60 protein-coding genes are annotated in these 42,996 nt (G+C 42.8%); 53 read left to right on the top strand and 7 right to left on the bottom strand.

Translation table 11 applies throughout. From position 1 onward, the window contains the following. The 3 genes from INF29_RS07310 to INF29_RS07300 form a co-directional block, all read left to right on the top strand. Positions 1–716 (top strand): transposase (locus INF29_RS07310; RefSeq protein ID WP_193485639.1); only part of this gene is annotated, 716 nt, incomplete at its 5' end. 273 nt (positions 717–989) lie between these two features. After that, positions 990–1,643: a sugar O-acetyltransferase gene (locus tag INF29_RS07305; RefSeq protein ID WP_193485645.1), complete on the top strand. Its 654-nt coding sequence runs from the start codon at positions 990–992 to the stop codon at positions 1,641–1,643. A 110-nt stretch (positions 1,644–1,753) separates the two neighbouring features. Then, the gene (locus INF29_RS07300; protein ID WP_191344238.1) at positions 1,754–2,308 is read left to right on the top strand and encodes a polysaccharide deacetylase family protein; all 555 of its coding nucleotides are present in this window, start codon (positions 1,754–1,756) and stop codon (positions 2,306–2,308) included. A gap of 42 nt (positions 2,309–2,350) precedes the next feature. Here the strand turns inward: INF29_RS07300 and INF29_RS07295 are convergent, their stop codons facing one another. From INF29_RS07295 to INF29_RS07285, 3 genes are all read right to left on the bottom strand, one after another. Further along, on the bottom strand, positions 2,351–3,835 hold the full coding sequence (locus tag INF29_RS07295) for a recombinase family protein (RefSeq protein ID WP_193485637.1): 1,485 nt from the start codon (positions 3,833–3,835) through the stop codon (positions 2,351–2,353). A 245-nt stretch (positions 3,836–4,080) separates the two neighbouring features. After that, complete coding sequence (locus tag INF29_RS07290) at positions 4,081–5,127, bottom strand: SAP domain-containing protein (protein WP_193485635.1); 1,047 nt, start codon at positions 5,125–5,127, stop codon at positions 4,081–4,083. Positions 5,128–5,137: 10 nt separating this feature from the next. Next, a complete protein-coding gene (locus INF29_RS07285) occupies positions 5,138–5,512 on the bottom strand; it encodes a helix-turn-helix domain-containing protein (RefSeq protein ID WP_193485633.1) in 375 nt (124 codons plus the stop codon). Between the two features lie 152 nt (positions 5,513–5,664). Between INF29_RS07285 and INF29_RS07280 the strand changes: the two genes are divergently transcribed. Next, positions 5,665–5,880 (top strand): hypothetical protein, encoded by a 216-nt coding sequence (locus INF29_RS07280; RefSeq protein ID WP_193485631.1) that lies wholly within the window; start codon positions 5,665–5,667, stop codon positions 5,878–5,880. Here INF29_RS07280 and INF29_RS07275 read toward each other — a convergent pair. Then, positions 5,871–6,062: a hypothetical protein gene (locus INF29_RS07275; protein WP_193485629.1), complete on the bottom strand. Its 192-nt coding sequence runs from the start codon at positions 6,060–6,062 to the stop codon at positions 5,871–5,873. The two genes, INF29_RS07280 and INF29_RS07275, sit on opposite strands and share 10 nt — an antisense overlap. 108 nt (positions 6,063–6,170) lie before the next feature. On the opposite strand from INF29_RS07275, the gene INF29_RS07270 reads away from it, so the two are divergent. The 46 genes from INF29_RS07270 to INF29_RS07050 all read left to right on the top strand — a co-directional run bounded on the left by INF29_RS07270 (position 6,171) and on the right by INF29_RS07050 (position 33,785). Continuing rightward, positions 6,171–6,341 carry a hypothetical protein gene (locus INF29_RS07270; RefSeq protein ID WP_193485627.1) on the top strand — a complete coding sequence of 57 codons (171 nt, stop codon included), beginning with the start codon at positions 6,171–6,173 and terminating at the stop codon, positions 6,339–6,341. Positions 6,342–6,356: 15 nt separating this feature from the next. Continuing rightward, positions 6,357–6,629, top strand: a complete 273-nt coding sequence (locus tag INF29_RS07265) for a hypothetical protein (protein WP_193485625.1) — start codon at positions 6,357–6,359, stop codon at positions 6,627–6,629. 369 nt (positions 6,630–6,998) lie between these two features. Further along, the gene (locus tag INF29_RS07260; RefSeq protein ID WP_193485623.1) at positions 6,999–7,142 is read left to right on the top strand and encodes a hypothetical protein; all 144 of its coding nucleotides are present in this window, start codon (positions 6,999–7,001) and stop codon (positions 7,140–7,142) included. A 13-nt stretch (positions 7,143–7,155) separates the two neighbouring features. Beyond that, the gene (locus INF29_RS07255) at positions 7,156–7,509 is read left to right on the top strand and encodes a Cas9 inhibitor AcrIIA9 family protein (protein WP_193485621.1); all 354 of its coding nucleotides are present in this window, start codon (positions 7,156–7,158) and stop codon (positions 7,507–7,509) included. Positions 7,510–7,521: 12 nt separating this feature from the next. After that, positions 7,522–9,060, top strand: a complete 1,539-nt coding sequence (locus INF29_RS07250; protein WP_193485619.1) for a PcfJ domain-containing protein — start codon at positions 7,522–7,524, stop codon at positions 9,058–9,060. Beyond that, on the top strand, positions 9,057–10,118 hold the full coding sequence (locus tag INF29_RS07245) for a DUF3102 domain-containing protein (protein WP_193485617.1): 1,062 nt from the start codon (positions 9,057–9,059) through the stop codon (positions 10,116–10,118). The genes INF29_RS07250 and INF29_RS07245 overlap by 4 nt, the downstream gene beginning before the upstream one ends. Continuing rightward, the gene (locus INF29_RS14925; protein WP_272872640.1) at positions 10,115–10,246 is read left to right on the top strand and encodes a hypothetical protein; all 132 of its coding nucleotides are present in this window, start codon (positions 10,115–10,117) and stop codon (positions 10,244–10,246) included. Before INF29_RS07245 ends, INF29_RS14925 begins: the two co-directional genes overlap by 4 nt. Next, entirely contained in the window at positions 10,234–10,563 is a 330-nt protein-coding gene (locus INF29_RS07240) for a hypothetical protein (RefSeq protein WP_193485615.1), read from the top strand. Before INF29_RS14925 ends, INF29_RS07240 begins: the two co-directional genes overlap by 13 nt. A gap of 58 nt (positions 10,564–10,621) precedes the next feature. After that, positions 10,622–11,200 carry a hypothetical protein gene (locus INF29_RS07235; protein WP_193485613.1) on the top strand — a complete coding sequence of 193 codons (579 nt, stop codon included), beginning with the start codon at positions 10,622–10,624 and terminating at the stop codon, positions 11,198–11,200. 99 nt (positions 11,201–11,299) lie between these two features. Then, the gene (locus INF29_RS07230; protein ID WP_243184119.1) at positions 11,300–11,908 is read left to right on the top strand and encodes a hypothetical protein; all 609 of its coding nucleotides are present in this window, start codon (positions 11,300–11,302) and stop codon (positions 11,906–11,908) included. 16 nt (positions 11,909–11,924) lie between these two features. Continuing rightward, positions 11,925–12,206: a hypothetical protein gene (locus tag INF29_RS07225; protein WP_193485611.1), complete on the top strand. Its 282-nt coding sequence runs from the start codon at positions 11,925–11,927 to the stop codon at positions 12,204–12,206. Positions 12,207–12,552: 346 nt separating this feature from the next. Next, positions 12,553–13,299 (top strand): rolling circle replication-associated protein, encoded by a 747-nt coding sequence (locus INF29_RS15495; protein ID WP_456298264.1) that lies wholly within the window; start codon positions 12,553–12,555, stop codon positions 13,297–13,299. After that, positions 13,293–13,625 (top strand): hypothetical protein, encoded by a 333-nt coding sequence (locus tag INF29_RS07215; RefSeq protein ID WP_193485608.1) that lies wholly within the window; start codon positions 13,293–13,295, stop codon positions 13,623–13,625. The genes INF29_RS15495 and INF29_RS07215 overlap by 7 nt, the downstream gene beginning before the upstream one ends. A 4-nt stretch (positions 13,626–13,629) precedes the next feature. After that, the gene (locus INF29_RS07210; protein WP_193485606.1) at positions 13,630–14,037 is read left to right on the top strand and encodes an HNH endonuclease; all 408 of its coding nucleotides are present in this window, start codon (positions 13,630–13,632) and stop codon (positions 14,035–14,037) included. Between the two features lie 81 nt (positions 14,038–14,118). Next, complete coding sequence (locus INF29_RS07205) at positions 14,119–14,568, top strand: phage terminase small subunit P27 family (RefSeq protein WP_022253676.1); 450 nt, start codon at positions 14,119–14,121, stop codon at positions 14,566–14,568. Beyond that, positions 14,565–16,262, top strand: coding sequence for a terminase large subunit (locus tag INF29_RS07200; RefSeq protein ID WP_207728134.1), 1,698 nt, complete (start codon positions 14,565–14,567; stop codon positions 16,260–16,262). The genes INF29_RS07205 and INF29_RS07200 overlap by 4 nt, the downstream gene beginning before the upstream one ends. A gap of 17 nt (positions 16,263–16,279) precedes the next feature. Further along, positions 16,280–17,518, top strand: a complete 1,239-nt coding sequence (locus INF29_RS07195) for a phage portal protein (protein WP_193485604.1) — start codon at positions 16,280–16,282, stop codon at positions 17,516–17,518. Then, positions 17,508–18,098 carry an HK97 family phage prohead protease gene (locus INF29_RS07190; protein ID WP_243184121.1) on the top strand — a complete coding sequence of 197 codons (591 nt, stop codon included), beginning with the start codon at positions 17,508–17,510 and terminating at the stop codon, positions 18,096–18,098. Before INF29_RS07195 ends, INF29_RS07190 begins: the two co-directional genes overlap by 11 nt. 42 nt (positions 18,099–18,140) lie before the next feature. After that, a complete protein-coding gene (locus INF29_RS07185; protein ID WP_193485600.1) occupies positions 18,141–19,280 on the top strand; it encodes a phage major capsid protein in 1,140 nt (379 codons plus the stop codon). Between the two features lie 13 nt (positions 19,281–19,293). Next, positions 19,294–19,581 carry a head-tail connector protein gene (locus INF29_RS07180; RefSeq protein WP_193485598.1) on the top strand — a complete coding sequence of 96 codons (288 nt, stop codon included), beginning with the start codon at positions 19,294–19,296 and terminating at the stop codon, positions 19,579–19,581. Between the two features lie 10 nt (positions 19,582–19,591). After that, positions 19,592–19,927 (top strand): phage head closure protein, encoded by a 336-nt coding sequence (locus INF29_RS07175; protein ID WP_193485596.1) that lies wholly within the window; start codon positions 19,592–19,594, stop codon positions 19,925–19,927. Next, a complete protein-coding gene (locus INF29_RS07170; protein WP_193485594.1) occupies positions 19,927–20,334 on the top strand; it encodes a hypothetical protein in 408 nt (135 codons plus the stop codon). The genes INF29_RS07175 and INF29_RS07170 overlap by 1 nt, the downstream gene beginning before the upstream one ends. Beyond that, positions 20,334–20,783, top strand: a complete 450-nt coding sequence (locus INF29_RS07165; protein WP_193485592.1) for a phage tail terminator family protein — start codon at positions 20,334–20,336, stop codon at positions 20,781–20,783. Before INF29_RS07170 ends, INF29_RS07165 begins: the two co-directional genes overlap by 1 nt. Before the next feature lie 3 nt (positions 20,784–20,786). After that, the gene (locus tag INF29_RS07160) at positions 20,787–21,869 is read left to right on the top strand and encodes a phage tail sheath C-terminal domain-containing protein (protein WP_193485590.1); all 1,083 of its coding nucleotides are present in this window, start codon (positions 20,787–20,789) and stop codon (positions 21,867–21,869) included. An 11-nt stretch (positions 21,870–21,880) separates the two neighbouring features. Then, positions 21,881–22,102, top strand: a complete 222-nt coding sequence (locus INF29_RS07155; protein WP_193485589.1) for a hypothetical protein — start codon at positions 21,881–21,883, stop codon at positions 22,100–22,102. Then, positions 22,095–22,523, top strand: coding sequence for a phage tail tube protein (locus INF29_RS07150; RefSeq protein ID WP_193485588.1), 429 nt, complete (start codon positions 22,095–22,097; stop codon positions 22,521–22,523). Before INF29_RS07155 ends, INF29_RS07150 begins: the two co-directional genes overlap by 8 nt. Positions 22,524–22,539: 16 nt before the next feature. Then, on the top strand, positions 22,540–22,935 hold the full coding sequence (locus INF29_RS07145) for a phage portal protein (RefSeq protein WP_193485586.1): 396 nt from the start codon (positions 22,540–22,542) through the stop codon (positions 22,933–22,935). Between the two features lie 159 nt (positions 22,936–23,094). Then, positions 23,095–24,663: a hypothetical protein gene (locus INF29_RS07140; protein ID WP_193485584.1), complete on the top strand. Its 1,569-nt coding sequence runs from the start codon at positions 23,095–23,097 to the stop codon at positions 24,661–24,663. A gap of 15 nt (positions 24,664–24,678) precedes the next feature. After that, on the top strand, positions 24,679–25,104 hold the full coding sequence (locus INF29_RS07135) for a phage portal protein (protein ID WP_193485582.1): 426 nt from the start codon (positions 24,679–24,681) through the stop codon (positions 25,102–25,104). After that, positions 25,097–26,068, top strand: coding sequence for an XkdQ/YqbQ family protein (locus INF29_RS07130; protein WP_193485580.1), 972 nt, complete (start codon positions 25,097–25,099; stop codon positions 26,066–26,068). The genes INF29_RS07135 and INF29_RS07130 overlap by 8 nt, the downstream gene beginning before the upstream one ends. Continuing rightward, positions 26,068–26,346, top strand: coding sequence for a hypothetical protein (locus INF29_RS07125; protein WP_193485578.1), 279 nt, complete (start codon positions 26,068–26,070; stop codon positions 26,344–26,346). The genes INF29_RS07130 and INF29_RS07125 overlap by 1 nt, the downstream gene beginning before the upstream one ends. Before the next feature lie 14 nt (positions 26,347–26,360). Then, positions 26,361–26,807 carry a DUF2634 domain-containing protein gene (locus INF29_RS07120; protein ID WP_193485576.1) on the top strand — a complete coding sequence of 149 codons (447 nt, stop codon included), beginning with the start codon at positions 26,361–26,363 and terminating at the stop codon, positions 26,805–26,807. Next, a complete protein-coding gene (locus INF29_RS07115) occupies positions 26,794–27,858 on the top strand; it encodes a baseplate J/gp47 family protein (protein ID WP_193485574.1) in 1,065 nt (354 codons plus the stop codon). The genes INF29_RS07120 and INF29_RS07115 overlap by 14 nt, the downstream gene beginning before the upstream one ends. Positions 27,859–27,871: 13 nt before the next feature. Beyond that, positions 27,872–28,423: a putative phage tail protein gene (locus tag INF29_RS07110; RefSeq protein ID WP_193485572.1), complete on the top strand. Its 552-nt coding sequence runs from the start codon at positions 27,872–27,874 to the stop codon at positions 28,421–28,423. After that, positions 28,401–29,243 carry a hypothetical protein gene (locus INF29_RS07105; RefSeq protein ID WP_193485570.1) on the top strand — a complete coding sequence of 281 codons (843 nt, stop codon included), beginning with the start codon at positions 28,401–28,403 and terminating at the stop codon, positions 29,241–29,243. Before INF29_RS07110 ends, INF29_RS07105 begins: the two co-directional genes overlap by 23 nt. After that, the gene (locus tag INF29_RS07100) at positions 29,227–29,556 is read left to right on the top strand and encodes a hypothetical protein (RefSeq protein WP_193485568.1); all 330 of its coding nucleotides are present in this window, start codon (positions 29,227–29,229) and stop codon (positions 29,554–29,556) included. The genes INF29_RS07105 and INF29_RS07100 overlap by 17 nt, the downstream gene beginning before the upstream one ends. After that, on the top strand, positions 29,553–29,765 hold the full coding sequence (locus INF29_RS07095; RefSeq protein WP_193485566.1) for a hypothetical protein: 213 nt from the start codon (positions 29,553–29,555) through the stop codon (positions 29,763–29,765). The genes INF29_RS07100 and INF29_RS07095 overlap by 4 nt, the downstream gene beginning before the upstream one ends. Beyond that, the gene (locus tag INF29_RS07090; RefSeq protein ID WP_193485564.1) at positions 29,762–30,220 is read left to right on the top strand and encodes a hypothetical protein; all 459 of its coding nucleotides are present in this window, start codon (positions 29,762–29,764) and stop codon (positions 30,218–30,220) included. Before INF29_RS07095 ends, INF29_RS07090 begins: the two co-directional genes overlap by 4 nt. A gap of 5 nt (positions 30,221–30,225) precedes the next feature. Then, positions 30,226–30,567: a hypothetical protein gene (locus INF29_RS07085; RefSeq protein ID WP_193485562.1), complete on the top strand. Its 342-nt coding sequence runs from the start codon at positions 30,226–30,228 to the stop codon at positions 30,565–30,567. Positions 30,568–30,629: 62 nt separating this feature from the next. Further along, positions 30,630–31,130 carry a hypothetical protein gene (locus tag INF29_RS07080; protein WP_193485560.1) on the top strand — a complete coding sequence of 167 codons (501 nt, stop codon included), beginning with the start codon at positions 30,630–30,632 and terminating at the stop codon, positions 31,128–31,130. Between the two features lie 13 nt (positions 31,131–31,143). Further along, positions 31,144–31,374 (top strand): phage holin, encoded by a 231-nt coding sequence (locus INF29_RS07075; RefSeq protein ID WP_193485558.1) that lies wholly within the window; start codon positions 31,144–31,146, stop codon positions 31,372–31,374. Positions 31,375–31,377: 3 nt separating this feature from the next. Beyond that, complete coding sequence (locus INF29_RS07070) at positions 31,378–32,136, top strand: N-acetylmuramoyl-L-alanine amidase family protein (protein WP_193485556.1); 759 nt, start codon at positions 31,378–31,380, stop codon at positions 32,134–32,136. Between the two features lie 4 nt (positions 32,137–32,140). Further along, positions 32,141–32,353: a hypothetical protein gene (locus INF29_RS07065; RefSeq protein ID WP_193485554.1), complete on the top strand. Its 213-nt coding sequence runs from the start codon at positions 32,141–32,143 to the stop codon at positions 32,351–32,353. A gap of 86 nt (positions 32,354–32,439) precedes the next feature. Next, positions 32,440–33,072 (top strand): hypothetical protein, encoded by a 633-nt coding sequence (locus INF29_RS07060; RefSeq protein ID WP_193485552.1) that lies wholly within the window; start codon positions 32,440–32,442, stop codon positions 33,070–33,072. Between the two features lie 43 nt (positions 33,073–33,115). Continuing rightward, complete coding sequence (locus INF29_RS07055; protein ID WP_193485550.1) at positions 33,116–33,445, top strand: hypothetical protein; 330 nt, start codon at positions 33,116–33,118, stop codon at positions 33,443–33,445. Position 33,446: 1 nt separating this feature from the next. Beyond that, complete coding sequence (locus INF29_RS07050; RefSeq protein WP_193485548.1) at positions 33,447–33,785, top strand: hypothetical protein; 339 nt, start codon at positions 33,447–33,449, stop codon at positions 33,783–33,785. Positions 33,786–34,159: 374 nt separating this feature from the next. Here INF29_RS07050 and INF29_RS07045 read toward each other — a convergent pair whose 3' ends face one another. Next, positions 34,160–35,764, bottom strand: a complete 1,605-nt coding sequence (locus INF29_RS07045; protein WP_193485546.1) for an RCC1 domain-containing protein — start codon at positions 35,762–35,764, stop codon at positions 34,160–34,162. 326 nt (positions 35,765–36,090) lie between these two features. Here INF29_RS07045 and INF29_RS07040 point away from each other — a divergent pair, with 326 nt between their 5' ends. After that, the gene (locus tag INF29_RS07040) at positions 36,091–38,121 is read left to right on the top strand and encodes an N-acetylmuramoyl-L-alanine amidase family protein (RefSeq protein ID WP_193485544.1); all 2,031 of its coding nucleotides are present in this window, start codon (positions 36,091–36,093) and stop codon (positions 38,119–38,121) included. A gap of 63 nt (positions 38,122–38,184) precedes the next feature. Here the strand turns inward: INF29_RS07040 and INF29_RS07035 are convergent, their stop codons facing one another. Then, positions 38,185–39,753, bottom strand: coding sequence for a PucR family transcriptional regulator (locus INF29_RS07035; RefSeq protein WP_193485542.1), 1,569 nt, complete (start codon positions 39,751–39,753; stop codon positions 38,185–38,187). Between the two features lie 181 nt (positions 39,754–39,934). On the opposite strand from INF29_RS07035, the gene INF29_RS07030 reads away from it, so the two are divergent. Together INF29_RS07030 and INF29_RS07025 are read left to right on the top strand one after the other, a co-directional pair. Beyond that, the gene (locus INF29_RS07030) at positions 39,935–41,236 is read left to right on the top strand and encodes a cytosine permease (protein WP_193485540.1); all 1,302 of its coding nucleotides are present in this window, start codon (positions 39,935–39,937) and stop codon (positions 41,234–41,236) included. Positions 41,237–41,257: 21 nt separating this feature from the next. Continuing rightward, a complete protein-coding gene (locus INF29_RS07025) occupies positions 41,258–42,349 on the top strand; it encodes a DUF917 domain-containing protein (RefSeq protein WP_193485537.1) in 1,092 nt (363 codons plus the stop codon). Between the two features lie 90 nt (positions 42,350–42,439). On the opposite strand, the gene INF29_RS07020 is transcribed toward INF29_RS07025, so the two are convergent. After that, positions 42,440–42,996: IS3 family transposase (locus INF29_RS07020; RefSeq protein WP_193485535.1), on the bottom strand; the 557-nt coding region annotated here is incomplete at its 5' end.

The raw sequence follows: 42,996 nt of genomic DNA, 5'->3' as shown, positions 1-42,996 counted from the left end.
CTACCATGACGCAGGAAAAGGTATTTTCCGATACCTTCAGCACCACCGCCCTTGCTGTCTACGAAAAATTTGAATCCGCAGAAACACTGGCAAAGATGGACTTACAAGAACTGACTGCATTTATTATGGAAAAAGGGAAGAACCGTTTCCCTGATCCGGATGCAGTAGCCAAAGCCCTCCAGAAAGCTGCCAGAAGCTCCTATCGTTTGCCTAAAACCGTGAATGATTCTGTAAATCAGGTGCTTGCTATCTCCATAACATCAATCAGAGCATTGGAATCCCAAATCAAAGCATTTGATAAAGCTATCACGAAGCAAATGGAACTTTTGCCCAATGTTTTGATATCCATTCCCGGTATTGGTCCGGTACTTTCTGCTGGAATTATGGCTGAGATCGGAGACATCAACCGTTTTCAAAATCAGGCTGCCCTTGCTAAATATGCAGGTCTTGCATGGCAGCAGCACCAATCAGGCGACTTTGAAGCCCAGACAACAAGAATGATTCATTCCGGCAACCGATTCTTAAAGTATTATCTGTGTGAAGCAGCATTTTCTCTTGTAAGATGCGACAAGGAATACAACCGCTTTTACCACATCAAATATAAAGAAGTAAATAGATTTCAACACAAACGTGCCCTCGCATTAACTGCTCGTAAATTTGTGCGGTTAGTCTTTGCACTGCTCAAAGACAATCGTTTATATCGTCCGGCAGAATAGATTTTTCTATCTGCCGATACACTAACCCTGCTCATTTTTCAAAAATACGATTTGCAGGGCTTAGGTGGGTGTTTTTGTCTTTTTGAAACATAGCTGAAAGTATATCTTTCAATATTGTTTTTATCTTGACATATCACCGCTGGACTTTTCATTGTATTTATTCAAGCACAATGAGGATGAATTGTCAAGCAATGGGGAAGATCAGAGGGCTGGTATTTTGAAAAAAGCAGTGCTAAAATAGGAAATAGAAAATGGGAAAGGAAGGTGTTTATGATGACAGAAGAAGAAAAAATTTATGCCGGAAAGATGTTTGACCCAAGAAAACAGGAATTAAAGGACATTAAGCATAAAGCCCATATTGCCTGTCAGAAATATAATACCATGGATGAATATGATCCTGAAAGAAGTCCCATCATTCAGGAGTTCATTGGAAAAATTGGGAAGGTGTACTATTTTCAGGGACCTATCCAGTTCAATTATGGCTCTCATACGTTTATTGGAGAGAACTTTTTTGCCAATTTTAATCTGACAGTCATGGACGACGCACGGATTTATATTGGGGATAATGTATGCTTTGGTCCCAATGTTTCCCTGATGGCAACGTCCCATCCACTGATTGCCCAGGAAAGAATGGGACTGGATGATGAGGGAAAAACCACTATGGCGGAATATGCCGATGAGATTCACATTGGGGATAATGTGTGGATCGCCTGCAATACCGTTGTCATTGGCGGTGTGCATATTGGGAATAATGTTGTCATTGGTGCAGGAAGCGTAGTTACAAAGGATATCCCTGATAATTATCTGGCTTACGGAAATCCCTGCAGACCCATTCGTCCCATTACAGAAGCTGACAGCAAAAAGTCTTTGATTTTGCCAGAAGATATGGAACATTTTTCCTATAATCTGAAAAAATTCGAGAAATAAATATCATGAAAAAGACATGGAGAAAATGTCTTCTTTTCCCAATACTTGTCCGTTTTTATCATAGAAAAATTGTTTTTTGCATAGGATAGAACAAAAACGGAGGGAAGATTATGCAATTTTTCCGTGCGATTCATTTGAAGAAGAAGTATGTCATTTTAGGTGTATCAGTATTGGCTGCCATTGGCTTAGGTGCGCATTTTCTACCGCCTGTGGCAGAATACACTTCAGCGGTGCTGACGGCACAGACAAAACGGGAATTACCCATTTACTGTGTGCAGACAGATGAAAAAAAGGTGGCAATCAGTTTTGATGCTGCATGGGGTGCGGACGATACAGATGAGTTGCTACAGATTTTAGACGACAATGATGTGACGGCAACTTTTTTCCTTTGTGGGTATTGGGTGGATAAATATCCAGAAGAGGTGGAAAAAATTGCTGCCGCAGGTCATGATTTAGGAAATCACTCAGCAACGCATCCCCACATGAGCACTTTATCGTCAGAACAAATTACACAGGAATTGCAGGGATGCCATGAGGCAGTAAAAGAGTTAACGGGGATTGACATGAATTTATTCCGCCCACCATTTGGAGAATACAATGATAACGTTATCCGAACAGCAAAGGAAAATGGGTATTATTCTATCCAGTGGGATGTGGATACATAGGAAACAAAAAGAAAAGAGGAAAAGCGATTGCTTTCCTCTTTTTTATTTGAACCGAATATCAATACCATCTTCTGTTAAAACGACACGGTCAATCATATTATGGGCAATGTCCCGGCGATCTTCAAAGGACATATTTTCCCAGTCATCCGCAGTGAAGGGGATGACCTCTGCTGTATTGAATTCTGCCAAGGCTTCCGAATATTGATGAATGAGCAGCTGTTTTTCCCGGTGAAGGGTTTCGATTCTGCGGTTGATATATTCTGCGGAAATACTGCTGACATTTTCCAGAGTAGAAATCAGATTTTCTATTTTGCTGTCGATGTCTGCGATTTTCTGCTGATTTTGTTTGATAACGGCGTTTTCACGCTTTTCTCGTGTAAGGTGGTATGATTCCACCTCTTGTATCAATCGTGCCTGCACATGGGCTTCCACGTCCCGTACACGGTGTGTCTGCTTTACGTCACAGCACTTATGGAGATATTTTCCAGAGCATACAAAGTAGGGGGTAGGACCTTCTTTTGTTTGACCGAATCGAACGGAAAAAGCATAACCGCAGTGACCGCATTTGACCAAACCAGTCAACCAGGAATGCTTTCCTTTTCCGGTGTTTTTTATCTGCCGATTCTTTGATAATTTTTCCTGGCAATATAAAAACATGGTGCTGTCAACAATGCCTTTATGGTGTCCAATAGCCAATAAATGATTGGAAACATCTTTGTATTTCCTTTCGCTGGCATCACGTTTGCCTACCAAAATACAGCCGTGGACGCCGTCAAAATCTTCTGGTTCATTTGCTAGGATAGCACCACGGGCTTTGTAGTAGTTATACACGGCAATGTCCGCCCGTACATAAGCGGGATTTTTCAAGATGCTGGAAAGTTTTACATTGTCGAAATTGACGCCACCGGAAGAAAGGGAGCCTGTCCGGATCAGCTCCTTTTGCACATCGGAAAGACTAGTATTTGGGCGGGAATACACTTCAAAAATACGGGCTACTGTTTCCAGATCGGCGTTAGGCTGGTAGATGGTAGCTTTCTTTCCGTCCAACGTGGTACGCACCAGATCAAAGCCATAGGCAGCGGGACCGCCGCCCCAAGCGCCTTTTTTAACACGGGCGTAGTAGTTATCCCGGACACGTTCAGCGATGGTTTCCCGTTCAAGCTGGGCAAACACAATAATGATATAAAGCATGGCACGTCCCATGGGAGTGGAAGTGTCAAACTTTTCTGTGGCGGAAACAAAGGAGATGCCGTTATTTTCCAGCACGTCAATGAAGTCGGCAAAGTCTACGATGGAGCGGCTGATTCTATCCAGACGGTAGACAACAACCTTTTCGATGCGTCCGGCTTCAATGTCGTGCATCATTTCCATGAATGCGGGGCGGTTGGTATTTTTACCGGAAAATCCGCTGTCCTGATAGATTTTGAAGTCATCCGAAAATACTTCATGTTTTGCATATTCAATTTGGCTTTCGATGCTGATACTATCCTTTTTTTCTACGGATTGTCTGGCATATATTGCAATCATGATAGACCTCCATTTCTGAAAGAAACTAGAAAAAGGGTTGCAAAATACGAACATACGTTCTATAATGTCAATAGATAGAAAATCCACGGGGAGGGAAATCGCAGAAATGAGTGACGAAGAAAAAATAAGGGAACAGATCATCAATAAACTGCAAGAAATCCATAGCGTGAAATTCCTGTGGATCATTTATGATTTTGTAAAAAATTTTTAGCTATGAAGAAAGCGGTCGAAAGACCGCTTTTTTTTTACAAATATCTGACAAGTGATTCAATCAAAAGATGTTGATGTTCTGATAAATCATCAATGGATGAAATCTTATATTCATCAAAATCAGAATGATCATTAGAAATAAACAATAATTTTTCTGAATCATTATTAACAAGTTTACAAATAGGTCTAGCATTACCTTTCTTATAAAAAACGGTGATGCAGTTTGAATCTTCGGAAGAAGATAAGTCAGAAGATTCAATAAAATCGGAGAGACATGCAAAGACAGACTTTTCAAATATAGATGCGGATTTTGTTTTTCTGGCTCTTTTTGGTTTAGATTCAACAGCAGAAGAATTTTTATTCTTAGCAGTGTTTTGTTTAAAATATTCTTTGATATATTTTACAGCATCACGATAATCCTCTTTGGCTCTTTTCTCCCAGTCACGCTCATATTCACGAAGTGCTTTTTCATATTCCCTTTCTGAATCGTAATCATAACGGTCAACACGGCTAATATCAGAGAAGTCAAAACATTCAGAATCTAAAGATTCTAATAACAAATCTCTGAATGAATAACTTGGGAATTGAGAAACGGTAGCAACCCAATTTTCGTGGAAAACAAATAAGTCACAACAAATGCGTTGCCTATGTGTTTTCATAAATTCAAGATAAGGATATTGGGAAAGAAGTTCCTTTCCTTTTGTAGATAATTCTGCAACTGTCGGAATAGAAATCGGAGCCAATAGGTCCTCTGTTAAATTTTCAGATAGTAGATGCACAATATCATCTTTTTTTCCTTTGACTGGAATATCATATTGTGCAGCAATATCTTTTAATTCAGTAAGCTTCAAACTGCCAAGAGCAGAAATCTTACTAGAGGGCTGAATCCATCCATTAGATATAATACGCTGGTATGTTGTGTTTGAAAAATTATGTTCAGAAGAATAATAATTTTTTAGGACGGATGGAACATAAGGCTGATTCCATGGTTTACCGACCTGATAAAGCATGAATACAGCGTCATAAGGATTGAAAGAAGGTTCTTTCGATTTGTTGCTTCCAAAAATACCAAAAAGTCCCATATAATCACCCTCACAAATAATCTTTCACATTTCTCATTATCTTTTTGATGACTTCTTTTTCATCCTCACTTAATTTCAGGTATTCGATGATAAACTGCTTTGAAAAATCATCATCAGTCTGAACAAGATCGGCGACCAGTTCAACCAACTCATTCCCTTTTTCCATTGGAGGACGATACATATCACCGACACCAGTCCGGAGCCATTCTTCATTGACGTTAAAAACACGGCAAATGTCTTTAACAGTTCTATCAGGAACATCAGTTTTTCCATACTCATAATTTGAAACTGCAGAACGTGATAAATTCAGTTTTGATGCAAATTCAGCTTGAGTAAGTTTTTTATCTTTTCGTAATTCAATCAATCTTTGATTTAATGCCTGCAAAATATCACCTCCTGTCCATCAACTAAGAAAAGAATATCACGAGAAAAATAAAAAATCAATAGAAAATGCCACAAAAAAGCAAAACTATATTGACATTTGCTTTTTATTGGCTTATGATAGCCATAGAAAAGCAAAAAGAAAGGGGTGTCAATATGGAAAAAGGAAGTGGAGCAGCAAGAAAATCTATCATTTCAACAGAAATGAAAAAAGATGACTTTGCAAAAGAAATTATGGAGAGAATGGAGGAACTGGAATTTGACGTAGAGGATGCAGAAACATTTCCTGCATTTTTAGAACAGAAAATCAAAAAAAATAACGAACGATTTGAAAAAGAAAAACCGTTCGCTATTTATAGAGGTTACCGATGAGATTTAACAAGTTTCAGAAAAACGGGATAAGCGTTTTCGTAATCTTGATAAAAATCCTGCACATCGAATGATTCTGAACTTGATGTAGCCACATATACAGAATAGGCAACGGCAAGATCATGTGCTTTTTGCGCATCAGATATACGATCGAAACCTTCGTAATCAGGGTTTTGAGTTGTCATAGAGATTCCTCCTTTCATTAAGTACTTGGCTGCTGCAACAGCCTGTACTTTCAGAATAGGAGCAAATAAGAATACTGTCAACAGAATTTAGAAGAAAGGGGTGTCAATATGAATAATCAGAAAATGGATGAAAGAACAAAAGTCATTGTAGACGATGCAGTGGAAGCGGCAAAAGGATTTATCATGCTGCAGACCAGCGAAAAGGAATTTATTCTGGGTTTCATCAAAGGCATGGCAGCCCAGAAAGAGCTGTCAGAAGCAAGAGAAAAGATTGCATAGGGAGGACGTTAAACAATGAAATACCGATATGTAATGATACAGAAGAAAATCAAAGAGGGTGATTGGAATGCACAGATTTTGATTGAAGACCCAGATAAGCCCATCGGCAAAAAAAGAATTGAAAATGAAATCGAACAGGGCGGGAATATTGTAGGCTGGATTGATACAGACTGCCCGAAAACATACATCCAGAATGGCATGAAATTTTCAGAAATGAAAAAAGTGGATGAAATAAAAAGCACAGTGAGAAATATCAGTGAGAAGTTGGAAGAAATATTCTGGAAGTAAGAAAGGTTTCGGTCATGTGTCGGGCGTATGCCCGAATCACTCCTCCTATTTACTAACATACTCAAAAGGGCGCATGGTCGAGCCGTGCGTCCGACACATGACCGAAGCGGAAAGGAAACATGATGTACCCATATCACAACATGATCAAAAAGAGAATCCGGTGTGGAGAGCTGCTGGGGTATTACATGACCGACAACTATCCAAAGATCGGGAAGGCAATGGTGCTGTTATTCAAGACAGACCCAATTAGACGCCCCATCAGACCACACAGGATTCCAGAGTATATGCACCTGCTGGGACAGCGGGGGGAGCTGAATAAGCGAATAGGACAAACAGAGGGAAACATACCAATATACAGGGGGTGTGAATATGCCGAAAGAGTACAAGGTAACAGTATCATACTGCGAAAAGACGCCGGAGGAAGCGGAAAGAGTGAAACGGCAGATCACAGATGTTCTGTATGAAAAGAAAATGTTAAGCCTGCAGCGGCAGGAACAGAAGAAAAAAGCATAAAGGAGAGAATACCATGGGAAAGATTGAAAATGCCATCGAAAAACTGAACAACGATATCCAGAAGCACCCAGAGGATCAGTACAGAGCATTAGTGGGGGAACACCTGATTGATTGTATCACAACGGAAGAAATCGCAGACAAAGTGCTGGAAGAAGGGAAGACGCTGGAAGCGGCACTGAAAACAATTACGGCTAATGCAAAGAAAAAAGCTGTCAGCAACTGTGCTGTGATTGCAGATGAAGAAGTTTATAAGTGGGCAAGAGAATATTTCGGTATTGAAGCAATGGAAGCGGAAAAACCGAAATCCGCAAATATTGCGGAAACGAAGAAAAAAACATTGAAACTGTCACTGGAAGATTTTCTGTAAGGGGGAAGTTTCATGGAAAAATTCAAGGATGATGACTGGATGCTTTGTCCGGAAGAAATACCGGAAGGGCTGTTTGAATACATCAGAAATGTGGTGCTGGCAGAAGATCATGTGCTGCTCTATAAAAAAGGCAATATTGAGGGGTTTTGCTACGATTGCAAAGAAGAAGTTTATGCACAGCCTTGGTCAGAAAAATTTTATCAAGGTGCAAGAGTAAGATGTCCAAACTGCGGCGGGTTGGTACAGTGCGTAAAAGAAGATAATAGTAATTTTTTAGTCGAAAATGTGGAAAATGTGGTCATGGCACAGAAAGGAACAGACGGAGAAACCGTATTTTTCCGCCAGTGGAGAGTATTAAGAGATCCTTCCGGTGAATGGAAGGACCTGAAAAAGTGGCTGAAAGAAACAGTCCGCTATGCCATCAGAGGGACGTATTGTGCGAAGTGGCAGAAAGAAAGCAAGGAAAACTACTATTATACATGTCAACGGTATGACCTGAAAACATGGACAAAATGGAAGGGAACAGATGTATATGATAATGCATATTATTTTTGCCCTTATGGAATAGAAGATGTACTGAAGGGAACCAGAATGGAATATGCAAATATTCTTGAACATTTAGATAAACAAAAAAATCCTATCAAATACTTGATGAATTTTGCAATGTATCCGGTTATTGAATTTTTGGATAAAGCCGGATACAGCCTGCTGGTAAAACAAAAAAATGACGGACTGGAAAAGGAAACACGATATGCCATCCGATGGCAAAGAAAAAAACTGAAAGAATGCTTCAAGTTTCCGCTTCATTGGCTGAAATGGAAAGAGCCGGAGAAGTACACAATGAGGGACATCCAGAGAATGAATGTATTCTATGAAATCAGACCACAAGCAACACAAAAAGAAGTTGAACAGGTGGTCAATACACATATTCCGGTGGATGATATGAAAATACTGCTGCGATATATGAGTATGGACAAGCTGGGAAAATATCTGGAAAAGCAGGAAAGGGCGGTAAAAGCATTCAGATATTGGGAATATGCTTCAAGAATATTCAGGGATTACATAGAGGAATGCCAGACGCTGGGGCTGGATCTGAACGATAAGCAGGTGCTTTTCCCCAAAAATCTAAAACAGGCACATGAACGAACTATGGAACAAATCAAATTTGAAAAAAACAAAGCAGATCAGGAAAAATTCCAGAAAGCTGTTGAAAAAATGGAACGGTATACATGGGAATGGAAAGGGCTGCTGATTCGTCCAGCCAGAACACAAGAGGAATTGCAGGCAGAAGGAGCGGCACTGCATCACTGTGTGGGTGGATACTGCAAAAGGATTGCAGAACAGGAAACAATGGTTTTTTTTATCAGAAAAACAGAAGAACCGGACAAGCCGTATTATACATTGGAACTGCAGAACAACCTAGTCAAACAGTGCAGAACAGAACATAACAAATCCTATGGCACAGAGCCGGAAGTGTTTGAATTTGTAGACCAATGGATGAAGAAAGTTGTGAACAAAGGTGGAAAAAAGAAGGAGGATAACGCAGCATGAATGAAATGACAAGACCTATCGAGGTTATCACACAGGAAATTCAAGTATATAAGGTGCAGGCAGGTTTTGCATTGATTGAAATTGGAAAGTGTTTGCTGGAAGCGAAACAGTGTCTGCCCCATGGAGCGTGGGGAGAGTGGCTGAAAAACGAAGTGGATTTTTCAGAAAGAACAGCGCAGAACTTTATGAAAATTGCAAAAGAGTATAAAAACCCGCAGCTGATTTCGGATATTGGAAATTCGCTGTCAAAAGCATTAGCATTAACCGATTTATCAGAAGAAGAAAGAGAAGAATTTGTGGGAGAAGCCCATGAAATCAATGGGGAAGAAAAGACGGTGGCAGAGATGACCACCAAAGAACTGAAGGAAGTGCTGAAAGAGCTGGAAGCAGAGCGAAAAGAAAAGGAGAAACTGAAAAAGCAGCTTGATTTGTTTGAGGATGAAGCCCAGAAAAAGCAGGATGAAGCCGTAGATGCTGCATACAGTCATGGGGAGAAACAGATCAAGCGCTTATCCGAATTGAAGGAACAGGCGGAAGCAGCCGCAAGAGAAGCGGAAAAGAAGGTAGCAGAGCTGCAGGGAGAAGTTTCAGAGTTGCAGATGCAGAAGGAGCAGACCACCCTGTTGGATGCAACAGAACTGGAAAAAATCCGGATGGAAGCGGAAGCAGAAGCCCAAAAAAAGGCAGAAGCAGCTTTGCAGAAGAAGTTGGACAAAGCAAAAAAAGAAGCTGAAAAAGCCAAAAAGGAAGCAAAAGAAGCACAGGCAGCCATCGAAGCCCATGAGGAAGCCCAGAAAGAAGCAGAGAAAACAGCACTGGCACTAAGAGAACGGTTGAAGCTGGTGCAGGAAGAAGCCGATAAGAAGGTACGTCTTGCCGGAAATCAGGAAATGGCAGTGTTCAAGGTGCATTTTGAAAATGTGCAGATGGAATTCAATGAAATGATGACCTGCATCGACAATTTACAGGAAAAGGAACCAGAGGAAGCCGGAAAAATGAGAACGGCAATGAAAAGCCTGTGTCAGAACATCATGCAGATTTTGGAGGACAAGCAGTGAAAAATGAAAGAAAACATGCCAGAGAAGCGGCGCTGATGTTGGCGGTCATGGCAAGTGCCATCATTGCGGCGGTTTTGATTTGGTTTGGAATTATCTACGGAATAGGGGTGTTGGTATGGTCCATGTGAAAAATCATGTAGTCGGCAAATGGCTGTTGGAAAATGAAAAAGCAGAAAAGGTCTGTGAAGATATTCTGCAAATTATGTGTAGCGCATTAGAACAGGTGGTACATACAGCAAGAGTGAATGGAGTGGATGAAAATGAAGCGGTGCTGCTTGCGTCCCAGTTATTTAGACTCACGGAAAGAGAATTTGATTTTACAGAAGCAGAATGTGACGGTTTCTGCGAAACGTGCAAAAAGAAGGGAAAGTGCGAGGTCTGTAAGAGAAAAGCGTATGAAGCAGAAGCAGGAAAAGGCGGTGCAGAAGGTGATCGAAGACAATGAAAAAAGAATCGGCAGTCATTCCGTCAGCGTGCTTCAGGGGAAACGGAAAGTATGCTATGTGAGCGGACAAAAAACAGACCTGCAAAAACACCACATCTTCCACGGAGAAGGCAGAAGGGAAGTGTCAGATCGGCATGGATTCTGGGTATACCTGCAGGCGAAATATCATAGTGCAGCTCTGGGAGGGCTGCACGCATACCCGAACAGTGGACTGGATTTGCAGTTGAAGCGGCTGTGCCAGAGAGAATATGAAAAGGTATATGGTGAAGAAGCGTTTTTTGAGATTTTCAATGAAGATTTTATTCCATTTAAGAAAGAAAAAGCAAAAGATTTACAAAGAACAATGTGGCAAATCATAAATCTTAATAATTGGAAACGTAGAATCAATGGAAAGTCAGATGAAATTTATACACAGGAGGATTTTTGGAAAGAGATATATCCAGATGATATAAGACGACCGCTGCATGATTGTTTTCTTTGTGAATATGAAAGTCAGTTCGGAGAAGTAGAGCAGTGCATACATACAAAACCAGATTGGGAAAAGATCAAAACAACAGAGGAAGCAGAAAAAGAAGCTTTTTACGCATGGGGAAACATTGGAATAGAGAAAAGAGGTTTTGAGGTATGGGGAAAGTAGGGATTCCAGGAATTATCTGTATGCCTCTGAAGAAAAACACAAAAGGTGTTCTATCAAACTGGCGAGTGGTAAAGTGTCCAAAATGTGGGCGTGAGTGTTATGAACGACCGATCCCAAAGGAATATGAAGGACTGGCATTTGAAAAAGCACTATGCACAGAGTGTGCGTTTGAGGGTGAGCGGAAGAAACAGAAGGGAAGAAGTAAAGATGGACAGAAAAGAAATCACAAAATTTCTTAGTGATCTATTGGTAAATGATAGATTTCAAGGGATAGGAAAATACTGGGCAAGAGAAGTAAGCATTGACTATGGAACAAAAGATGTGAAGCGAGTTGACTTTATGCAGTTTGTACCAAGTGGAGTTGTAAGTGTTTCTGAAATTGAAAAAGGGCGCTTTATATCATACGAGGTAAAAAGCTGCTTAGCAGACTACAACAGTGGATATGGAAAGAACTTTTTGACAGAACAAAACTATTTAGTTATGCCGATGGAACTATATAAAAAAGTGGTAAAAGAAATTCCACATGAAATAGGGGCTATATGTCCAATACCAGAAGAAAAAAGCATAACAGAAGAATTTGATGATCCAACACCATTGGACGCTGAAGGCGTAAGGTGGAGGATGAGAGTTGTACTATCGTCAATGCCTATTGGTAGAAAGCGGTCAATGGTAGAACTGCTTTTCTGTATGTTGAGGTCAGGAAAATGATTTGGGAGGTGAGAGTGTGGGTGTATGCAAATATCGAGTATCAGATAGATGTATGAAATCTGGTTTTAATTGTATATTCGACAAAAAATGTTTTGAGCCTGAAGAAAAGCCAGTAGAAACAAATGCAGACCGAATTCGGTCAATGAATGATGAGGAATTGGCAAGACAGCTTGTTGTAAAAGTTGATGATGTTGAGGGGATCAGTTTGTTTCTTTCGTTGCCGACGGAAAGAATGTTCATCACAAAGTCGATTGCAGAAAAGATAACACTTGAATGGTTAAAGAAAATAGCAGAATGAAATAGGTGGAAAAATATGGAAAAATCGAAAGCAAGAAAATGCAAGATTTTCAACTGTGACCGCAGACGGGGCAATGTGTGATGTGCTGATTGTGGTTTCAAGAAAGGATGCAAGAATAGCTGCCAGAATAGACCAGAGGTCTGTGGTTGCGTAGTGGAAAATAAAACAACAGATACAAAATAAAAAAAGCGGTCAGAAATGACCGCTATTCCCATATCTGAACATGGGAATTGAAAATGCCTAACATCATTATATAGGAAGAAACTCATTTTTTCAAGGGGGTAAAATCCCTTTTGGCTGTCCATAAAGCAATTAACATTACGTACATATACAGGGGGAAAAGAAAATGCCAAAATACAGAAAGAAAATAAGAGCAGGAGATGTCTATGAAGTAGAAGAGTTTTACTGCCCAAGAACCATAGGGAAAAAATATGAAAGGGGCAGAAATGAAAATCTGACAACAGAGGAACAACAGAAAAGGAATCTATACCGAACCAGAAGAGAACTGACCAGAATGGTCAATGCTAATTTTTCGGGAAAGGATATTTTTGTATTGCTGACACATGACTGCATTATGGATCTGGAAGAAGCCAGAAGAGAACAGTCGAATTTTTTCAGGCGGCTGAATCGATACAGGAACAGAAATGGATTCGACCCACTGAAATATATATATGTGATTGAGATGCAGGGTAGAATACATCATCACATTGTCATGAATCAGTTTGAAGGTTTGAGCATGAAAGAGATGCAGCAGATCCTGCAGGAAATTTGGGGAAAAGGGCTGGTGCTGATCAAGCATCTTTATAAAAACCAGAAAGACAATCGTCTGGCAAGTTATCTCACAAAAGAGAACTATAAGAAAAAAGGAAAGCGGTGGAGCGGAAGTAGAAACCTGAAGAAGCCAAAAGTAACAATTGAAATTGTGAAAGAAACAAAAAGAAAGGTGAAACTTCGGGCGCCGAAAAATTTTGAAATTGTAGCAGCACATGAAGATTTCTTTGAAGAGATCGGATGGGTGAGATATATGAAAGCAGTTCGACGGGGTGGAATGGACTATGGATCGTATGAAGAAGGGAGTGAGGATGATTGCTGACCAAAGAGCAAATGGAACGATATGGGGCTATGGAATCATACATAATCATTTTGATTGACCGAAAGAATTTTGAAATCCAGAGCAGCGGCAGGAAGCGGTGCAAGGAAGCTATGGAAACACAAAGGCAGATTGACCAGTTGATGGAAGAAAAAAGGGAAGTGGAAAAGGAATTGGAAAGGATTCCAAACCTGCGAATCAGAACGGCACTCATTATGAAATATAAATACAGGTACTCATGGAAAGCTATTGCCCAGAAAATTGGAATGGGTGACACGGAGGACAGTATTCGGATTGCAGTTGAGCGTTTTTTCAGAAAGGGGGAATGAAAGAATGATGAAAGCATGTCAATATTGCGGCAGGATGCACCAGAGGAATGAAGTCTGTCCAAAAAAGCCAGCAAAAAAATACAAAAAGAAAAGAAATACTAATAGTTTTGAATCAAAATATAATAGTTTTTTATCAAGTTTTGCATGGCAAAAAGCTAGGGAAGAAACAAAAGTAAGAGATTTATATTTATGTTCGATATGTTCGGTTAAAGGGAGGTATGATGGAAAAAGGAAATATGATCCGCAGCCGTTAGAAGTGCATCACATTGTGCCAGTCAAAGAAGATTGGGATATGCGGTTAAAAAAAGATAACCTTATAACGCTCTGCAGAAAACATCATGAAGACGCCGAAGCAGGTCTGATATCACGGGAAGAACTAATGGAACTGACAAAAAGTATCCCCGGGGGGTAAAAATCTGAAAAAAGGCGTCGCTTTTCCACACGAAACTGTCGGACGCAAACGTAAAAAATTTTTTAGAAATGAGGTGGAAATATGGGACGCCCCGCGAAACCAATCGGCGTAGCGGTGGGTGCAAGGACGAAAGATGAGATTGAAGGACGGGCAGCCGCCGAAGAAAAATTGAAGGGAAATGCACCACCAAGACCGCCGAAAAATTTGAACAAGGAACAGAAAAAAATATTCCGCGAAATCGTGAAGCGGTTGCAGGATGCAGACATCCTTTGCGCATTAGACGATTATATCCTAGCAAAGACGGCGGTTGCCATTGATAAACTGCGGGAGATAGATGCAGACATCGAAGCAAAGCCTGAAAAGAAGTATGACACAGATGTTATGAATGCCAGAGCAAAATATACACAGGACTTCTATCGGGGTTGTAACGAGTTGGGCTTATCACCACAAGCACGAGCAAAGATGGCAATTAGTTTGAGCAAACAGGAGGAAGATCCCCTGACAAAGCTGTTAGCGGGTGATGGGGATTGATTGAAAAAAACAAAGGGTACAGGTACGCAGTAGAAGTGCTGGAAGGAAAAATACCAGCGCCAATGTATGTCAAAAAACAGCTGAAAGAATTTGTCGAGATCGCAGACGGAAAAAATGAAAAGTACATCATCAACGAAAAGAAATATACACTGCTGCTAAAACTTTTGCGGCTTATCATAATGCCAAAAGGTGCACATAAAGGGAAAACTGTGGAAAAATCCTTAGCTGGTTTCCAGTGGGTATTGATCATAGCGGCACTTTGCACGGTATACCGAGAAAATACGCAGAAGCGGCGGTATCAGACCGTGATTCTGGAAATAGCCAGAAAAAACGGAAAAACATTTCTGGTGGGTTTGATGTTTATTCTGCTGATGCTGACGGAAGATAAGTTTGCGAAACTATATAGCGTTGCGCCGGATGGGACGATCAGTCGAGAAATCAAAAGCCAAATTGAAGAAATCATAAAAAGCAGCCCTGCTTTATGTGGGACAAGCAAAGGGAAAGCAAAATTCAAAATATTGCTGAACTACATCCTGTGTAACATGACAGAAATCAAATACACACCGCTGAATACATCCAGAAACCGTATGGACAGTAGGGAGCCGACGGCGTTTGTTGCAGACGAAGTAGGAGCGCTGCCGTCACCATACCCGCTGGAAGCAATGTATTCAGGTCAGTCAAACATTCAGAATCCCATAGGATTTATCATTTCTACAAAATATCCGACCATGTTCAATCCATTTGAGGAACAAGTCGACTACGCAAAAAAGGTATTGGATGGAGTTGTAGAGGATGAAACCGTTCTGGCTTTGTTATTTGAACCGGATGACAAGGACAACTGGATGGAAAACGATGAAATTCTACAGCACGCAAACCCTCTGGCATTGGAAGTGCCAAAAATCATGGAGGATTTGAAGGCAAAAAGAAAGCGTGCAATCGAAATGAAGTCTGCAAGAGAAAACTTCTTGACAAAACACTGCAACATCATCTATCAGGGCATGGGAACAGATACCTATGTACCAGTGTCAGATGTGCAGAAAGGTAGAGTGACAAAAATCGACTGGACGGGGAAGCGGCTGTATATTGGGCTTGACCTTTCCATAACCACGGACAACTGCTCTGTGGCTATTGCTGCTTATGACGATGAAAACGACATTATCGAAGGAGAAGTTATGGCATTTTTCCCAGAAGGAAAAGCGGAGGAAAAAAGCCGTACAGAAAAAGTGGACTATCAAAGATTTGTGGAAGAAGCAAAAGCGATTGCCTGTGGTGATCAGATTGTAGACTATGGAGTAATAGAGAGATACATCATGAACATTGAGGAAAACACAGGCGGAAAAGTAGTAGGTGTGGGGTTTGACAGGTATAATGCCATGTCAACAGCACAGAAGCTGGAAGCAGCAGGAATGACAGCGGTGGAAATCAGGCAGCATTCATCGGTATTACATCCGGCAACGAAGATTTTGCAGGAACATATTCTCGAAGGAAAATTCAAATACACCGAAAATGAACTGCTGGAAATCAATTTTGAGAATGCCAGAGTAACACAAGACACAAATCTGAACATGTACGTCAACAAAAAACGGTCTGCCGGAAAAGTGGATATGGTGGTAGCACTGATCAATGCCTGTTATTTGTTGATGCAGAATGAAATTATAGAAGCGCCTATCACATGGGGCGCTATTGAGCTGTAAGGGGGTGAGGAAAAAGCATGGGATTTTTAGATATTTTCAAAAAAAACAGCAAATCCGCAAATGATGCGGAAATGGGAGAAACACGGATGCTGACTATGGAATATCTGTCAGACATTTTGGCGGGAAATGAAATGACCGAAGCAAAAGCCATGGAAATTCCGGCAGTGGCGGCGTCGGTGGAGTATATCGGAAATAAAGTAGCACTTGCCCCTGTGTATCTTTACAGCAAAGAAAAAGACGGCATCAGAAAAGTGGAAAATGACAACCGGGTGCACCTGCTGAATGAGGAACCATCAAATCTTTTTGATAGCGTATTATTCCGAAAAATGATGGTCAAAGACTATCTGCTGCATGGTGTTTGCTATGCGTACAAGAAAATGGTGGGGAATACCATCACGGAATTGGTATATGTGCCGCCGGAGCAGGTACAGAAAACATGGTCGGACAACGTGCTGGATAGGACGGTACGATATTGGATTCAAGGGAAGGAAATACCAGAGTATCAGCTTGTCCGTATCATGCGCCAAAGTGATGATGGCGTCAATGCGGAAGGAATCTTGCAAACCAATAAATCAGAACTACTCCTGGCGTACACACAAGTGTTATTCGGGAAAAAAATAATGGACAGAAACGGCAGAAAAGCCGGATTTTTGACAGTCCAAGATAAACTGAGCAAAGAAGCCTTTGAAGAACTAAAAGCAAAATGGCCCGATGTGTATAGTGGACAAAAAGAAGCAACCATGGTACTGAATGCGGGTGTGCATTTCAATGAAATGTCAAGCAGTTTGCAGGAAATGCAAGTAGTAGAAAACAAAAAGTATGATTCAGAAAAAATCAACAATCTTTTTGGGATTTCCCCGGCAATCCTAAACGGTACCGCAACGGATGAGCAGGAGATCAACACATTTGAAACAGCAGTGCTTCCGATCTTGGCTGCACTGGAGAAAGGATTGAATAAATATTTGCTGCTGGAACGGGAAAAAAAGGACAGATATTTTCATTTTGACGTAGACACCGCACTGATGGGAACAATGGAAAAGCGGTTCAATGTCTATAAAATAGGCAAAGAGGGCGGATGGATGCAAATTGATGAAATCAGAGAAAGGGAAAACATGAAGAAACTGGGGCTGAATCATATCACGCTTGGCTTGCAGGATGTATTGTATGACCCAGATACAAAAGAAATTTTTATCCCGAATATGGCAGCCACAATGAAAACGAGTGGGAAAGGGGGTGTGAAAATTGATGAAAGTTGAAGTGAGGGCGCAGGAAATCATCATTTCAGGCTATGTCAATGCCATCTGCCGCGACAGCAGGGTTTTGGAGCTGCCGGACGGCACAAAGTATGTGGAGCAGGTAGCGGAAGGAGTGTTTGCCCGTGCGATCAATAACAATCCAGAAATTTTCCTGAAATTGAACCATGACAGGGTGATGGGCAGCACAAAAGACGGTGTTCTTACGTTGAAAGAGGATAACATCGGGCTGTATGCAGTGGCTAAGTTCCAAGACGAAGAAGTCCTGCAGGCGGCAGAAGCGGGGAAAATTACCGGCTGGTCCTTTGGATTCCGCTGCATAGATGATGAATGGACATTCACAGACGAATACTACAAGCGCCGTATTTTAAAAGACATCTATCTGAACGAAGTATCATTACTAGTAGGACGAACACCTGCATATGCAGGTACGTCATACGAAATGCGGGGAGAAAAAGCAGAGCTGGTAGAAACCAGAAGTTTTGATGGTATGACGGTAGATGTTGAGAAGAAAGAGCCGCCGGCATTTTTGGGGTTGGAAAACAAGCGGAAATGGCTGGACATGGAAAAAGGCAGATACTAAAAAGAGAATAAAACAGATGAGCTAAGAAAAGGAGAGATAAGCATGAGCAAAGTGAAAGAATTGATGGAAAAGAGAAATGATGTACTGGTAAAAATGACAGCCATCATCGACAAAGCCGAAGAAGAAGTCAGAGCAATGACTGAAACCGAACAGCAGGAGTATGATAAGTACAAAACAGAGCTGAAAGGTTTGAATGCTACCATTCAGGCAGCGGAAGAAAGAGCAAAACAGGAAGCAGGGGATCACCCGAAGGGACAGGAAGAAAAGACAGAGGAAGAAGAAATCAGAGCATTTGAGCAGTACTGCAGGGGAAATGTGAACGCATTGGAGGAAAGAGCGATGAAGCTGGGGGACAATCACAGCATCATGCCCAGAACCATTGTGGACAGAATCATCACAAAGGTGAAAGAAACATGCCCGATTTTTGAACTGGCGGACCTGTACAACGTCAATGGGGAACTGGTAGTTCCATATTATGATGAAACCAGCAGCGCAATCACGGCGGCATACCTTGAAGAGTTTTCTGATCTGGTGGAAAAAACAGGAGATTTGAAGTCATACACACTGAAAAGCTATATCATCGGTGCATTGGCTAAAGTTTCCAAAAAGCTGATCAACAACACAGATATTGATATCGTAGGTTTTGTTGTAAACCAGATTGTTAAAAGTCTGCGTGAAATGATTGAAAAAGAAGCATTGACTGGAGAGAGTGGAAATATGAAAGGTATTTTTCCCAATGCAAAAAATAAAGTGACAGCACCAGATGCAACTATGACGCCAGATCTGCTGATTGATGTGCAGATGAGCGTAAAAGAACCTTATCAGGAAAATGCTGTCTGGATCATGGACAGAAGCACATTCCGAGAAATCAGAAAGCTGAAAGACGGAGATGGAAACTATCTGATGATTCCGGATTTTGCGACAGGCGGTGGATGGATGCTGCTGAATAAAAAAGTACATCTTTCTGAAAATGCACCAAAGTTTGCTGCGAGTACAAAAGTGCTGGCATACGGTGACATGAAAGGATACACCCTGAAAATCGGAAAAGATATCGAAACACAGATTCTGCAGGAAAAATATGCTTCACAGTATGCAGTTGGTATCCAAGCGTTTGTGGAAGCAGATGGTGCGATCACAAACGAAGAGGCCATTGCCGTACTGGAAATGGGTGCAGCTGCGTAAGGGATGAGAGCTTATGAAAGTATCTGAAATTACAGTCAAAGATTGCCTGGAATATTGCCGGGCGCAAGCAGATGCAGAAACCGAAAGGTTTCTGCAGAATGCTTTGACGGCGGCGAAAAGCTATATCAAAAGCAGAAATGCCATTGATGATGCGTATATGGACGAACACGAAGACTTGATCATAGTGGTATATATTTTGGTTGCGGATATGTACGATAACCGCAGCATGACCGTCACAAATGGCAAGGAAAATCCAACAGCAACCACCATTTTGAAATTGCACGACAAAAATTTTCTGTAAGGAGGACGCCATGAACAATATATCCGGAAGATTGAACAGAAAAATCGAACTGTGGCAGCACGTCCAGACAGAAGAAAAAAACAGCATCGGGCAGAAAAAATGGGAAGAAACAAAAGTGAAAGATGTGTGGGCAGAAGTGAAACCACAAACAGGGAGCCTGTTAAGCGGAAGAGCCGCAGAAAGCACATTGTCCCGCACGACACATAAAATAACAGTCAGATATGACAGCAGCATCACACCGGGGATGTGGTTCATGGCAGGCGGTCAACGATATGAGATACTGTATATTTTAGACCCATATCTGACAGGAGAGGTTTTGGAAATCTTCTGTGAGGTGGTGATTTGATGAATGGATTTGACTATATGGAATTGGACGAACTAAACAGAGATATTTTGAAGCTGGCAAATGAAACCATGTCGAAGGAATCAAAATCCTTTATGAGAAAAGAAGGAAGCAAGATGACTAAGCAGGTGAAAGGCGGTCTGCGGACAGGGTACAAAGTCAGAACAGGAAATCTGGTAAAAATGGTTAAGCGTGGCGAGACTTACCTGTACCCAGCAGAAAACGCCTACCAGATCAGAGTACACATGGCACCGCATGAAAACGTCGTAGACTATGAACATCGCACACCCGGAGGAAAAGTGGTCAAAGGGAAGCGGATAAAAGATAAGGTCGAAGCCTTTTTTTCAGAAGAATTTGAAGAAGATGTGCTGGATTTTATTGATGATCTGCTGGATAAGGGGTTGAGTTAATGGCGGATATTGGAACAGCCGTGGCAGGTTTCACGGATATTTTGGAATCTGAATTTGACATTCCTGTCATTGATAAGGATATTGAAGAAGATTTCCCGCGTCCGGCGTTTATCATCCAGACAGAAAATATCACGCATGACCGGATTGGACTATATCCGCATGATAATTTTGATTTGGAAATCTACTATTTTTCGCCAAACAGGTACAGCGGATATGCCGATTTGTACGGCATCATGCAGAGAATACAGGAACTGTTGAGCGTGGACAGAGTGACATTTCCAGATGGGTACATGATACCGACAGAAGAACAGGACTATGCACTGGACAGGAAAGACATGACGCTGAAAGTTACCGTCAATGTGGATATGGTGCATCCATATACAGAACCGGAAGGGGAATTGATGGAAGTACTCAATGACAGAATCAAAGGATATGAAAAGGAGGGATGATGGATGGCACAGACTATGCCAAACATCGAAGTCATTTTCCGAAAAATGGCTGTTTCAGCCATTCAGAGAAGTGAAAGAGGTGTTGTTTGCATCGTGATGAACGATGCGACAGAAGGGGAAAACACAGTAAATAAATACAGTTTTTCTTCAGAAGTGAAAAAAGAAGAATATACAGCAGAGAACTATAAAGCCATTCTGGGTGCGTTTATTGGACTGCCGAACACCGTATATACAGTAAAGCTGACAGCAGAGAACACATTTGATAATGCGGCAGACCTGCTGAAAAGCATTGATTACAACTGGCTTTGCTATCTCAATGGAACCAGTGGGGAACAGGACAAAGTGGCAGCGTACATCAAAGAAATCAATGCAAAGAATAAACGGAAGAAGCGGAAAGCGGTTGTATATAAGGCAACCACAACGGATGATATGCACGTTGTGAACTTTGCAAATGAAGGAATCAAGTTCAAGGAAGAAACGGCAGCATATCCGGTAGCAAGCTATACAGCCCGCATCTGTGGATTGCTGGCAGGGCTGCCGTTCACAAGGTCTGCAACATATAGCATTTTCCAAGAGCTTGAAAGTGTAACGGAGCCGGAAGAACTGGATGCAGCCGTGGGAAAAGGAGAATTTGTACTCTGGAATGATGGTGCAGACGTAAGAGCTGGAACGGCAGTCAACAGCCTGAAAACACTGGGAGAGGATGCAACAGAAGACATGCAGAAAATCACAGTGGTGGAAGCAATGGACATGATCCAGGAGGACATCGGACAGACATTCGCGGACTACTACTGCGGGAAATACAAAAACAGTTATGACAATCAGGTGCTGTTCATTTCCGCAGTAAACAGTTATTTCCGACAGCTTGCGGCGGAGAGTGTGCTTGACCCCAATTTTAACAACGTAGCAGGCGTTGACGTTGAAGCCCAGAGAGAGCAGTGGATTTCTACTGGCGCACCAGAAGCGGCAGACTGGACAGAGCAGAAAGTGAAAAATATGACTTTCCGGGATAACGTCAATCTGGCAGGGAATGTGAAGATTCTGGACGCCATGGAAAATCTGACATTCAATATCACACTGGCATAAGGATGGAGTGTATGGAGAAAAAAGATATCAATGATAGTAACTTTGAGATTTGTGGTGCATTGTGGAGAAATGGAGAATTGTTAGGACAAATAAAAGAGTTAAAAATAAGAGTAAGAATGCCAAAGTTTCAAGAGGTATCGAAAACAAGTATAGATGCACTGAAAGATTTAGAAAAAGGTAACTTTAATTTTGATGTCAAACTGATGAATAAAGGGGGGAAAGAGTGTGGATAAAGTAAATACAAATAACATCATCCGTGGGACTTATGGAAGGCTATGGATGGATGGAGAACTTTTGGCTGAAACAAAAAGTTTTGAAGCAAAAGTATCAATGACATACGAGGAAGTCAATTTCGCAGGTGATCTGGGAACACATCAGCGGTATATGGGATATACCGGAGAAGGAACAATCGTATTACATAAAGTAGATTCCAAAATTGCAAAAAAGATTGCAGAAGGCATCCGCACAGGCATTTTACCTGATATCAAATTTGTGGGAAAACTGGAAGACCCAACAGCATTGGGCGCAGAACGTGTGGAATTTCTGGAAGTAACCATTGATGAACTGATGCTGCTGAAATTTGAAAACAAGGCAATTTTGGAAATGGAAGTGCCGTACAAATTTGCTGATTTCAACTATATCGACATGATCTGATGGAGGGAAAAAAGATATGGCAAAATTAAATCTGGAAGAATTGGTGGCAAGAGCTACCCAGAGCAAAGCAGATAAGTTACAGGTGAGAATGGTTGTCATTGACCAGGAAGGGAATACCATTCAGGCAACGAAAAAAGACCTGCGAACGGTTGCAAAGACACTGGACATGGAAACAGAAACTACAAATGACAGATTTCAGGCAGAAATGAAGTTGGTATATGACCATTGTCAAGTACTGCATGAGAAGGAACTGCAGGCAGCATACGGCTGTGTAGAACCTCTGGATGCAGTGGAAAAAGTATTTGACAGCAACATGGGGCTGATTGAGAAAGCAGCAAAAAAAATTCTGGATATGTACGGTCTGGCAGAAGAAGAGGGTACAAAAAATCCTGTCGATGATGTAAAAAACTGATACGGGGCGGCGGGGACGCCGCCCTGTTTCACTATTACATACAAAAAGGACACAGCCTCCGGGAACTGGAAAGCCTGACCTTCATGGAACAGATATTCTACATTGCATCCATGGAAGTGGAAGGAGAAGCATGGGAAGAAGCAGAAGGGAGGTTAAAAGATGGCATCAACAAAAAAGGTTAATATCCTGTTAAGCCTGAAAGATAGATTTTCAAAACCGCTGGCAGGAACAACAAAAGAAATCAGAAAAGCTAGGCAAGAAATGAAACTGGGACAGAACCAGATCAATAAATGGGGGCGTTCCATCAATAACGCATTTACGGGTGCTGTAAAAAATGCGGCAAAATTTACTGCAGCTATGGGGGCAGCAGGAGCCGCCATGGGATTTAAAGAAGCGTTTGATTTGGAAACATACAAAGCCCAATTGGAAACAGCCACAGGCAGTACAGAAAAAGCCGCAGAGCTGATGAAAAATGCCATTGCCATGGCGAATAAAACACCATTTGAAGGTGGCGAACTGGTAGAAGCAACAGCCATGCTGGAAGCTATGGGCATGGATAGTAAAAAATGGCTGACCTATGCCGGCAATATGGCAGGTGCAACTGGGAAAGACATCATGCAGGCAACAGAAGCCATTATTGATGCACAAGCCGGAGAGTGGGAACGCATGAAGGAGTTCGGCATCAAAGGCGTGGACAATATGGATGATTTGGTGCAGATCATGAACCAACGTTTTGCCGGAGGGATGGAAAAACTGGCAGGAACCACAAAAGGTATATGGTCGACGGTAACTGGCGTAACCAAAAACAGCCTGGCAAAAATCATCGGTATCATGGACGATGGCAGCGTGCGACAAGGCAGCGCATTGGACAAGGTCAAAACAAAATTGTCTGAATTTGCGGATACGCTGACAAGGTGGCAAAACGACGGAACCATTGAATCGGCAGCAGAAAAGGCTGCTACCGCCGTGGATAAAATCAGCAATGCTTTCAAGTGGGCGAAAGATAACGCGGGATGGCTAATACCTGTACTTAGTGGGCTTGTAGGGGCACTGGTAGCGTTTAATGTATTGTCAACAGTAATCGGCTTATGGAAAGCATATCAAACCGTAGCAACGGCGGTAAAGGCAGCACAAACGGCGTTAAACCTAGCAATGACAATGAACCCACTTGGGCTGTTGATAGTGGGGATAGGGCTGTTGATAGCTGCAGGTGTAGCACTGGCGATGCATTGGGACGAAGTCAAAGCAGCGGCAGCGTCACTTTGGGAAAATATTAAGTCGGTATTCGGAGGAATCAGAGATGCAGTCGTAGGCGCATTTGATACGGTCAAAACAAAGGCGGGTGAAGCGCTTGACTGGATTGGAAATAAATTAGATGAACTATGGCAAAAAGTCCAAAATATCCCAGTCATTGGTTCATTGGCAAAAGGTGCTGCATCTAGTGTAAGTTGGCTTTGGGATAAAATGACAGCGCCGGGCGCTGCAGCACCATCTTATGCAACAGGTACACCATATTTCCGTGGTGGTATCAGCCGCATCAATGAGGGCGGCAGAGGGGAACTGGTACAGCTGCCATCAGGCACAAAGGTTTTCCCACACACCAAAACAAAGCAGATGATGGGAAACAGAGTATATAACATCAATGTCAATGTAAACGGCGGCAGTGATCCAGACGAAACCGGACGCATTATTGCAAAGAGAATCAAAGAAGCGCTGGATGTAGCGTAAGAAAGGGGGAAGAATATGGAAATCGTTTTCAGTATCAACAACAATGCAGAAATTATGGTCATGCCTGCGGCACCGGAATTTGAAATTGCGGAAGCACAGGGAAACGATACATTTCAGGGATTGACGGTAAATATCCGCATGATCGGCAATAAAGAATTGCGTACCATGTCCCTTTCCTCTTTCTTCCCTTCCAAACGCTATCCATGGATGTCGCCATACGCAGATGTCAACCCACAAGCCTATATTGATTTTTTCAAATCCATCAAAACACAGCGTATTCCGGCACGAATCGTAATTTCTGACAACAACGACCGGGAAGTGCTGAACATGGCGGTCAGCATTGACAATTTTACATACAAATACCGGAAAAACGGCGATGTGGACTATACGCTGGACATGACAGAATATGTATTCGTGAGAGCAGGTGGCATCAATGGTTAGGATGGTATGGAACCGGACAACAGATATCACGGATTTTTGCGGCAGTATCAGCCTGTCGGACAATCTGGACAGCGTGACCATGGAATTGAAGTGGAATATACCAGTCAATCCGCAGGACAGATACCTGTATAACAGTTTGCCGAAATTGGACGTGGGGGATAAAATCGACCTGATCGGCGAAACAAAGACATTGTTTTCTGGAATCATCGTGGAGCGGGGCATTGCCGGAGAAATGACAGCTTATGATTATGGTTTTTATCTCAAAAACAACGATGTCATTCTGCAGGTAAAAACGGATGCGAACACAGCCATTTCAAAGTTATGTGAAAAGGCTGGTATTCCACTGGGAACTATGCCCAGTATGCCAACACAGATCAAAAAGATTTACGCAGAGGAAAGCTGTTCGGAAATCCTAGAAGATATTCTGGAACAAGTGACGGCAGAACAGGGAAAGAACTATTTCTGGCGTGTCAAAGGCGGAAAGCTCAATATTTATGAGTATCCGACCAAAATTACATACGCCTATCATAAATTTGAAACAGGGAATACGCTGGACATCACATATGCTTTGGGCAGCGTGGGTGGTAGTGACAGCATAGCAGAACTGCGAAACGCTGTGCAGGTGGTATCGGAGGATAACGAAACCATTAAAATTCTTGCAACGGCAGAAGACGCTGCCAGCATAGCGAAATTCGGGCGGATGCTGGATGTGGTGAAACAGTCCGGTGATGAGCAAAATCCGCAAACGGTTGCGGAAAACAAATTGAGAGAAAACAACACGGTCAAGAAAACCAGAAATGTGTCCAATATGCTGGGATCGGAAGCAGTGGAAGCAGGTGTGCTGCTGTTGTTTTCCTCTGATAAGTTTGAGGTATCGGGTGTGTATCTGGTGAAAAATGTCACCCATACATTCGGCGCAGGTCACACCATGAGCATGGACATTATGAAAACAGAGGTGGTTTGATGGATGATGAATTTGTACAGTTGGCAAAAGCACTGAAAGAAAGAAACAAAAAAGCAAAGAACGGTTTGACATTGTACTATGCCACCATCCAACAGCAGGAGCCGTTAATCTGCAATGCCAGCGATGGGCAGATAACCTTTGAAGAAGGAGATAACCTTCGGGTATCTGACGATATCAAGCGAAAGATGCTGCAGGATGAAGACAGACGGGATTATATCGGCAAAACCATAGCTGTATTAGGCGTGCAGGAGTTTTTGACCGTGGCTATTTTGGAATGAAAGGGGGAAGCGCCATGTTTCCCATTGATGAAAGAACCATTGAACAGGCGCAGCAGGCGGCGTCAAAAATGGTGCCTGTGCAGGAAGTTGGGAGAAGTATCAAGTTTGATTATGAAAAAAAGGCTTTTGTGTTTACAAACGGAAAAGCCGAGGAAGTAACGCAGGAAGAAGCGGTCAAACAGTGGCTGGAATTGATGTGTCGAACACTGCCGGAGCGGCATCCGGTGTATTTTGAAACAGGCTTTGGAATAGAAACAGATAAAATCATCGGGTATAAGGCACTGCCAAAAGGTTTCATATATAGCGAAATCCAGCGACAGATCAGAGAAAATGTGGTGCTTTCCAGATGTATTTCAAATATCATCAATTTTTCGGCGGCAGCGGAAAACGACAGGCTGAACATCTATTTTACAGCAATTCTTTATACCGGGGAGGGGGTGACAGTAGATGTCAACGTATGATCCACAAGTCATTCTGGAAAAAATGCTGGGGAATATCCCTGATTCCTATGCAAAAACAGTGGGATTTCCCATGTACGACCTGACGGCGGCATTTGCCATTGAAGCGGCTGATTTATACAAGAGAGCTGATGAGATCGAAGCGAAACTGGACATCGAAAACTTGTCCGGTGATGAACTGACAAGGCGTGTGTATCAGCTGACAGGCATCAAACGGCGTCCGGCTGTGTTTGCTGTTGGGGAAGTGACCGTAACAGGAAAAGGGCTGGTGCCGCTGGGCAGCCTGTTTTCTACACCAGATAATATCCAATACAAGACCACGCAGGAAGCAAATGTGGTAGACAGTGGAAAGATACCCATTCAGGCAGTCATCGCCGGAGAAAGCGGAAACGTGGGTGCAGGAAGCATCACAAAGATTCCTGTCACAATCGCAGGCATCACAGCAGTGACTAATGAAGCGCCTACCAGAAACGGGTATCGGCAGGAAAGCGATGAAGAACTGAAAAAAAGATTCTATGATGAGTTGCAAAAGCCCATTGTGAGCGGCAACAAAGCCCACTATGAACTGTGGGCAAAGGAAGTGGCAGGCGTAGGGGAAGCAAAATGTTTTGCGCTGGCGTTTGGAGAAAATACCGTGGAGGTCTGCATCATTGGCAATGACGGGCAGCCAGCGTCCACAGAGCTGATTCAGGCGGTGCAGAAATACATCGACCCAGACAGCAGCGGCAGAGGGGAAGGACAGGCACCTGCAGGGGCATACTGTACCGTTACCACTGCCACGAAAAAAGAATTGAACCTGACAGCTACGCTGGTTCTGTTGGAAGGGTATGAACTGTCTGATGTGCAGGAAGCCATCAAACAGGCAATCACAGAAGAATTGAAAGAGAAAGCTTTTCAGGTGGCATATATCAGCTATGCGGCATTGGCGAACATCATTTTTACCACACCGGGCGTAATTGATTATCAGAACCTGACCATCAATGACGGTACAGCCAATATCCCAGTTGGAGAAAGAGAAGTAGCGACATTAGGGACGGTGATGTTCAGTGAATGAAGCGGGAGAAAGAATGGTGCAGCATAATAACAAGCTGTACCAAAAAGACGATTTTGTCAGAGCATTATACAATGCGGCAGGGCTGACAGTGGAAGGCGTGCTGGAACGGCTGGAAGAAGCGGAAAAACAGGAGTTTTTTGACACCATGACAGAAACGGGCGTGAAACTCATTGAAGGATATCTGGGCATCATACCGCCGAAAGATGCGGATATTGCGGAAAGACGCCAGAACGTACAGTCAAACTGGCTGGCGGCAAAGGGGAAAAAATTCACCATCGAAATGATTCAGGATGTGGCGGAAGCATGGGACAATGGAGCCGTAGATGTGCAGTTCATTGGTGGGAAAATCATCATTTCATTTACACAGATTTTTGGGGTGCCGAAATACATCGAAAGCATCACCGCCACCATTGAAAAAATCAAACCTGCCCATATTGGTTTTGAATTTGTGTACCGAACCCATAGCTGGCGTGACCTGAAAGCCTATACATGGGAATGGGCGCAGGCGAAAACATGGGCAGAGATAAAGGAGGGAAACTGGGGTGAAGTTTACAGAAAATTTTGATTTGAATCTGCCAGATCTGGATGATATGGCAGATGTGGAAAAACTGAATGAGAATTTCCAAACCATTGATACAAAAATGAAATCACTGGAAACAGACCCGGAGCTGGCAGCCAATGTGGTGGACATCAAAAACAAAATAGGTGAAGAAGCAGACGCCGACACACAGCCAACATTGTTTGGACGGCTGGCACAGTTGAAAAAAGTGCTGCTGGAAAAGCTGGCAGAAGTGCTGACGAAGGTAACGGGGATTGATGGGAAGATTGGGACAAGTGGGGATACACTAGAGGATGAAACGCTGTTTGGAAAATTAGCAAAGGTATTAAAACTTACGGGTAGCGATAGTATCATATTAGTTCCATCGGATAATTTAAAGATAACAGTATTGGACAATGAAGAATTTAGCATAGATGGTAATACTGCGGAACGTATATTTTTAGGTTATGTTAGATTTTCTAAAACGGGATTTGTTAGGGCAAAAGTTACTTCTAAATCTGGATTGAATGGCTCAGATGCACAAACATACTTAAATTTTTTTGATGCTGTGTATAGTGACACAACACACCGGTCTTCAATTGAGAATCTTCCTGTAAAAGGGGATACAACTAGGGGTAGCCTTACATTTGGTCAAACCTATGTTAATTGTATGATTGGTGAAGTTGATAGTACAAACTACAAAACATCAATATTTCATCCATATGTTGTAAAAGACCAATTATATGCAGTGATATTTTCAGCATCACGAGAAGGTGGTACGGTAAAAGATGTTAAGTTTTATTATGATGAAGTAGAAAGTAGGGGTTATTATGATAGTATGCCATGATTTGAATACAAAAAAAGTAATATGGTTTAACGTACATCAGAGCAAAGAAGAAGCCCTAATCCGATTGAATGAAACAACTATATGGATTGATGGCGATTTACCAAAAACAGAGAGCAAAGGAGGTTATCAAGCAGTATTTTATGTCAATGAGGACATGCAGTCACTTCGTGTGGAATATGAGCCAATCCCAGAACCAGAACTGACAATGGACGAAAAAATCTATGCAACTGTAATCAAAAGTCAAGACGAAGTCCGGCAGGAAGGAGCGGACATGGTCATGGAGGAACTTGTGAAACGGGGGCTGATCGTATGAAATCAGGAGCAGAACTTTTTCTGGGATACTACAAAGGGAAATACAAGAAAGGCGAAATCACAGAGGAACAGCTTTCACAGATGGTCACTGCTGAAACAATCAGTGAGGACGAAAAGCAGTATATCATGTCCGGTGGTTCTTCCGGCGGTGATACAGCCGATCTGCAGGAATTTTATGATGATGTTACCAAGGAGGTGGGGTTCGGATGAGTGAGATTTTGGAAAATAAAGAAATTGTTTTACAGAATATCCGGGAACTGAAAGCCTGCGGTGCAGAAATGACAGAAGCCATTGCTGCTGCCGGAAAAGATGTACCAGCAACGGCAGGCACGTTTGCCGGAAGTTGGAAAGACTGGGAACCAGATGGAAAGAATGCGGCAGCGAAAAGCCTTTGGCTGTATCAGGGTATTGGTTATCAGGCACGAACAGCTATACAGAAAATTTCAGAATACGCACCGGATAAAGCCACAAACAACTATGCAGTGCGTCCGATTCCTGATGCAAAAGGCGTATTTCCGGGCGCATTGAATATGGATGTAGACGTCGGTATGAAGGTAAGGGATTGGGAAGATGGCAAAGTCTATCTTTGTTACGCAAACCCCATAACATCACTGCAGTGGGCGCCACATAATGTGCCTGCGTCATTTCAGTTATACGAGGGGTGAGTGTTATGGATATCAAGGAATTAGTGGAAATCCTGATTGCACCTGCTTGTATGGTGATTTTGGCGGCGATCCTGAACAGAAAAGATACGGCGTTTAAGCTGCAGTTGCAAACAAACGAGAAAAAAAGGATGGAGAAAGAAACCGCAAGAGAGGAAATGTGGCTGTTATCCATCCGTGGAAATACTGCCTGCATGAGCCTGTGTCTGGCATTGGCAGACGCCATCAAAGAACACCACGATTTAGAAAAAAATGAAAAGTTTCAGGAAGCATTGGATTTCGCAAAAGAAGTTAAGAACGAACAGAAAGACTACCTGAACAAAAAGGCGGTTGAAAGTATCGCAAAATAAGGTCATAACACATAGGTGTTTTGATAGAAAAGAGTAGATGAGAACAGAAAGGATGAGGAAACATGAAACAGAATGAATTGAAAAGCGGTATCACAAAGGAATGGCTGGAAAGGGCCAAAGGCGTTTCTGCTGCTACCATTGGGCATGAAGTATGGCTGGATACAGAGGGATACTGGCATGAAAAAATGAAGGATGGTACAGAAGTCAAGTATTCCAAAGAGGAAGCCTATGTAAAAATGTATCACAAAGCAAAAGACGATGCACGTCTGCCGGAATATATGAGAATCAATGGTATGTGGCTGAATATCCATGGTTACTGGGTAGCGCCCATGGTGCTTCTTGGTTATACATCCAACAGCACCAGCACCAGTCATGTGATTTGGTCTGAAAGACTGACACATGAGGATGATACAAGCATTCCAGAAGGAAAGCACGATACATACACAGAAACGCTGATTGTGGGCTATGACAGAAAGCTGAAAGTCCATGTCGTACGAAACAGATTCAATGAAGATGGCACAAGGGATGAAGCACATTGTTGGTCTGAATTTGTTGATATGTAAAGGGGTGAGCTTAATGAATAAAGACAGATTCAAAAATCCTTGGTTTTGGGTTGGCATCGGCGGCGTTATCCTGACGGCTACGGGCATGGAACCGTCCATGTTCACTAGCTGGGATGCGCTTTGTAGTGCAGCGCTGGATGTGGTGAAAAATCCTTTCCTGCTGGGTACGGCGGCACTGGCAGTGCTGGGGGTTTTCGTCGAACCCACAAGCGCAGGTCTGAAGGATGAAAAGAAAGAAGGTTGAACCATGTATCTGATTGCTATCGGTGACGGTCATGGTGCAGACACGGCGGGGAAACGTACCCCGCCTTTTGCAAATGGCAGTGTCATGAAAGAGAATGAATTTAACAAAGCAACGGTGAATTATTTGCAAGACGAACTGGAACGCTGCGGATTTTCCGTACTGCAGACAGCGCCGGAAGATACAGACACACCACTGTCTGTGCGGGCAAAGAGGGCAAATGACGCCGGAGCTGATCTGTATATCAGCATTCATGCCAACGCTTTTGGAAGCGGATGGAATGACGCAAACGGCGTGGAAAGCTGGATTTACTCCAAAAATGACAAAGATACACTGGATGCGGCGCAGAAAATCCAGTCGGAAGTTATCAAGGCAACTGGGCTAAAGGATAGAGGAATCAAAGAATCTGGAAACAGTCTGGGCATTTTGAGAAAAACGAAAATGTCTGCGGTTTTGATGGAATGTGGATTTATGACGAATCCGCAGGAAGCGGAGCTGCTGAAAAGTGATGCTTACAGAAAAAAGGTGGCAAAGGCAATCTGCAGGGGCGTGTGCCTGCATTTTGGCGTGAAGTATCAGGAAGAAGGGTATCAAATGGAGAAAATCAAAGTCATTCTGAATGGAAAAGAAGTGGAAATGATGGGCGTAAAAGTCATTGACGAAAATGGAAATGTAACAAACTGCGTCACCATTCGGGACTTCGCAGAACAGACAGGTTACAAGGTATCATTCAAGGGGGCAACACCAATTCTGGAACGGGCGTGAGGATTTGGAGTTAAAGAGATTTCATAAGTATACGAACATCCAAAGAGATTGGATTTTAGAAAAAGCAGGTTTGACAGAACGAGAAGAAGCGGTATTTCTGAAATTCAAAAGAAATGAATCTGCAACCATCGTTTCTGTTGCTATGGATTTACATTACAGCGAATCCACAATAAGTGTAGCTATACGAGAAATCAAAAGAAAAATCAAAGAAATTTAACAAAAATGCAGAAAGTTCTGTCTGTTGTTTCGGGATAACATTTGTATGTATAAAAAACATACATACATTCAAAGGAGGAATGGACAATGGCAGAATTTGCAAGTAAAGGCGTAGGGACAGCGGCACTGACAACAGGTATCATTGGCAGCGTAGGCGCACTGGCAGGCGGTATGCTCAATGCAGGAAATCTTTTTGGTGGATGCAATAACGGCTGGAATGGTTGGAACAGAAACTGCAATCCCGGCTGTGGCGGTACAGTATCCGCACTGGAAGCAGCTCTGGCGCAGGAAAGAGCAGAGCGTTTCACAGAACAGCAGACAGCACAGAGCCAGAGAGAAATGTATACTCTTTTCAGAGAAGAAGATGACAGAATCAAACAGGTAGTGAAAGATACTACAGGCGCTCTGATCGAAACAGGTAATGCCCTGGCAAAACTGAATGAACAGGTAGAATGCATCAAAAAAGAAATGGAAATGCAGCAGATCATCAATGAAAAGGATCTGCACTGCGTGAAAAAAGAGCTGGAAGGTGCTATTGCGCTGGAAGCAGAACGCAGAACCGCAGGGGATCAGAACCTGTACTGCTATGTAAACGCAACATTTGTACCGGGTAAACTGGTAATGCCTACAGAAAATATCTGCCCTGAAGTTATGCCTAGATATAACAGTTGGACAGCACCGACAACACCTGCGGCATCTACAACAACACAGACAGCATAAGAAAGGGGGCGAAAAGCCCCTTTTCTAAAATGGAGGAATCAGTATGAAAGCAACAAAACAGGAAATCAAAATGGGAATCCAGAGATATGTGGATAAAGAATTGTCACCACAACTGCATGGAGCAAAGGGTGTAGGTATTAGAATCATGCTGGCAGTAGGGATTGACAGCGTAGCGGAAAAATATCTGGAACATCCAATGCTGGAAACTATCGGCATTAAAGATGCAGAGGGAATCGAACTGGATAAACTGTATGAGGTAGCCAAGCAAGAAGTGCAAAAAGAAGGAAAAGTCGAAGTGGCAGGCATCCTGTTTGATGCAAACGATGTGGAAAAACTGTATCAAGAGATTGCAGGGGTAAAAGGAGGACTGTAAGATGGAAAAAATGGATATGTACCAAGCGTTAAAAGATGCTATGTATGTGCTGGATGATGACCTGAAAGACGCAGCATATTATGTGGATGCAGCGAAAAAAGCAAAAGAAGATGGAATGGAAGAATGCGCCAGAATGTATGCCATGAAAGCTAAAAGAAGAGTCAGTGAAGACTATGATCAGAGTAAAGAGGTCCTGATGAAAGTGCAGCAGAAAATGGCAGGAAGCGGAATGCAGTCTGCGCCGGAAAGTATCGAAGGGAAACTGTGGAAGGAATCCATGAGAAGATACGACAGCTGGGCAGAACGGATGAAGACAGATATCAAGGATATGGGATACTGATAGTCTATGAAAGAATGTCGGGAATTCAATAAGTATTTTTGTTTCATGTGTGGATAGTCTAGACTGGAAAGAACAGGGTGTCGAAGCGGAAATTAACCAAGTTCTGAATCATAAGCATTTAGGAAACGGTTCTATTCTGTTATTCCACAACGATGCAAAGTATACGCCTCAAGCATTGGATACCATTTTGAAAGGATTGAAAGAAAAAGGATATGACATTGTGCCTGTTTCTGAAATCATACATACTGGTGAATATACTGTAGACCATGAAGGCAGACAGATCCCATCTGAAAGTTAATGCTAAGAAAAAATATAGAAAAAAGCCCCCCTTTTCTGCACAGAGAAGGGGGCTTTCAATAAATTGCTGTTATTTGTCAGGTCAATGGCAGTGGAATTTCCGCCGGTTTTGTTGGCTTGACTTTGCCGTCATAGACAGTTACAACGGAGAAATTCATGAGTTTTCCATCATTTGTCATGGCAAAGATATCTCCGCGTTCGCCGTCGATCCATGCAACGTTGTCAAGGATTTTTCTGCGATCGATTTCATAGGGAGAATCAAACCCGTCATTGATCCGAACGACATCATGATAGCCGCAGATAGACAGACTGCCATCTGTGCCAAAGGAAAAGACCGTATCGTCAATGGTCTGGATGTGGTCAGCATTTTCTTGCAACAGAACGGGCGGTGTAAGCTCCGGCTGATCGTTGGAAAAAGAAGAAATGTTGAATCCGCTGCCCCAAAGGGTGTTGTCCTGTTTTACGAAATACAGTGTTGCATAAAAGGGGCAATACTCTTTGACATCATCTGCAATTTTTACGGGAAAAAGTACGGGTTCTGAATTTCCGGTGCAAAGCTGTCCAAATCGGTTATAACCCCAGCCCCATAAACTGCCGTCTTTTTTGATGGCGAAAGAAAGGTTGGTGTACATGTTGACGTCTGTTTCAATTTCTGCTACATCATCTAAGATTTTTACGGGAGATAGTACAGATTCGGTGGTACCGTTTCCTAGATTACCCTCGTCATAGTATCCCCATGCCCAAAGACTGTCATCCTCCCGCAGGGCAAAGGCATTGGTATATGTATCGAAAGCACCATTGCTAGGACAAGCGGTGCAGGTAAATGTTTTTACATGATCCAGAACTTTGGTGGGCGTTGATACCGTTTCTGTTGTGCCATTTCCCACAGCGCCGTATTGGTTATATCCCCATGCCCATAAAGTCCCGTCTGTTTTCAGTGCGTACATGGTAGATTCGCCACGGTCATAGCTGCGATAGAATTTTGCCACATGATCAGCGATGATCGTTGGTGATGAACTTCTGATGGATGCTTCTCCCTGACCCAATTCCCCATACTGGCATTCACCCCAAGACCACAAATAACCATCCTGATCTATGGCAAAGCTGGTACTGGTATCTAAATCTGTAAATGCGGCTTGTTTCACGATACACCTTGGTGTTTTCATTTCCTCTTTCGTTAGACCAACCATTCCTGAAATATATCTGGTTTGATCACCCCAGACATATAAGTCCCCATTGGCAGTGATGGCATGTTCCATATTTGGAACTGCCACATCATCCAGCAGTTTTTTCTTTGGGATAGAGGGGTTCATATCCGTAGGCAGTTCCCATAGAGAATTGTCTGTATCCAATACATAAAATAAATCATTATACATACCGGTGGGAACCACCTCCTTGATATTTTTCATGATGGGTTCTGGTTCCGTTGGCGGCAGAAAGGCATTACCAATATAAGGGTAATCTGGATAAACAGAATCCCATGCCCAAAGATTGTTGTCGCTATCAATATAAAAATTTATTCTTTTGTTGTCGGTTGCCTTTTCTGCCGCATGAAAATAGAATCGGCTTTGATCCGTTTTTGCTGCGGTAGATGTATCAGTGTTGGTGCAGGCGCAAAGGATGGAAGTGCTAAGAAATGTCAATGCAACCAAACTGGAATAAATCCGAATCTTTTTCTTCATGGAAATGCCCCCTTGATTCCTTGTATCAATGATGCTGCAAATGAATTTTATAAAAATCATTGTCTGACATATCGCCTTTTTTATTCAACATATCACAATTTGTTTTGACTGTATATAAAGTTAAGAAAAACGCAAGAAACTTCTGGATTTCCATCATTTTTAGAGGTGCTTTTTTTCCTTGTATTTTACCGCTTTTTTCCTATTCTCATAAAAATTTTAAAGAAAATCTTAACAATTTTCATTTTTGTTTTCTCTGTGTCTGGAAGATGGTAAAATGCAGATAGGGCATTTATGAAAACACAGGAAAAAGCAAAGGATGTGCGACAATGAATTGGAGAAAACTTCTGCTTACAACCCTTGCGCTGGGGTTATTGGGCGCAACAACGGTTTATGGTGAACAGGTGCAAATGGACTTATTTTATAACGGCAAACACCATGCCTATGCGGCAAAGGAAGTGAAAATAGAGATCGACGGAAAAGCAATGGTTCCCAAGGACATGCCTGCGGTCATCATTGACGGCAGAACCATGCTTCCCATGCGGCAGATTGCCCAGGAGCTGGGGTGTGAAGTCAATTGGAACGAAGCTGCAAAACAGATTTATGTCATGCGGGGCAGTGACATCATTGTTTTTACCGTAGACAGCAAAACAGGGTATGAAAACGGAAAGGAATTCACCATGGATGTTCCGGCAACTATCGTCAATGACAGAACCATGCTGCCTGTCCGGGCATTGGCAGATGCTTTGCATTTGAATATCAAATGGGATGACCCCAACAGAATTGTTTCCATTCAGAGCGGTGATACTGTCGTAAAGGATGAGCCAAAAGCACCGGAAAGCGGACAGACAACAGCAGGCACATTGACGGGCATCCAGACACCATCTGCAAAAGATGCAGACCAGACATTCACCATTCAGGCAGATGGACCAATGGGACGGTATGAAAAGACTTTTGTAGACGACCAGAAAATCGTTTTGGATTTTTATGGTGCAAAAAGCAGCCTTCCTAGTGAAATCACAAAAACAAACAGCGATATCGTTACAGGGATTCGCACTGCAACCCATGAAAATAATGGTGATTCCTTTACTCGGGTGGTATTTGATTTGAGCGGGAAAAAGGACTATGAAGTCACACAGAGTGCGGACAAGAAAAATATCACCATTTCTTTTGGCAAAACAACGGTGGACAAGATTTCCGCTGTCCACAGCCAGAATAAAGACATCATCACCATCGGTGGGACAGGCTCTTTCGGAGCCAGTGTTGCTATGACGGCTGATCCTCAGAAGATTATTGTGACCATCCCCAATTGCCAGTCCAATTTGAGTGACAAAATCAATACGGATGAACTCCAGTATGTCTTGGATGGAAAGGTGGATACGTCTAAGGGGAATACGGTAGAATTGGTATTGGCGGTAGAAGATCTGGTGCAGTACAGCTATCGGGAAGAAAACCAGAACCTGATTCTGGAAATCTATCCGACGACATTGAAAAACATGCGTTATGATAAAAATGCCAATGTGCTTTATCTGGACAAAAAAGAAAAAATAGATACGGGAAGCGTCAAGTTTGAAGATCATTATCTGGATGGATATTTTGATGTGACATTACCAGGAGATTATGAAAGCGATTACGGCTATGGTACATATGATGTGAAAGGAACGGTGGTGGAAAATATTGAAGTATCTACAAAAGGCGGCAATACCACATTCCGTTTCAAGCAGAACCGCATCAGTGCATATGAAGTGACTGATGAAGGGGACAGCTATGCTATCCGTGTGAAAAATCCCAAAGAAGTCTATGACAAAGTTTTGCTGCTGGATGCAGGGCATGGGGGCAAAGACCCGGGCACCAGCGGAAACGGTATGCAGGAAAAAAATCTGAATTTGACCATTGCCCAAAAGATTGCCCAGAAATTGCAGGGCAGCGGCATCAAGGTTTATATGACCAGAGATAGCGATGTTTATCCAGAAAATAGTACAAGGGCGAAAACAGCCAATGACATTGCCGACCTAATGGTTTCTATTCACATGAATTCTGGTCCGGAAACAGCAAACGGTACAGAAACTCTATATCAGGTTCATGCCAATGACAATGGGGCAAGGCTGACCAGCAAGCAGTTGGCAGAGATTTTGCAGGGAAAAGTGGTTTCTGCCACAGGCAATACCAACCGCGGGGCAAAACTCTGGACGGATGTATTGATTTTGAATAGAACCACAGTTCCATCAGTCATTGTGGAAGTGATTTTCATTACAAATACAGGGGATGCCCTGAAGATTTCCAATCCCGCTTATCAGGATCAAGTAGCTCAGGCAATCGCAGACGGCATCCAGGAAGCAGTAAAATATCCTTTGCGTTAGTATTTCTCAAAGAAAAAACACCTCATATACCTTTTGTTTCAGGTATGAGGTGTTTTCTTTTTATCAGCCATCCATTTTTTGATATCGCCATAATGCCAAAGCCATATAAAAATCGTAGGCGGCAGGCATCAGTGTAAAGTTTGTGTTGGTCAGCTGCCGGACTTTATTCAGACGGTATGTGACGGTATTGCGATGAAGGAAAAGAGTCTGGGCAGTGAGATTCAGCTTGCTGTCGCAGTCAATCATGTAGACCCCTAATGTGGTCAGCAGGTCATCACTGTCTTGCTTCAGTATTTCAGCCAGATTGGAAAGATATTTGGTACGCTTGTTTTCCGTTTCTGCCAGTGCGATGATTTCCTGAGAAAGCATGATGTCATGGGTATCCCAGTTTCTGCGGTTTTGGAAAATCTTGTATAATGCGGGCAGGCTTTTGCGGAAATCCATATAGGTTCTTTTCAGAGCGGCAATGTCTTTGCTGCCTTCATTCATAAAGAATGTGGCTTTGGGGTCAAATTTATCTGTAAAGCGCCACAATTCCTCAAAAAGGGCTGCATCCATGCTGTTTGTCAGGTCAAAAGCCGAAAGAATGACAATCTGGTTATCGATGATATCTTCCAGAAAGTATTTTTTGTAATCATAGAATAATGCCAGCAGGTGTGCCTTTAGTTCCTGAATATCGCCGCTGCCGGGAGAAACGATGATGAGGTTGGCAATGCGGGAGAAGGGGATGCCTGCTGCATTAAGATAACGGTTTGCGGCACCGGTTTCTGTTTTGAAGATCAGAGAAAGCAGTGTTTCCGGCGATGACAAATCCAGAGAGTATCCCCAGAGGGTAGAGAAGAACAGGGTACAGGTGCACATATTATGCAGGATACTTTCGTCCAAAACCGTGTTGTGACAGGAAGCATACATTGTCATGCGGATGTTGGAGGCGTAGGAAAAGTCCATTTTGTAGATATGTACGGTTTTGTCCTGTACCATCAACGTTTTCTCCCAATAGCCTGTGGGCGCATTATGAAATTGTTCATAGAAAAAGTCAGAATCGCCGCTGATATAGGTGGGGCGATATTGTGACTGGAAATAAAGCTGGGAAGCACCAGTCAGCAGCAGATTGCATTTATAATGGTTGGAAATGATGTTCAGCAGGTTTTCCATGGTGCGGACTTCAAAAGGCAGCTGTTCCAGCCGTTTTTTGGTGGTGTCGATAAAGTCCTGAGAGGCGTTTTGGTCTTGTATGATGGCAGTCATTACATCGGTGATGATGTCGCTGTATTTGATGGAATAATTTTCGGAACGCAGCTCAATGAGGGGCAGTTCCAGCTTATCTGCCAGATTGATGACTTTTTCATCAATTTCCGGTATGACGGCACCCACGTAAAACAGCACCAGCGCAATGGCACCGGTGTCCGCTAGTTCTTTCAGGGCTTCACATTGCTTTTCCACATCATCTTTGATGGCATAGAAAGCGGAAATAATCAATTCGTTTGGTGTGAATACATCAAAGTCGGAAAGGGAGAAAAACTCCATGACAGAAACGGAGGATACGATTTTATCCAGACCGTTTTTGCCTGCCACAACATTTCCGAAACTGAAAGAGGGCAGGTTCAGACAATCTCGAATGGTGATACTCATAAAAATACTCCTTGCACAAAAATTTTCTGTTATTATACTATGAAACAGCAAGGACAACAACCTTTTTTTGTGCATTTGCATAAAAAATATGCGGTGTTTTTTCCTGCGTGCACAAAGTCAAATGAATGAGAACATGATAACATATAGAAAAACAAAGAAAGGAATCAGACAAAAGAGGGCTATGGAAAAAGAAACAATCACGAAAGACAAAAAAATAAAAGAAAATCAGAAAGAAACCACCGCATTGCAGGTGATTCCCGCTGAACAGCGAAAAGATTGGGTTTCTCTGGCATTTGTGCAGGCAGGTATTTGTGTCTGCGTACCGGCGTTTTTGCTGGGTGCAATGTTGGCAGAGGCTATGCCAATCTGGTCGGCTATCATTTCCGGCTCTTTGGGCTATCTGGTGGTGGTCATCGGCATGGTTATCACAGGTATGATGGGCTGTGACCTTGGCGTTCCTTCCTGCACAGCATGTGAAGCCGGTTTCGGGAAGAAAGGTGCAAGATTTATTGTCAGCATCATTTTTGCCGTAAATTTAATCGGCTGGTTTGGTATCCAGAATGGTGTCTGTGGGGAAGCCTTTACCAATGGTTTGCAGGCAATGACGGGGATTCACGTTCCCGTTGTGGTATCCAATACTGTTTGGGGTCTTATTATGCTGCTCACTGCTGTTTATGGTATGTCAGCATTGGAAAAACTGGACAAGATTTCCATTCCACTGTTGATGATTATTATGCTTTTTGGTTTGTATCTGGCATTCAAGATTTACGGCAGACAGGGTCTGGAAACAGAAACTGTACAGACCATGAGTTTTATGAGTGGTGTGGCATTGTCCTTTAACTTTACAGCAGTAGGGACTATTAACGCAGCGGACTATACCAGATTCCAGAAGAGCAGAAAAGATACAGTGAAATCTGTATTCTACGGTGTATTCCCTATGGGTGTGATTACACTGATTATGGGGATCCTTCTGACAAAGATTTCCGGGGAATATGACATCAGTATGGTATTGATTAACGTTGGACTGCCTCTCTTTGGCATTGCGGCTATGATTATTTCCACCTGGACAACCAACTCCACCAATGCTTACAGCGGAGGTCTGAACATCGTTATGGCGTTCAAACTGAAAGATAATAAAAGACGGGAAGCCACTCTCGTAGCTGGTATTCTGGGTATTGTGCTGTGCAACCTGGGCGTTCTGTCCCATATTGAAGGTGTCCTGAGTCTGCTGTCTTATGTGGTTTGCCCCATTGGCGGCGTCATCATTGCCGATTACTGGATTGTAGGCAAGGGCAAAAAAGAGAATTTCAGACCTGTAGATGGCGTGAACTGGTGCGGTGTGATCTCCTGGTTCATCGGTGCACTTTGTGCATATTTCCTTGTAAAAGTTGAATTCTCCGGTATTATCATCGGCGGAATCGTTTATCTTATCTTAGAAAAATTCATGCCTTCCACTTCAAGAGACGGCATTTGTGAACAGTAAAAAAAGAAAGGATGTAGCAACATGAGAGAATTGAAAAAACAGGATATGATAGATATTTTGTACGGCTGTGCCGTACTGGGCACTGGCGGCGGCGGTCCTCTGGAAGAAGGTCTGGCAATGATGCAGAAGCATTTTGACAATGACGAAGTGCTGCAGCTCATCAGTCTGGATGAACTGCCCGATGATGAATATGTGGTAACACCTTATGGCTGCGGCGCACCTTCTGCAACTGGTTTGAACCCTAAATTCAAAGATTTGGAAGTTTCCGAAGTGGTTCCTTCTGTTCTGGCAATGGAAGCGCTGGAAGAAGCATTGGGTAAAAAAATCTATGCCGTAGGTTCCACAGAACTGGGCGGGGCAAACACAGCAGAAGCCCTTCATGCAGCACTGGAAAAAGGCGTGCCTCTGCTGGATGCTGACCCTGCCGGCAGATCTGTACCTGAATTGCAGCATTCTACATACTATGTAAAAGGCGTGCCCATTTATCCTATGGGTGTGGCAACTCGTTTCGGTGAAAAGATCGTTATCCAGAATGTACAGAATGACCTGAGAGCGGAAGACATCGTCAGAGCCATTGCTGTTGCCAGCGACAACATGGTTGGCGTTGCAGACCATGCCAACGTGGGCAAAGTCATCAAAGAATCCCTGATTCCTGATATGATCACTTATGCTCAGGAAATCGGTCAGATCCTGAGAGAAGCAAAAGAAAAAGGTGCAGACGTGGCAGAAGCCATTGCTGACGCAAAAGAAGGTAAAATCCTGTTCAAAGGCGCAGTCACAGATTTCCCTTGGGAAACAAGAGATGGTTTCAACTTCGGTGAAATCCATCTGGCAGGCGAAGGGGAATATGCAGGTGAACAGTACAAAATCTGGCTGAAGAATGAAAATATCATTTCTTACCGCAATGGTGAAGTAGATGTGGTTGCACCTGATCTGATCTGCATGATTGGCGAAGACGGCAATCCTCTCACATCTCCCAATTTCGGTATCGGTCAGAAAATGACAGTTCTGGCACTGCCTTCTCCTGAAATCTGGACAACACCGGAAGGTCTGGCATGCTTCGGTCCCAAACATTTTGGTCTGGATGTGGAATACAAACCTTTCAAAAAATAATTGAAAAAAGAAAAAGGCTTTCTGTCCAATGAACAGGTCCAGATTGTGCGGACAGCACAAAAAGGCCTCTATGTAGGAAAATATGAAGTTTTAAGTGGAGAGGCGTCGCGTAAGCGGCGGCTCTCCGGTTTTTAACTGGATGCGCTCATGGTTGTAAAAATAAATATAACGGTCAATCATCTCGTTGGCTTCACAGAATGAAGCTGGTTTATGGCGGTAGATACACTCTGCCTTGAGAATGGAGAAAAAATTTTCTGCCATAGCGTTGTCATACGGGTTTGCTCGTCTTGACATGGAGGGCGTAATGTCATAAGATTTAATCAGGTTAAAGTACGCTTGTGAGGTATACTGAAATCCTTGGTCGCTGTGGAGCTGCAACTCCCCAGCGACTGTCTTTTTCTCCCTGTGCATAGCCAGGCGAATTGTATCCAATACCAGGTTGACTGTCTGCTCTGTGCCGGTCTTATAGGCAACGATGCTGTTGTCATAGAGATCCCGAATCATAGACAGATACAGTATGCCTTGCTTTGTGTGAATGTAAGAAATATCCGTTACCCATTTACTGTTAGGTCTGTCTGCATGAAACTTTCTGTTGAGCAGATTCTCGTACTTGTGGACTTGCTGCCCCATCTGCTGCCATTTCCTGC

The sequence above is a fragment of the Anaerotignum lactatifermentans genome (assembly GCF_014982935.1).
Classification (GTDB): Bacteria; Bacillota; Clostridia; order Lachnospirales; family Anaerotignaceae; genus Anaerotignum; species Anaerotignum lactatifermentans.
Note: the sequence above shows the minus strand (reverse complement) of the source record. Positions and strands in the feature narration are given on the sequence as shown.

Bases quoted from the DNA above. Each gene is read 5' to 3' on its own strand.
- INF29_RS07280 (WP_193485631.1), top strand. From the start codon at position 5,665: ATGGAAAAAGGAAGTGGAGCAGCAAGAAAATCTATCATTTCAACAGAA.
- INF29_RS07180 (WP_193485598.1), top strand. From the start codon at position 19,294: ATGAAAGTATCTGAAATTACAGTCAAAGATTGCCTGGAATATTGCCGG.
- INF29_RS07195 (WP_193485604.1), top strand. From the start codon at position 16,280: ATGGGATTTTTAGATATTTTCAAAAAAAACAGCAAATCCGCAAATGAT.
- INF29_RS07170 (WP_193485594.1), top strand. From the start codon at position 19,927: ATGAATGGATTTGACTATATGGAATTGGACGAACTAAACAGAGATATT.
- INF29_RS07130 (WP_193485580.1), top strand. From the start codon at position 25,097: ATGGTTAGGATGGTATGGAACCGGACAACAGATATCACGGATTTTTGC.
- INF29_RS07025 (WP_193485537.1), top strand. From the start codon at position 41,258: ATGAGAGAATTGAAAAAACAGGATATGATAGATATTTTGTACGGCTGT.
- INF29_RS07205 (WP_022253676.1), top strand. From the start codon at position 14,119: ATGGGACGCCCCGCGAAACCAATCGGCGTAGCGGTGGGTGCAAGGACG.
- INF29_RS07160 (WP_193485590.1), top strand. From the start codon at position 20,787: ATGGCACAGACTATGCCAAACATCGAAGTCATTTTCCGAAAAATGGCT.
- INF29_RS07060 (WP_193485552.1), top strand. From the start codon at position 32,440: ATGGCAGAATTTGCAAGTAAAGGCGTAGGGACAGCGGCACTGACAACA.
- INF29_RS07295 (WP_193485637.1), bottom strand. From the start codon at position 3,835: ATGATTGCAATATATGCCAGACAATCCGTAGAAAAAAAGGATAGTATC.
- INF29_RS07175 (WP_193485596.1), top strand. From the start codon at position 19,592: ATGAACAATATATCCGGAAGATTGAACAGAAAAATCGAACTGTGGCAG.
- INF29_RS07040 (WP_193485544.1), top strand. From the start codon at position 36,091: ATGAATTGGAGAAAACTTCTGCTTACAACCCTTGCGCTGGGGTTATTG.
- INF29_RS07095 (WP_193485566.1), top strand. From the start codon at position 29,553: ATGAAATCAGGAGCAGAACTTTTTCTGGGATACTACAAAGGGAAATAC.
- INF29_RS15495 (WP_456298264.1), top strand. From the start codon at position 12,553: ATGCCAAAATACAGAAAGAAAATAAGAGCAGGAGATGTCTATGAAGTA.
- INF29_RS07125 (WP_193485578.1), top strand. From the start codon at position 26,068: ATGGATGATGAATTTGTACAGTTGGCAAAAGCACTGAAAGAAAGAAAC.
- INF29_RS07240 (WP_193485615.1), top strand. From the start codon at position 10,234: ATGGTCCATGTGAAAAATCATGTAGTCGGCAAATGGCTGTTGGAAAAT.
- INF29_RS07140 (WP_193485584.1), top strand. From the start codon at position 23,095: ATGGCATCAACAAAAAAGGTTAATATCCTGTTAAGCCTGAAAGATAGA.
- INF29_RS07110 (WP_193485572.1), top strand. From the start codon at position 27,872: ATGGTGCAGCATAATAACAAGCTGTACCAAAAAGACGATTTTGTCAGA.
- INF29_RS07100 (WP_193485568.1), top strand. From the start codon at position 29,227: ATGATAGTATGCCATGATTTGAATACAAAAAAAGTAATATGGTTTAAC.
- INF29_RS07275 (WP_193485629.1), bottom strand. From the start codon at position 6,062: ATGACAACTCAAAACCCTGATTACGAAGGTTTCGATCGTATATCTGAT.
- INF29_RS07085 (WP_193485562.1), top strand. From the start codon at position 30,226: ATGGATATCAAGGAATTAGTGGAAATCCTGATTGCACCTGCTTGTATG.
- INF29_RS07045 (WP_193485546.1), bottom strand. From the start codon at position 35,764: ATGAAGAAAAAGATTCGGATTTATTCCAGTTTGGTTGCATTGACATTT.
- INF29_RS07300 (WP_191344238.1), top strand. From the start codon at position 1,754: ATGCAATTTTTCCGTGCGATTCATTTGAAGAAGAAGTATGTCATTTTA.
- INF29_RS07090 (WP_193485564.1), top strand. From the start codon at position 29,762: ATGAGTGAGATTTTGGAAAATAAAGAAATTGTTTTACAGAATATCCGG.
- INF29_RS07250 (WP_193485619.1), top strand. From the start codon at position 7,522: ATGGAAAAATTCAAGGATGATGACTGGATGCTTTGTCCGGAAGAAATA.
- INF29_RS07305 (WP_193485645.1), top strand. From the start codon at position 990: ATGACAGAAGAAGAAAAAATTTATGCCGGAAAGATGTTTGACCCAAGA.
- INF29_RS07245 (WP_193485617.1), top strand. From the start codon at position 9,057: ATGAATGAAATGACAAGACCTATCGAGGTTATCACACAGGAAATTCAA.
- INF29_RS07050 (WP_193485548.1), top strand. From the start codon at position 33,447: ATGGAAAAAATGGATATGTACCAAGCGTTAAAAGATGCTATGTATGTG.
- INF29_RS07230 (WP_243184119.1), top strand. From the start codon at position 11,300: ATGAACGACCGATCCCAAAGGAATATGAAGGACTGGCATTTGAAAAAG.
- INF29_RS07290 (WP_193485635.1), bottom strand. From the start codon at position 5,127: ATGGGACTTTTTGGTATTTTTGGAAGCAACAAATCGAAAGAACCTTCT.
- INF29_RS07190 (WP_243184121.1), top strand. From the start codon at position 17,508: ATGAAAGTTGAAGTGAGGGCGCAGGAAATCATCATTTCAGGCTATGTC.
- INF29_RS07255 (WP_193485621.1), top strand. From the start codon at position 7,156: ATGGGAAAGATTGAAAATGCCATCGAAAAACTGAACAACGATATCCAG.
- INF29_RS07165 (WP_193485592.1), top strand. From the start codon at position 20,334: ATGGCGGATATTGGAACAGCCGTGGCAGGTTTCACGGATATTTTGGAA.
- INF29_RS07135 (WP_193485582.1), top strand. From the start codon at position 24,679: ATGGAAATCGTTTTCAGTATCAACAACAATGCAGAAATTATGGTCATG.
- INF29_RS07030 (WP_193485540.1), top strand. From the start codon at position 39,935: ATGGAAAAAGAAACAATCACGAAAGACAAAAAAATAAAAGAAAATCAG.
- INF29_RS07075 (WP_193485558.1), top strand. From the start codon at position 31,144: ATGAATAAAGACAGATTCAAAAATCCTTGGTTTTGGGTTGGCATCGGC.
- INF29_RS07270 (WP_193485627.1), top strand. From the start codon at position 6,171: ATGAATAATCAGAAAATGGATGAAAGAACAAAAGTCATTGTAGACGAT.
- INF29_RS07080 (WP_193485560.1), top strand. From the start codon at position 30,630: ATGAAACAGAATGAATTGAAAAGCGGTATCACAAAGGAATGGCTGGAA.
- INF29_RS07035 (WP_193485542.1), bottom strand. From the start codon at position 39,753: ATGAGTATCACCATTCGAGATTGTCTGAACCTGCCCTCTTTCAGTTTC.
- INF29_RS07120 (WP_193485576.1), top strand. From the start codon at position 26,361: ATGTTTCCCATTGATGAAAGAACCATTGAACAGGCGCAGCAGGCGGCG.
- INF29_RS07265 (WP_193485625.1), top strand. From the start codon at position 6,357: ATGAAATACCGATATGTAATGATACAGAAGAAAATCAAAGAGGGTGAT.
- INF29_RS07070 (WP_193485556.1), top strand. From the start codon at position 31,378: ATGTATCTGATTGCTATCGGTGACGGTCATGGTGCAGACACGGCGGGG.
- INF29_RS07260 (WP_193485623.1), top strand. From the start codon at position 6,999: ATGCCGAAAGAGTACAAGGTAACAGTATCATACTGCGAAAAGACGCCG.
- INF29_RS07145 (WP_193485586.1), top strand. From the start codon at position 22,540: ATGGCAAAATTAAATCTGGAAGAATTGGTGGCAAGAGCTACCCAGAGC.
- INF29_RS07115 (WP_193485574.1), top strand. From the start codon at position 26,794: ATGTCAACGTATGATCCACAAGTCATTCTGGAAAAAATGCTGGGGAAT.
- INF29_RS07210 (WP_193485606.1), top strand. From the start codon at position 13,630: ATGATGAAAGCATGTCAATATTGCGGCAGGATGCACCAGAGGAATGAA.
- INF29_RS07155 (WP_193485589.1), top strand. From the start codon at position 21,881: ATGGAGAAAAAAGATATCAATGATAGTAACTTTGAGATTTGTGGTGCA.
- INF29_RS07185 (WP_193485600.1), top strand. From the start codon at position 18,141: ATGAGCAAAGTGAAAGAATTGATGGAAAAGAGAAATGATGTACTGGTA.
- INF29_RS07055 (WP_193485550.1), top strand. From the start codon at position 33,116: ATGAAAGCAACAAAACAGGAAATCAAAATGGGAATCCAGAGATATGTG.